At 67.2% G+C, this 56,712-nt stretch carries 53 protein-coding genes and 1 pseudogene (2 of these 54 cut by a window edge); 27 read left to right on the top strand and 27 right to left on the bottom strand.

Translation table 11 applies throughout. The features are described 5' to 3' along the window. From CYJ10_RS17825 to CYJ10_RS17870, 10 genes are all read left to right on the top strand, one after another. On the top strand, positions 1–366 hold the 3' portion of the coding sequence (locus tag CYJ10_RS17825; protein ID WP_101682812.1) for a hypothetical protein. 543 nt of this gene lie to the left of the window's left edge; the window shows 366 of its 909 coding nt (coding positions 544–909); its start codon lies beyond the left edge, outside the window; its stop codon occupies positions 364–366. After that, positions 363–716, top strand: coding sequence for a hypothetical protein (locus CYJ10_RS17830; RefSeq protein WP_101682813.1), 354 nt, complete (start codon positions 363–365; stop codon positions 714–716). Before CYJ10_RS17825 ends, CYJ10_RS17830 begins: the two co-directional genes overlap by 4 nt. After that, positions 713–1,501 carry an SCO family protein gene (locus CYJ10_RS17835; RefSeq protein ID WP_101682814.1) on the top strand — a complete coding sequence of 263 codons (789 nt, stop codon included), beginning with the start codon at positions 713–715 and terminating at the stop codon, positions 1,499–1,501. The genes CYJ10_RS17830 and CYJ10_RS17835 overlap by 4 nt, the downstream gene beginning before the upstream one ends. Further along, positions 1,498–2,460, top strand: a complete 963-nt coding sequence (coxB, locus tag CYJ10_RS17840) for a cytochrome c oxidase subunit II (RefSeq protein ID WP_101682815.1) — start codon at positions 1,498–1,500, stop codon at positions 2,458–2,460. Before CYJ10_RS17835 ends, coxB begins: the two co-directional genes overlap by 4 nt. Then, a complete protein-coding gene (gene ctaD / locus CYJ10_RS17845; protein WP_257993401.1) occupies positions 2,441–4,114 on the top strand; it encodes a cytochrome c oxidase subunit I in 1,674 nt (557 codons plus the stop codon). The genes coxB and ctaD overlap by 20 nt, the downstream gene beginning before the upstream one ends. After that, the gene (locus CYJ10_RS17850) at positions 4,111–4,740 is read left to right on the top strand and encodes a cytochrome c oxidase subunit 3 family protein (RefSeq protein ID WP_101682816.1); all 630 of its coding nucleotides are present in this window, start codon (positions 4,111–4,113) and stop codon (positions 4,738–4,740) included. Before ctaD ends, CYJ10_RS17850 begins: the two co-directional genes overlap by 4 nt. Next, positions 4,737–5,051, top strand: coding sequence for a cytochrome C oxidase subunit IV family protein (locus tag CYJ10_RS17855; protein ID WP_101682817.1), 315 nt, complete (start codon positions 4,737–4,739; stop codon positions 5,049–5,051). Before CYJ10_RS17850 ends, CYJ10_RS17855 begins: the two co-directional genes overlap by 4 nt. Before the next feature lie 177 nt (positions 5,052–5,228). Further along, positions 5,229–7,043 (top strand): thiamine pyrophosphate-requiring protein, encoded by a 1,815-nt coding sequence (locus tag CYJ10_RS17860; RefSeq protein WP_101682961.1) that lies wholly within the window; start codon positions 5,229–5,231, stop codon positions 7,041–7,043. Next, on the top strand, positions 7,040–8,152 hold the full coding sequence (locus CYJ10_RS17865; RefSeq protein ID WP_101682818.1) for an enolase C-terminal domain-like protein: 1,113 nt from the start codon (positions 7,040–7,042) through the stop codon (positions 8,150–8,152). The genes CYJ10_RS17860 and CYJ10_RS17865 overlap by 4 nt, the downstream gene beginning before the upstream one ends. Continuing rightward, positions 8,134–11,028 (top strand): FAD-binding and (Fe-S)-binding domain-containing protein, encoded by a 2,895-nt coding sequence (locus CYJ10_RS17870; protein ID WP_101682819.1) that lies wholly within the window; start codon positions 8,134–8,136, stop codon positions 11,026–11,028. Before CYJ10_RS17865 ends, CYJ10_RS17870 begins: the two co-directional genes overlap by 19 nt. Before the next feature lie 33 nt (positions 11,029–11,061). Here CYJ10_RS17870 and CYJ10_RS17875 read toward each other — a convergent pair whose 3' ends face one another. Next, on the bottom strand, positions 11,062–12,525 hold the full coding sequence (locus CYJ10_RS17875; RefSeq protein ID WP_101682820.1) for an efflux transporter outer membrane subunit: 1,464 nt from the start codon (positions 12,523–12,525) through the stop codon (positions 11,062–11,064). Positions 12,526–12,636: 111 nt separating this feature from the next. On the opposite strand from CYJ10_RS17875, the gene CYJ10_RS17880 reads away from it, so the two are divergent. The 5 genes from CYJ10_RS17880 (at position 12,637) to CYJ10_RS17895 (ending at position 17,053) form a co-directional block, all read left to right on the top strand. Beyond that, on the top strand, positions 12,637–13,233 hold the full coding sequence (locus CYJ10_RS17880) for a winged helix-turn-helix transcriptional regulator (RefSeq protein WP_101682962.1): 597 nt from the start codon (positions 12,637–12,639) through the stop codon (positions 13,231–13,233). Then, positions 13,230–14,384: an HlyD family secretion protein gene (locus tag CYJ10_RS17885; protein WP_101682821.1), complete on the top strand. Its 1,155-nt coding sequence runs from the start codon at positions 13,230–13,232 to the stop codon at positions 14,382–14,384. Before CYJ10_RS17880 ends, CYJ10_RS17885 begins: the two co-directional genes overlap by 4 nt. A 101-nt stretch (positions 14,385–14,485) precedes the next feature. Beyond that, positions 14,486–16,024, top strand: a complete 1,539-nt coding sequence (locus tag CYJ10_RS17890) for a DHA2 family efflux MFS transporter permease subunit (protein ID WP_257993414.1) — start codon at positions 14,486–14,488, stop codon at positions 16,022–16,024. Positions 16,025–16,052: 28 nt separating this feature from the next. After that, positions 16,053–16,280: a hypothetical protein gene (locus CYJ10_RS33815; protein ID WP_146002072.1), complete on the top strand. Its 228-nt coding sequence runs from the start codon at positions 16,053–16,055 to the stop codon at positions 16,278–16,280. Further along, entirely contained in the window at positions 16,277–17,053 is a 777-nt protein-coding gene (locus CYJ10_RS17895; protein WP_101682823.1) for an SDR family oxidoreductase, read from the top strand. The genes CYJ10_RS33815 and CYJ10_RS17895 overlap by 4 nt, the downstream gene beginning before the upstream one ends. Positions 17,054–17,072: 19 nt before the next feature. Here the strand turns inward: CYJ10_RS17895 and CYJ10_RS17900 are convergent, their stop codons facing one another. The 3 genes from CYJ10_RS17900 to CYJ10_RS17910 all read right to left on the bottom strand — a co-directional run bounded on the left by CYJ10_RS17900 (position 17,073) and on the right by CYJ10_RS17910 (position 20,173). Beyond that, positions 17,073–17,996, bottom strand: coding sequence for a 2-dehydropantoate 2-reductase (locus CYJ10_RS17900; protein ID WP_101682824.1), 924 nt, complete (start codon positions 17,994–17,996; stop codon positions 17,073–17,075). Between the two features lie 9 nt (positions 17,997–18,005). Continuing rightward, positions 18,006–19,193: a thiolase family protein gene (locus tag CYJ10_RS17905; RefSeq protein ID WP_101682825.1), complete on the bottom strand. Its 1,188-nt coding sequence runs from the start codon at positions 19,191–19,193 to the stop codon at positions 18,006–18,008. Positions 19,194–19,306: 113 nt separating this feature from the next. Further along, positions 19,307–20,173, bottom strand: a complete 867-nt coding sequence (locus tag CYJ10_RS17910) for a LysR substrate-binding domain-containing protein (RefSeq protein WP_101682826.1) — start codon at positions 20,171–20,173, stop codon at positions 19,307–19,309. Between the two features lie 105 nt (positions 20,174–20,278). Here CYJ10_RS17910 and CYJ10_RS17915 point away from each other — a divergent pair, with 105 nt between their 5' ends. After that, positions 20,279–20,911 (top strand): LysE family translocator, encoded by a 633-nt coding sequence (locus CYJ10_RS17915; protein WP_101682827.1) that lies wholly within the window; start codon positions 20,279–20,281, stop codon positions 20,909–20,911. Positions 20,912–21,143: 232 nt separating this feature from the next. Here the strand turns inward: CYJ10_RS17915 and CYJ10_RS17920 are convergent, their stop codons facing one another. From CYJ10_RS17920 to CYJ10_RS17955, 8 genes are all read right to left on the bottom strand, one after another. Further along, on the bottom strand, positions 21,144–21,539 hold the full coding sequence (locus CYJ10_RS17920; protein WP_101682828.1) for a nuclear transport factor 2 family protein: 396 nt from the start codon (positions 21,537–21,539) through the stop codon (positions 21,144–21,146). A 63-nt stretch (positions 21,540–21,602) separates the two neighbouring features. Further along, positions 21,603–22,265 carry a DsbA family protein gene (locus CYJ10_RS17925; RefSeq protein ID WP_101682829.1) on the bottom strand — a complete coding sequence of 221 codons (663 nt, stop codon included), beginning with the start codon at positions 22,263–22,265 and terminating at the stop codon, positions 21,603–21,605. A 9-nt stretch (positions 22,266–22,274) separates the two neighbouring features. Then, on the bottom strand, positions 22,275–22,793 hold the full coding sequence (locus CYJ10_RS17930; protein ID WP_219621476.1) for a cupin domain-containing protein: 519 nt from the start codon (positions 22,791–22,793) through the stop codon (positions 22,275–22,277). A gap of 14 nt (positions 22,794–22,807) precedes the next feature. Continuing rightward, positions 22,808–23,278 carry a RidA family protein gene (locus CYJ10_RS17935; RefSeq protein ID WP_101682830.1) on the bottom strand — a complete coding sequence of 157 codons (471 nt, stop codon included), beginning with the start codon at positions 23,276–23,278 and terminating at the stop codon, positions 22,808–22,810. A gap of 198 nt (positions 23,279–23,476) precedes the next feature. Next, entirely contained in the window at positions 23,477–24,163 is a 687-nt protein-coding gene (locus tag CYJ10_RS17940; RefSeq protein ID WP_101682831.1) for a Fe2+-dependent dioxygenase, read from the bottom strand. 127 nt (positions 24,164–24,290) lie between these two features. Beyond that, entirely contained in the window at positions 24,291–26,540 is a 2,250-nt protein-coding gene (locus CYJ10_RS17945; RefSeq protein ID WP_180862970.1) for a TonB-dependent receptor, read from the bottom strand. A gap of 229 nt (positions 26,541–26,769) precedes the next feature. After that, the gene (locus CYJ10_RS17950) at positions 26,770–28,152 is read right to left on the bottom strand and encodes an ATP-binding protein (RefSeq protein ID WP_101682832.1); all 1,383 of its coding nucleotides are present in this window, start codon (positions 28,150–28,152) and stop codon (positions 26,770–26,772) included. Then, positions 28,152–28,886 (bottom strand): response regulator, encoded by a 735-nt coding sequence (locus tag CYJ10_RS17955; RefSeq protein WP_101682833.1) that lies wholly within the window; start codon positions 28,884–28,886, stop codon positions 28,152–28,154. Before CYJ10_RS17955 ends, CYJ10_RS17950 begins: the two co-directional genes overlap by 1 nt. Before the next feature lie 350 nt (positions 28,887–29,236). Here CYJ10_RS17955 and CYJ10_RS17960 point away from each other — a divergent pair, with 350 nt between their 5' ends. Then, positions 29,237–29,728, top strand: coding sequence for a Fur family transcriptional regulator (locus CYJ10_RS17960; RefSeq protein ID WP_180862971.1), 492 nt, complete (start codon positions 29,237–29,239; stop codon positions 29,726–29,728). Here CYJ10_RS17960 and CYJ10_RS17965 read toward each other — a convergent pair. Next, positions 29,718–30,218 carry a helix-turn-helix transcriptional regulator gene (locus CYJ10_RS17965; protein ID WP_101682835.1) on the bottom strand — a complete coding sequence of 167 codons (501 nt, stop codon included), beginning with the start codon at positions 30,216–30,218 and terminating at the stop codon, positions 29,718–29,720. The two genes, CYJ10_RS17960 and CYJ10_RS17965, sit on opposite strands and share 11 nt — an antisense overlap. A gap of 371 nt (positions 30,219–30,589) precedes the next feature. Here CYJ10_RS17965 and CYJ10_RS17970 point away from each other — a divergent pair, with 371 nt between their 5' ends. From CYJ10_RS17970 to CYJ10_RS17985, 4 genes are all read left to right on the top strand, one after another. Next, positions 30,590–32,752, top strand: coding sequence for a TonB-dependent receptor (locus tag CYJ10_RS17970; RefSeq protein WP_101682836.1), 2,163 nt, complete (start codon positions 30,590–30,592; stop codon positions 32,750–32,752). Between the two features lie 8 nt (positions 32,753–32,760). Continuing rightward, positions 32,761–33,495, top strand: a complete 735-nt coding sequence (locus tag CYJ10_RS17975) for a hypothetical protein (protein WP_101682837.1) — start codon at positions 32,761–32,763, stop codon at positions 33,493–33,495. Between the two features lie 147 nt (positions 33,496–33,642). Beyond that, positions 33,643–34,554 (top strand): LysR family transcriptional regulator, encoded by a 912-nt coding sequence (locus tag CYJ10_RS17980; protein ID WP_101682838.1) that lies wholly within the window; start codon positions 33,643–33,645, stop codon positions 34,552–34,554. Between the two features lie 142 nt (positions 34,555–34,696). Then, positions 34,697–35,869 (top strand): YbfB/YjiJ family MFS transporter, encoded by a 1,173-nt coding sequence (locus CYJ10_RS17985; RefSeq protein WP_101682839.1) that lies wholly within the window; start codon positions 34,697–34,699, stop codon positions 35,867–35,869. A gap of 42 nt (positions 35,870–35,911) precedes the next feature. Here CYJ10_RS17985 and CYJ10_RS17990 read toward each other — a convergent pair whose 3' ends face one another. After that, positions 35,912–36,868 carry an LLM class oxidoreductase gene (locus CYJ10_RS17990; RefSeq protein WP_101682840.1) on the bottom strand — a complete coding sequence of 319 codons (957 nt, stop codon included), beginning with the start codon at positions 36,866–36,868 and terminating at the stop codon, positions 35,912–35,914. Between the two features lie 205 nt (positions 36,869–37,073). Between CYJ10_RS17990 and CYJ10_RS17995 the strand changes: the two genes are divergently transcribed. The 3 genes and pseudogenes from CYJ10_RS17995 (at position 37,074) to lpdA (ending at position 39,821) form a co-directional block, all read left to right on the top strand. Then, the gene (locus CYJ10_RS17995) at positions 37,074–37,802 is read left to right on the top strand and encodes an SDR family NAD(P)-dependent oxidoreductase (RefSeq protein WP_101682841.1); all 729 of its coding nucleotides are present in this window, start codon (positions 37,074–37,076) and stop codon (positions 37,800–37,802) included. Between the two features lie 204 nt (positions 37,803–38,006). Further along, a pseudogene (locus tag CYJ10_RS34820) lies at positions 38,007–38,222 on the top strand (biotin/lipoyl-containing protein); the annotation flags it as partial. A gap of 183 nt (positions 38,223–38,405) precedes the next feature. Further along, positions 38,406–39,821: a dihydrolipoyl dehydrogenase gene (gene lpdA / locus CYJ10_RS18000; RefSeq protein ID WP_257993415.1), complete on the top strand. Its 1,416-nt coding sequence runs from the start codon at positions 38,406–38,408 to the stop codon at positions 39,819–39,821. 71 nt (positions 39,822–39,892) lie between these two features. On the opposite strand, the gene CYJ10_RS18005 is transcribed toward lpdA, so the two are convergent. Both CYJ10_RS18005 and CYJ10_RS18015 read right to left on the bottom strand, forming a co-directional pair. After that, positions 39,893–40,165, bottom strand: coding sequence for a hypothetical protein (locus tag CYJ10_RS18005; RefSeq protein ID WP_180862972.1), 273 nt, complete (start codon positions 40,163–40,165; stop codon positions 39,893–39,895). A gap of 335 nt (positions 40,166–40,500) precedes the next feature. Beyond that, positions 40,501–41,487: a GlxA family transcriptional regulator gene (locus CYJ10_RS18015; protein ID WP_101682845.1), complete on the bottom strand. Its 987-nt coding sequence runs from the start codon at positions 41,485–41,487 to the stop codon at positions 40,501–40,503. A gap of 142 nt (positions 41,488–41,629) precedes the next feature. On the opposite strand from CYJ10_RS18015, the gene CYJ10_RS18020 reads away from it, so the two are divergent. Further along, positions 41,630–42,271: an HD domain-containing protein gene (locus CYJ10_RS18020; RefSeq protein WP_101682846.1), complete on the top strand. Its 642-nt coding sequence runs from the start codon at positions 41,630–41,632 to the stop codon at positions 42,269–42,271. A gap of 23 nt (positions 42,272–42,294) precedes the next feature. Here CYJ10_RS18020 and CYJ10_RS18025 read toward each other — a convergent pair whose 3' ends face one another. The 11 genes from CYJ10_RS18025 to CYJ10_RS18075 all read right to left on the bottom strand — a co-directional run bounded on the left by CYJ10_RS18025 (position 42,295) and on the right by CYJ10_RS18075 (position 54,874). Continuing rightward, positions 42,295–42,702 (bottom strand): response regulator, encoded by a 408-nt coding sequence (locus CYJ10_RS18025; protein WP_257993402.1) that lies wholly within the window; start codon positions 42,700–42,702, stop codon positions 42,295–42,297. 151 nt (positions 42,703–42,853) lie between these two features. Beyond that, positions 42,854–43,858, bottom strand: a complete 1,005-nt coding sequence (locus tag CYJ10_RS18030) for a D-2-hydroxyacid dehydrogenase (protein ID WP_101682847.1) — start codon at positions 43,856–43,858, stop codon at positions 42,854–42,856. Between the two features lie 8 nt (positions 43,859–43,866). Beyond that, positions 43,867–44,877 (bottom strand): Bug family tripartite tricarboxylate transporter substrate binding protein, encoded by a 1,011-nt coding sequence (locus CYJ10_RS18035; RefSeq protein ID WP_101682848.1) that lies wholly within the window; start codon positions 44,875–44,877, stop codon positions 43,867–43,869. Between the two features lie 55 nt (positions 44,878–44,932). Continuing rightward, positions 44,933–45,823, bottom strand: a complete 891-nt coding sequence (locus tag CYJ10_RS18040; RefSeq protein WP_101682849.1) for an amidohydrolase family protein — start codon at positions 45,821–45,823, stop codon at positions 44,933–44,935. A gap of 36 nt (positions 45,824–45,859) precedes the next feature. Further along, the gene (locus CYJ10_RS18045) at positions 45,860–46,828 is read right to left on the bottom strand and encodes a Bug family tripartite tricarboxylate transporter substrate binding protein (RefSeq protein ID WP_257993403.1); all 969 of its coding nucleotides are present in this window, start codon (positions 46,826–46,828) and stop codon (positions 45,860–45,862) included. Between the two features lie 218 nt (positions 46,829–47,046). Then, positions 47,047–47,835 carry a class II aldolase/adducin family protein gene (locus tag CYJ10_RS18050; protein WP_101682850.1) on the bottom strand — a complete coding sequence of 263 codons (789 nt, stop codon included), beginning with the start codon at positions 47,833–47,835 and terminating at the stop codon, positions 47,047–47,049. Positions 47,836–47,882: 47 nt separating this feature from the next. Continuing rightward, complete coding sequence (gene tcuB, locus CYJ10_RS18055) at positions 47,883–49,055, bottom strand: tricarballylate utilization 4Fe-4S protein TcuB (RefSeq protein WP_101682851.1); 1,173 nt, start codon at positions 49,053–49,055, stop codon at positions 47,883–47,885. Then, a complete protein-coding gene (gene tcuA / locus CYJ10_RS18060; RefSeq protein ID WP_101682852.1) occupies positions 49,042–50,481 on the bottom strand; it encodes an FAD-dependent tricarballylate dehydrogenase TcuA in 1,440 nt (479 codons plus the stop codon). The genes tcuB and tcuA overlap by 14 nt, the downstream gene beginning before the upstream one ends. Before the next feature lie 200 nt (positions 50,482–50,681). Then, positions 50,682–52,271, bottom strand: coding sequence for a gamma-glutamyltransferase family protein (locus CYJ10_RS18065; protein ID WP_101682853.1), 1,590 nt, complete (start codon positions 52,269–52,271; stop codon positions 50,682–50,684). Positions 52,272–52,342: 71 nt separating this feature from the next. Continuing rightward, entirely contained in the window at positions 52,343–53,320 is a 978-nt protein-coding gene (locus CYJ10_RS18070; RefSeq protein WP_101682854.1) for a Bug family tripartite tricarboxylate transporter substrate binding protein, read from the bottom strand. Positions 53,321–53,608: 288 nt separating this feature from the next. Beyond that, positions 53,609–54,874, bottom strand: coding sequence for a 4-aminobutyrate--2-oxoglutarate transaminase (locus CYJ10_RS18075; RefSeq protein ID WP_101682855.1), 1,266 nt, complete (start codon positions 54,872–54,874; stop codon positions 53,609–53,611). 148 nt (positions 54,875–55,022) lie between these two features. Here CYJ10_RS18075 and pdxR point away from each other — a divergent pair, with 148 nt between their 5' ends. Then, a complete protein-coding gene (gene pdxR, locus CYJ10_RS18080; RefSeq protein ID WP_101682856.1) occupies positions 55,023–56,534 on the top strand; it encodes a MocR-like pyridoxine biosynthesis transcription factor PdxR in 1,512 nt (503 codons plus the stop codon). Positions 56,535–56,644: 110 nt separating this feature from the next. Then, a protein-coding gene (locus tag CYJ10_RS18085) for a hypothetical protein (protein WP_101682857.1) crosses the window boundary here: on the top strand, positions 56,645–56,712 show its start. It continues 952 nt past the right edge of the window; the window shows 68 of its 1,020 coding nt (coding positions 1–68); the start codon lies at positions 56,645–56,647; its stop codon lies off the right edge, out of view.

Raw genomic sequence — 56,712 nt, forward strand, 5'->3', positions numbered from 1 at the left:
CTGGCGCTCGGCACATGGCTGGCGGCGCGGCGCGGCGCCCCGCCGCAAGTGCTGCTGGACCTGGGCAACCTGTTGCTGACCGCCGTCATCACCTGGGCCTACCTGGCCTTCACCCAGTACCTGATCATCTGGGCCGAGGACCTGCCGCACGAAATCGGCTGGTATCTGGCACGCCGGGTGGGCGTCTGGCCCCTGATGGCCTGGGTGCTGGCGCTGGGCCATTTCGCGCTGCCGATGCTGGCCCTGCTGTCGCGCCGCGTGAAGCGCTCGCCGCCGATGCTGGCAACGGTGGCCGCCATGGTGCTTGTCATGCATGCGGTGGAAGCCTGCTGGCTGGTGCTGCCCTCCACAGGAGGCCACACATGAGCCACGCGCGCCAGGCCCGCAACGTCAGCCTGCGCGCCGTCGCACTCGGGGCGGCCGCGCTTGCCGTTGCCATTGCGCTGGCGGCCACCGTCGGCTGGCTCTACGCGCGCCGGCTCAACGCATCCGGATCGCTGGGCGCGCCGGCGCCGGCTGCGCCAGCCGCCTCGGCGCCGGCTGCGTTGCCGCTGTCCGAAAGCGCGCCCCAACCCGAACGTGCGCGCTACGAGGCCGAAAAGCTCGCCGAACTCAACGGCTGGGGGTGGATTGATAAACGCGCCGGGACGGCCCGCATCCCGGTGGCGCGCGCCATGGCGCTGATGGCCGATGAACGCAAGGAGCCCGCACCATGAACGCGCGCGCCGCCGCCCTGGCGCTGATCGCGTGGCTGGCCCTGCCCACGCAGGCGGCACCCCTGGCGCTGCCCGCGCCGCCGGACATGGCGTTTGCGCCCATCCCCGGCAAGCAGCTGCCCGCTGACCTGTCCTTTCGCGACGACGACGGACGGCCTGTGCGCCTGCAAGACCTGTCGCGCGACCGGCCGCTGGTGCTGGTGCCCGGGTACTACCGCTGCACCAACCTGTGCAGCACGGTCATGGATGGCGTGCTGGAATCGCTGGCCCAGGCACACCTGCCGCACGACGCCTGGCGCGTCGCGGCCGTCAGCATCGACAGCCACGAGACCGTGGCAACCGCCGCCGCAAAGAAGCCGCACTATGGCGCCCTGCTGGCCGCCGCGGGTGGCGATCTTCACATGCTCACCGGCGATGCGGGGACCATCGATGCCCTGATGCGGGCCATCGGCATGCGGGCGTCGCCCTTGCCCGATGCAGACCAGATCGCCCATCCGGCCGGCTTTGTCGTAGTGACACCCGATGGCCGGATCTCCCGGTCCTTCAGCGGCGTCCGGTTCGATGCCGCCGCGTTGCGCACCGCGATCGAACAGGCGGCGGCAGGCCGGGTTGGTTCTCCGGCACAGCAGCTGCTGATGCGCTGCGTGCATTTCGATCCGCAGACCGGCCGCTACACGATGACGATCCTCGACGGGATCCGGATGGTGTTTTTGTCCGCCTTCGCCGCGCTGGGCATCGGCTGGCTGTGGCACACCGGCCGGCGGCAGCGGGGTCGCCCATCATGAACGGCACCTTCCAGCTTCTGCCGGACAGCGCATCGCTGGCAGCCGGCCGCTACGACACCCTGATGCTGTCGCTTACCGCGCTGCTCTGCGTGGTGGCGCTGGCTGTGCTGTGCGTAATGGCCGGATTCGTCATTCGCTACCGCGAGCACCGGCAGGCCGACCGCCACCGGCCGCCGCTGTCCAGCGCGCCGCTGGAGATCGCCTGGACGGTCACGCCACTGCTGATCTTCCTGGGCATCTTTGCCTGGGCCGCGCACGACTACACGCTGCTGGCGCGAGAAACCGCCGGTGCGGTGCCGGTCACCGTGGTCGCCCGCCAATGGATGTGGAAGCTCGAACACGCCAACGGCAAGCGCGAGATCAACGAACTGCACGTGCCGCTGGGCCAGGCCGTGGAGTTGACGATGACCTCGCAGGACGTGATCCACAGCTTCTATGTGCCGGCATTCCGCATCAAGCAGGACGTGGTGCCGGGCCGCTACACGATGCTGCGCTTCACGGCCACCCGGGCCGGCGAATACCGGCTGTTCTGCGCCGAGTACTGCGGCACCGACCACGCCGCCATGCAGGGGCGCATCGTCGTGATGCCGCCCGCAGCGTTTGCGCAATGGCTCGGCGCCAGCACGGGCCCGGAAACCACGACGGCACGGGGCCGCGCGCTGTTCCAGCAGCTGGGCTGTGCCGCCTGCCACGATGCCGGCGCCACGGTGCAGGCGCCGCCGCTGGACGGGCTGCTCGGCCGGACGGTGACGCTGCAGGATAGCCGCACCGTGACCGCCGACGCCGCCTACGTGCGCGACGCGATGCTGGACCCGCGCAAGGACGTCGTGGCCGGCTATGCGCCCATCATGCCGACCTACCAGGGCCAGGTGGACGAGGAAGACATCCTCGCCATCATCGCCTACCTGCGCGCCACCGGCACCACGACGGGAGCCCCCCATGCAGACCGAAACCGTTGAACGCACGGGCGCCTTGACTGACGCCGACAACAAGGCCGGCGACGAGGGCGGCAACGACAGCAACTACCTGAGCGAAAGCACCTCGCTTGGCTCGTGGCTGGGATCGACCGATCACAAGCGCATCGCATGGCTGTACATGGTGGCGATCACGCTGTTCTTCTTCGTCGGTGGCGCGGCCGCCACGCTGATCCGCCTGGACCTGGTCACGCCCCAAGGCGACCTGATGACGGCCGACACCTACAACCGGCTGTTCACCGCGCACGGCGTCATCATGGTCTGGCTGTTCCTGATCCCGTCGATTCCATCGGTGCTCGGCAACTTCCTGGTGCCGCTGATGATCGGCGCACGCGACATGGCGTTTCCCCGGCTGAACCTGGCCAGCTGGTATCTCTACCTGGCCGGCGGCACGCTGACGCTGGGCGCGATGGTCGCAGGCGGCGTGGACACCGGCTGGACGTTCTACACGCCCTTCTCGACGATGTTCTCGAACAGCCACGTGGTGCTGACGCTGGCGGGGGTATTCGTCACCGGCTTTTCGTCGATTCTCACCGGCCTGAACATCATCGTCACCACGCACACGCTGCGCGCGCCCGGCATGACATGGATGCGCCTGCCGCTGTTCGTCTGGGCCAGCTACGGCACCAGCCTGATCCTGGTGCTGGCCACGCCGGTATTGGCGATGACGCTGTGCCTGGTGGCGCTGGAGCGGCTGGCCCATATCGGCATCTTCGATCCGGCACTCGGTGGCGACCCGCTGCTGTTCCAGCACCTGTTCTGGTTCTACTCGCACCCGGCCGTGTACATCATGATCCTGCCGGCGATGGGCGTGGCCAGCGAGATCATCCCGTGCTTTGCGCGGCGCCCCGTCTTCGGCTATCGCGCCATGGCGTGGGCCATTGTCGGCATCGCCAGCCTGGGCTTCCTGGTATGGGGCCACCACATGTTCGTCAGCGGACAGTCCTATCGCGCCAGCGTGACGTTCTCGCTGCTGAGCTTCCTGGTGGCCGTGCCGTCGGCCATCAAGGTGTTCAACTGGACCGCCACGCTCTACAAGGGCCGCATCCGCCTGGCCGCGCCGATGCTGTACGCGCTGGGTTTTGTCGGGCTGTTCACCATCGGCGGCCTCACGGGGCTGGTGCTGGCTGCCCTGGCCCTTGACGTGCACCTGACCGACACGTACTTCGTCATCGCCCACTTCCACTACATCATGGTGGGCGGCGCCGTCATGGCCTACCTTGGCGGGCTGCATTTCTGGTGGCCCAAGATCACCGGGCGCCTCTACCCTGAAACCTGGGCCCGTATCGCGGCGGTGGTGATCTTCATCGGCTTCAACCTGACCTTCTTTCCGCAGTTCCTGCTGGGCTTCGAGGGCATGCCGCGCCGCTATCACGCCTATCCGCCCGAATATCAGGTGCTCAACATCCTGTCTTCGGCCGGCGGCTCGATCCTGGCCATCGGCTATCTGATGCCGCTGGTGTACCTGATGCATTCGCTGTTCCGGGCGCCGCGTGCACCCGCCAATCCATGGCACGCCACGGGCCTGGAGTGGCAGACGCCATCGCCGCCGCCCACGCGCAACTTCGCCCACCCGCCCAGGGTGCGACGCGACGCCTATGACTACGACCCCGTGACGGGGCAGGAGTCGCCACAATGAGCGCGCCCCCGTTCCAGTTCGACAGCGGCAGCCAGCAGCGGCTGGCCGCACGCCTGGGCATCTGGATCTTCCTCGCCACGGAGCTGATGTTCTTCGGGCCGCTGTTCATGGGCTACTACTTCGTCCGATTCACGGACCTTGCCGGGCTGACCCTGGCCGCGCGGCACACCGACCTGCTGCTGGGCACGGTTAACACCGTCGTGCTGATGACCAGCAGCCTGTGCATGGCGCTGGCCGTCGCGGCGGCGGAGGCCGGCAACCGGCGCGGTGCCGTGCGCCTGCTGTGCGCCGTGGCGGCGCTGGGCCTGATATTCCTCCTCATCAAGGGGGTCGAGTATGCGAAGGACATCGCCGCGGGCTTTGTTCCCGACAACGCTGCGGGGCCCGGTGGCCACGGCGGGCAGATGTTCCGGCTGCTCTACTACGCGATGACGGGGCTGCACGCCGTGCACCTCTGCATCGGGATCGCGCTGGTGCTCGGTTTCGCCATGGCGATTCGCGCGGGGCGCCACGCCTCCGCCAACCTGGCGCGCCTGGAGACCGTCGGCCTGTACTGGCACTTTGTCGACGTGATCTGGCTGTTCCTGTTCCCCATCCTTTACCTGCCGGGCCGGAGCGCGACATGAAAACCACCACACGACGCCTTTTCGGCGTATGGCTGCTGCTGGTGTTGCTGCTGGCCATCACCGTCGGCACCGCCTTTCTGGATCTGGGCGTCTGGAACGCCCCCATCAACCTCGCCATTGCCGCCCTCAAGGCGCTGCTGATCGCGGTCAGCTTCATGCACCTGGCCCGCGCGGCGGCGGTACTGCGGCTGGCGGCCGCGCTGCCCATCGGCATCCTGGCGATCCTGTTCGTCCTGACGCACGGCGACTACGCCAGCCGCCCCAGACTGCCTGCCGCGTGGCAGACGCCGGCTGCGGCCGCCGGCCGGTAGCGGGGAGGTCAGCGGGTCGGTATGCAAACCTTACCGGCACCGGCACTTTCTACGCGGCCACTTGTGGTGCGCGCGCCGCGATACGCCTGCTGCCAACCGCCCCAACGCTCGCCCCAGCTCTCCGCGCGACACACGGCACGGGTGATGCATGTCACTCCGAAAATGATGGAGCTGGCGATGGCAATGACTGTTGCGGACTTTGTACTCAAGCGCCTGCGGGAATGGGGTGTCCAGCGCGTGTTCGGCTACCCCGGAGACGGCATCAACGGCTTGATGGGCGCATTTGGCCGCGCCGACAACGCGCCCGAGTTCATTCAGGCGCGCCATGAGGAGCTGGCGGCGTTCATGGCCTGCGCCCATGCCAAGTTCACCGGCGAACCGGGCGTATGCCTGGCCACGTCAGGGCCAGGCGCCATCCACCTGCTCAACGGGCTCTACGACGCCCGCATGGACCACCAGCCCGTGGTGGCCATCGTCGGCCAGCAGAAGCGCGCGGCATTGGGTGGCGACTATCAGCAGGAAGTGGATCTGACCACGCTGATGAAGGACGTGGCCCGCGACTTCGTGGCCATGGCCGTCGATCCGGCGCAGATGCGGCACCTGGTGGATCGCGCCATGCGCATCGCCATCGAACGCCGCACGGTGACGTGCATCATCATTCCCAACGACGTGCAGGACCTGCCAGCCGTGACGGAACCGCCGCGCGAGCACGGCACCATCCACACAGGCATCGGTTACACCGCTCGGGCCCAGGTTCCTCAAGAGCCGGATCTGCGCCGGGCGGCCGAGGTGCTGAACGCGGGCGGCAAGGTCGCCATGCTGGTGGGCGCGGGCGCATTGAATGCCACCGATGAAGTCATCGACGTGGCGCGCCGGCTGGGCGCCGGCGTGGCCAAGGCGCTGCTGGGCAAGGCCGCCGTGCCGGACGACCTGCCCTTTGTCACCGGCTCCATCGGGCTGCTGGGTACCAAGCCCAGCTGGGAACTGATGAATGGCTGCGATACGTTGCTGATGGTGGGATCCGCGTTCCCTTATTCGGAATTCCTGCCGCAGGAAGGCAAGGCGCGGGGCGTGCAGATCGATATCGATGGCCGCATGCTGAACCTGCGCTATCCGATGGAAATCTGCCTGGAAGGCGATAGTGCGGGCACGCTGCGCGCCCTGCTGCCGATGCTGGAGCAAAAACCGCTCGCATGGCAGCAGGAGGTGGAGCACAACGTGGCCGAGTGGTGGCAGGTGCTGGAACAGCGCGCCGCCGCCGAGGCCAACCCGATCAATCCGCAACGCGTGTTCATGGAGCTGTCCCGGCGATTGCCGGACAACTGCATCCTGACCTGCGATTCCGGGTCGGCGGCCAACTGGTATGCGCGGGACCTGAAGATCCGGCGCGGCATGATGGCATCGCTCAGCGGCGGGCTGGCCACGATGGGGCCAGCCGTGCCGTATGCCATCGCGGCGCGGTATGCGCACCCCGACCGCGCCGTGATCGCCATGGTGGGCGACGGCGCCATGCAGATGAACGGCATCAGCGCGCTCATCACGATTTCACGCGACTGGAAGCGGTGGACTAGAGGTTCGCTGACCATCATCGTGCTGAACAACGGCGACCTGAATCAGGTGACCTGGGAGCAGCGCGTGATGGAGGGCGATCCGAAATTCGCCGTGTCGCAGGACCTGCCGGCGTTCGGCTACGCTGCCTTTGCCCAGATGCTGGGGCTGCAGGGCATCCGCGTGGACCGTCCCGATGCCATCGGCCCCGCGCTGGACCAGGCGCTGGCCGCGAACGTGCCAACCCTGCTGGAGATGGTGACCGACCCCGATGTGCCGCCCCTGCCGCCGCATATCTCGGCCAAGCAGGCGCGCGCCTACATCTCGGCCATGCTGCACGGCGATACCGATGCCGGGGGCACATTGCGCGCCACGTTCCGGCAGGTCTGGGAGTCGCTGACCGCACCGTCGAAGCGCCGCACGAACCAGGACGACATGCCGTGACACCGGACGCCGCGGGATCGTCCGCGGTGCCGATCCGATCCATCGACGCCAGGGCCTACCGCATTCCGCTGCCATCCCCGGAGTCCGATGGCACGCTGACATGGGACCACACCACGCTGGTGGTGGTGCACGCCAGCGCCGGCGGCGTCACCGGCTGTGGCTATGGCTACTCAAATCCGGCCGCGGCACGACTGATCGCGCAAACGCTGGCGCCCTTGCTGATCGATGCCGATACCATGGCCACCAATGCCTGCTGGCTCACCATGCTCCGCGCCGTGCGCAACCTGGGCGTATCCGGCCTGTGTGCGCAGGCGATCTCGGCCGTCGATATCGCACTGTGGGACCTGAAAGCGCGCCTGCTTGACGTCTCGCTGATGCGGCTGCTGGGCGCCGCGCGCACGTCCGTGCCCGGCTACGCCAGCGGCGGCTTCACAAGCCTGTCGATGGACGCGCTGCGCGACACCGCGCACGCGTGGCGTGACCAGGGTTACGCGCGCGTCAAGATCAAGGTCGGCCGCCATGCCGACGATGACCCCGCACGTGTTGCCACGGTCCGCGAGGCCATCGGCGCCGACACGGCGCTGTTCGTCGATGCCAACGGCGGCTACACGGTGGCCCAGGCGCTGCGCATGGCGCAGGCCTTCGCGCGCTTCGACGTCACCTGGTTCGAGGAGCCCGTGAGTTCGGACGATGTTGCAGGCCTGCGCGAGGTGCGCGAGCACACCCCGCCGGGCATGTCGGTGGCGGCGGGCGAGTACGGCTTCACCGGCGACGACTTCCGGCGCCTGCTCGAACCCCGCAGCGTGGACGTGCTCCAGGCCGACGCCACGCGTTGCGGCATCACGGGCTGGCTGCGTGCCGCATGCCTGTGCGAGACCTTCCACGTGCCACTGTCCAGCCACTGTGCGCCCGCGCTGCACACCAGCCTGGCCTGCGCGGCGATTCCGGCCATTCACGTGGAGGTGTTCGAGGATCACGCCCATATCGAGCAGCGCTACTTCGACGGCGTGCCGGCGCTGCGGGATGGCCGGCTCTATCCGTATGGCGGGCAGCCGGGCCTTGGCCTGGTTTTCAAGGAAGAGGACGCACGATGTCATTGGGTTTCATAGCTTCGCCCCGGGCCGACGACGATGCCGCCGCGCTGGCACACGCGCTGCGCGAGACCGTCGACGCCGAAGTGCGCTTCGACGCGGGTAGCCGCGCCCTGTATGCCACCGATGCGTCCAACTACCGGCAGGTACCGATCGGGGTGGTAGTGCCACGCACGGTGCAGGCCGTGATCGATACCGTGGCACTGTGCCGCCGGCACGGGGCGCCGGTGCTGTCCCGCGGCGGCGGCACCAGCCTGTGCGGGCAGACCTGCAATGCCGCCGTGGTGCTCGATTTCTCGAAGTACCTGAATCGCATCCTGTCTATCGACCCCGAAATGAAGACGGCCCGCGTGCAGCCCGGCGTGGTGCTGGACCGGCTACGCGAAGCCGCCGAGCGCCATCACCTGACCTTCGCACCGGACCCGGCCACGCATTCGCACAACACGCTCGGGGGCATGATCGGCAACAACTCCTGCGGCCCGCATTCGGTGATGGGCGGCGAGACGATCCGCAATGTGATCGAGCTGGACATCCTGACCTACGACGGCACGCGGATGACCGTTGGCGCCACCGCGTCGCATGCGTGGGATGCCCTGGCGGCAAGAGACGACCGCATCGGCGACATCTATCGCAAGCTGCGCAGCCTGCGCGACAAGTACGCGGACGACATCCGCCAGCATATGCCGCGCATCCCGCGCCGCGTGTCGGGCTACAGCCTCGAGGCACTGCTGCCCGAGTACGAGGGCCAGGTCGCCCATGCGCTGATCGGCACCGAAGGCACCTGCGTGGTCGTGCTGGAAGCCACGCTGCGGCTGGTGGACAGCCCGCGCGCGCGATCGCTGCTGGCGCTCGGGTATCCGGACGTCTTTCACGCCGCCAACCACGTGATGGCGGTGATGGATGCCGGCCCGATCGCCGTCGAGGGCATGGACGACCGCCTGATCTCCGACATGAAGGCGCTGCGCATGCACCCGGAGGACGTGGCGCTGCTGCCACCCGGCAATGGCTGGCTGCTGGCCGAATTCGGCGGCGACGACAAGGCACAGGCCGACGCCCGCGCCCGGCATCTGATGGATGCGCTCGGCGCCGCCAGCGATCCGCCGTCGATGAAGCTGTTTGACAATCCGGCCGAAGAAAAGCTGATCTGGCGCGTGCGCGAGTCCGGGCTGGGCGCCACCGCGCATGTGCCGAACCAGAAGATCACCTGGGAAGGCTGGGAAGACTCGGCCGTGCCGCCCGTACACCTGGCCGAATACCTGCGCCGGCTGCGCGCGCTGTTCGACCAGTACGGCTATGGCTGCGCGCTGTACGGCCACTTTGGGCAAGGCTGCGTCCATACGCGGATCGACTTCGACCTGGAGACCGCGCAGGGCATCGAGACCTGGCGCCGCTTCCTGCAGGACGCCGCGCATCTGGTAGTCAGCCTGGGCGGCTCGATCTCGGGCGAGCACGGCGATGGCCAGTCGAAGGCCGACCTGCTGCCGATCATGTACCCGGAACGGATCATGCGCGCCTTCGGCGAGTTCAAGCAGGTCTGGGACCCGCTGAACCGCATGAATCCGGGCAAGGTGGTCAACCCGTACCACGTCGACCAGAACCTGCGTATCGGCACGGCATACAACCCGCCGGAGCAGCCGGTTCATTTTCACTACACCAAGGACAACGGCAGCTTTCCGCGCGCCATGCTGCGCTGCGTAGGCGTAGGCGAGTGCCGCAAGAACAACGGCGTGATGTGCCCCAGCTACATGGCCACCGGCGAGGAGCTGCACTCCACGCGCGGGCGGGCGCGCATGCTGTTCGAGATGCTCAAGGGCGAGGTGGTGCAAGACGGCTGGCGCTCCGAGGCCGTGCACAATGCGCTGGATCTCTGCCTGTCATGCAAGGGCTGCAAGGGCGAATGCCCCGTCAACGTCGACATGGCGACCTATCGGGCGGAGTTCATGGCGCACTACTACGCGCACCGGCGCCGGCCGCGCGAAGCCTACGCGTTCGGGCTGATCGACCGCTGGGCGCGCGTGGGCAGTGCCGCACCCGGCGTGGTCAACGTGCTCACCCATGCGCCATTGTTCGCGCAGGCGGCCCATCTGCTGGCCAATGTGGCCGCCGACCGCGAGATTCCGCGATTCGCCGCGCAATCGTTCCGGGCCTGGTTTGCGCGCCGGCCGCCCCACCCCGCCCGTGGCCGGCGCGTGATCCTGTGGCCGGACACGTTCACCAATGCGTTCGAGCCGGACATTGCACGCAGCGCGGTGGCGGTGCTGGAAGCCACCGGCCACGACGTGCATCTTCCGATTCGCCCGCTATGCTGCGGCCGGCCGCTCTACGAATACGGCATGCTGGACCGGGCGCGCGCCTACCTGCGGCAGGTGCTGGAAACCATGGCCGACGACATCCGCCGTGGCACGCCGGTCATCGTGCTGGAACCGGCCTGCCTGTCCGTCTTTCACGAGGAGATGGGCGAACTGCTGGGCGGCGACGAGCAGGCGATGCGGCTGCGGCAGCAGTCGTTCCTGTTGCCCGATTTCCTGTGCGACGGCCGGGCGCTGCAGGGTGTGCCGCCGTTGTCGGGCCAAGCGCTGGTGCACCCCCACTGCCATCATCGCTCGGTCTTGAAGACGATCGGCGAGGAACAGGCGCTCCACGCGCTGGGCCTGCAGTATCGCGTGCTCGACTCGGGCTGCTGCGGCATGGCCGGATCGTTCGGCTTCCTGCCGGACAAGCAGGCGGTGGCGGATGCCTGCGCACAGCGCACGCTGATTCCGGCCATCAAGGCTCGTCAGGCCCAGGCGATGGTGGTGGCCGACGGCTTCAGCTGTCGGCAGCAGATCCGCCATCACGCGGATATGGTGCCGCTGCACATCGCGGAGGTACTGGCTCGGGCGCTGGGTTGCTGACGCACGCCGACTGGCCCGCGCTCGCCCTGTGTATCACGACCACCCGCCGCCCAGGGCCCGGAACGCCGACACGGCTGCGCGGGCGTTGTCGGCGCGCACCTTGGCTTGCTGGTCGCGCGCTGCCAGCAGTTGGCGATCCTCGTCCAGCACCTCGAACAGGCTGACCGCGCCACCCTTGTAGGCGTCCTCGGACGCATTGCGGGCGCGCTCATGGGCGCCGACCTCCTTGTCCAGTTCCAGGCGCTGGGCATCGAGTTGCGTTAGCGATATCAGCGCATTCTCGACGTCCGCCGTGGCCTGCAGCATCGCCTGGCGATAGTTGGCCAGCGCCTCGGCGTGGGCGCCATTTGCGCCGGCCACCTCGGCATCGACGCGCCCGAAGTCGAACAGGCGCCAGCGCAGCCCCGCCGTGGCGGCCGGCTGAAACGCCTGCGCCGTGAACAGCTTGCTGGCGGACAGGCTCTCGAACCCCAGCAGCGCCGACAGCGACACCTTCGGGTAGTACTCGGCGGTGGCCACGCCGATGCGCGCGTTCGATGCGGCCAGGCGACGCTCGGCCGCGATCACGTCGGGGCGGCGCTGCAGCAGATTGGCCGGCCCCTGCGCCAGCGCCACCTGTGGCACGGTCAAGGCGCTCTGCGAATCGCGCAGTTCCGCTGCGTAGGTGCCCGGCTGCGCGCCCATCAGTACGTCAAGCCGGTTCAACTGCGTTTCCAGTTCGATGCGCAGCGGCGGAATCGTGACCCGTGTCTGGGCCAGTTGCGCCTCGGCCTGCGCCTGCTCGCGCTCGGCGCCGATGCCATCGGCCAGCCGCAGCCGCACCAGATCCAGCAGACGCTGATTGGTCGTGACCTGCTGCTCGGCGATGGCGATGCGGCTCTGCGCGGCCCGTACGCGGAAATAGGCATCGGCCGCCTCGGCGGCTACCAGGATGCGCACGCCCAGGTGGTTCGCTTCGGCCGCCTGCAGTTCGGCGTTGGCCGCTTCGGCGCCGCGCCGCAGGCCGCCGGCAAGGTCGATTTCCCAGGTGGCGGCCGCGCCCACCGCATACAGCGTCTGCCCGCGCGTGTAGCCCGGGAACTTGCTGCCGATCTTGCCCAGCGGGCTTTCCAGTGACTGGCGCTGCTTGCTGACATCGCCATAGGCACTGCCCTGCGGCAGCAGTTCGGCTCCGGAAAAGCTGGCGGCCGCGCGGGCCTGCTCCACGCGGGCGACGGACGCCGCCATGTCCAGGTTCTGGTCCAGCACGCGCTGGACGATGGTGGTCAGCACCGGATCGTTGAAGCCGTTCCACCAGGTGTCCAGCGACACCGGCTGCCGCGTGTCGTTGACGGGTGCCACTTCCGCCGCATGCTGGTACGCCTGCGGCGTGTCCACCGCCGGTTCGCGATAGTCGGGCCCGACTGCCGCGCAAGCCGCCAGCCCGAACATCACCGCAACCGATGCCGCCAGCGTCGCCGTCCGCTGCATCCGCCCGCCTTGTGCCTGTCTTGTCATCTCGCATTCCTTTCCATGGCATTCGTGCAAATTTAACTTGCACGATGATAGTTACTAGCCTAGACTAACTTTCATCTTGATAGCAACTTGTTTTTTCGGAAGGTGACGACGATGCAGAGAAAGTCACACAAGGAATCGGCCTGCCCCACCGCCCGCGCGGTAGAGCGGGTGGGCGACACGTGGTCGGTATTGATCCTGCGCGAGGCGTTCTATGGCGCCACCCGTTTCGACGACTTCCAGAAGCGCCTAGGCATCGCGCCCAACATGCTCACGCGGCGGCTGACCAAACTGGTGGATGAAGGCCTGCTGGCCCGCCGCCCCTACAGTGCCCACCCGCCGCGTGACGACTACGTCCTGACCGCCCGTGGCCGCGACTTCCGGCCCGTGCTGCTGATGCTGATGGACTGGGGCACGCGCCACTTCGCGGACCAGGCCGACACCGTGCAGCTGGTGGAGCGCCAGACCGGCCGCGCCGTGCGCATTGCGCTGGTGGACGCCGACACGGGCCAGCGCATCACCGAAACCGATCACTACATCGCCCCCGGTCCTGCGGCCAGCCCGGCACTGCGGGCGCGCCTGGAGCGTTCGGCCACGGCGCAGGCACAGGCCATCCCGGCCGCCCCCCCGGCCGATGTCCCGGCCGATCCCATCGACACCTCCCCTCTCGCGCCTGCCACAGGCGTTCTCTCAGTACGGAGCCTTTCATGACTAGCAGCACCACAACCGCCAATCGCGCGCCCGCCGACGCCACTCCGACCAAGGCCCGGCCCGGCAGGAAGGCCCTGCTGATCCGCACCGGCGGCGCGCTGATTGCGCTGGTTGCCGCCGGCTACGGCTACCACTGGTGGACCGATGCCCGCTTTGTGCAGGAGACCGACGACGCCTATGTGGGTGGCGACGTGACGCTGATCGCGGCCAAGGTGCCCGGCTATCTGACCGAAGTGCTGGTGACCGACAACCAGGCCGTGCACGCGGGCGACCTGCTGGCGCGCATCGACAACCGCGACTACCAGGCCGCAGTGGCCAAGGCCGAAGGCGCCGTCGCATCCGAGCAGGCCCTGATCGCCAATCTCGACGCCCGCGCCAAGCTGCAGGACGCCGTGATCGCCGAAGCCCGCGCCAACGTGGCCGCCACCGACGCGGAAACCGTGCGCGCCCGCGATGACCAGGCGCGCTATGCAAGCCTGGTGGCCAAGTCGGCAGTGTCGATCCAGAGTTCACAGAAGGCCGATGCCGATTTCAAGCAGTCGGTTGCCAACGGCCAGAAGGCGAAGGCCAGCGTCGAGGCGGCCCGGCGGCAACTCGACGTCATCGCCACGCAGCGGCAGCAGGCCGAGGCGGCGCTGGCGCAGGCCATTGCCGAACGCGACCTGGCGCGCCTGAACCTGGGCTACACGGAACTGCGCGCGCCGGTGGACGGCACGGTGGGTAACCGCCGTGCGCGCGTGGGCGCCTATGCGCCAAGCGGCGGCCAGTTGCTGTCGATCGTGCCCGCGCGGGGCCTGTGGGTCGATGCCAATTTCAAGGAGGGCCAGCTGGCCCACATGAAGCCCGGGATGCGCGCCACCATCGTGGCCGACGTGATGCCCGGCAAGGTGTTCCATGGCCGTCTGGAAAGCCTGGCCCCCGCCACGGGCGCCCAGTTCAGCGTACTGCCGCCTGAAAACGCCACCGGCAATTTCACCAAGATCGTGCAGCGCGTGCCGGTGCGCATCGTGCTGGACGATGCCGACGCACGACTCGGCCTGCTGCGCCCCGGCCTTTCGGTGGTCGCCGAGATCGATACCCATGCAGAGCCGGCGCAGGCCCCTGCGCAAGCCCACGATCCGCAGCAGGACCACGCACCGAGCCAGTCATGAATTCAGCCGTTTCCTCCAGCCCGGTGGCGCCTGCCGCAAACGCATCCGCCTCGTCCGGGCAAGTCGCGCCCCCCGCACTGCCGTCGCCGGCCGACCTGCCCATGGCCACCCGGGTGCTGGCCTTCGGCACGATGTGCGTGGGCATGTTCATCGCGCTGCTCGACATCCAGATCGTCGCGGCGTCGTTGCGCGACATCGGCGGCGGCCTGTCCGCGGGCACCGACGAGACGGTCTGGGTGCAGACCGCCTACCTGATCGCGGAGATCATCGTCATTCCGCTGTCCGGATGGTTGTCGCGCGTGATGTCCACGCGCTGGCTGTTTGCCGCGTCGGCCGCAGGCTTCACGTTGACCAGCCTGCTCTGCGGCATCGCCTGGAACATCCAGAGCATGATCGCCTTCCGCGCCGCACAGGGCTTTCTGGGTGGGTCGATGATCCCGATGGTCTTCACCACGGCGTTTGCGTTCTTTGCCGGACGCCAGCGCGTGGCGGCCGCCGCCATCATCGGCGGCCTGGCGTCGCTGGCGCCCACGCTGGGGCCTACGGTGGGCGGCTGGATCACCGACAACTTCTCGTGGCACTGGCTGTTCTTCATCAACCTCGTGCCGGGCATCTTCGTGACCATCGTGGTGCCGATGCTGGTCAAGATCGACCGTCCGGACTGGTCGCTGCTCAAGGGCGCCGACTACCTGGGCATGACGATGCTGGCGCTGTTCCTGGGCTGCCTGGAATACACGCTGGAAGAAGGGCCGCGCTGGGACTGGTTTGGCGACCAGACCATCCTGACCACGGCCTGGATCTCGGGCATCGCCGGCATCGGCTTCCTGTGGCGGTCCCTGACGTTCGCCAATCCGGTGGTAGACCTGCGCGCGCTGAAGGACCCCAACTTCGCGCTGGGCTGCTTCTTCTCGTTCGTCACGGGCATTGGCATCTTCGCCACGATCTACCTGACACCGCTGTTCCTGGGGCAGGTGCGCGGTTACAGCGCGCTGCAGACCGGTCTGGCCATCTTCTCCACGGGCCTGTTTCAGGTGATGTCCATCCCGATTTACGCGTTCCTGGCCAACCGCGTGGACCTGCGCTGGCTGCTGATGTTCGGCCTGGCCCTGTTTGCGCTGTCGATGTGGAGCTTCGCGCCGATCACCCATGACTGGGGCAGTGCCGAACTGATGCTGCCGCAGGCCATGCGTGGCATGGGGCAGCAGTTTGCCGTGGCCCCCACGGTGACGCTGACGCTGGGGGCCCTGCCACCCGCGCGGCTGAAGCTGGCGTCGGGCCTGTTCAACCTGATGCGCAACCTGGGCGGCGCCATTGGCATCGCCGCCTGCGCGACGATCCTGAACGACCGCACCAACCTGCACTTCCTGCGCCTGGCCGAACACCTCAATATCCGCAACGAAGCCATGACCGAGTTCCTGAGCCAGTCCACCGCGCGCCTGGCCACGCTGAGCAACGAGGTCGGCGACGGCAACGCGGCGGCCATCCGCCAACTGTGGACGCTGACCATGCGCGAGGCCCATACGCTGACCTATGCCGATGCGTTCATGGTGATCCTGGTGTGCTTTGTGGTGGCGATACCGCTGGTGCCGCTGATGCGCAAGGTGATGCCGCCCAAGGCACCGTCGGCCGATGCCCACTGACTCGACAGCGCAACAAGGTGACAAGGCGATGATGCGTACCGTTCTTCCCCTGCTGCTGGCGGCGCTGGCCGTCGCCAGCCCGGCATCGGCGGCCTGGGCCGCCGGCCGGCCCCCGCGCGACACGTCGGTGGGCTGCGCGCGTGCCGACAACCAGTACTGCCGGATGCCTGGGGCGCCCGGCGCGGCTGACGACAGCACGCCCGGCGCGGTGGCACGACAACCGCTACACTCAGCACCAGAACAGGAGACAGCATGACTGCTACAGCCGCTACAGCCGATACAGCCGCGCCAGACGCCACCCAGACCCATCCGAAGGTTGCCCTGGTCATTGGCGCGGGCGACGCCACCGGCGGTGCCATCGCCCGACGGTTCGCCCGGGAAGGCTATATCGCCTGCGTGACCCGACGCACCGCCGACAAGCTGCAGCCGCTGGTCGACGGCATCCGCGCCGAAGGCGGCCAGGCGTTCGGCTACAGCAGCGACGCCCGCAAGGAAGACGACGTGGCGCAGCTGTTCGCGCAGATCGAGTCCGAGCACGGCCCCATCGAGGTGCTGGTGTTCAATATCGGCGCCAACGTCCCGAGCAGCATCCTGGAAGAAACGCCGCGCAAGTACTTCAAGATCTGGGAGATGGCGTGCTTCAGCGGCTTCCTGAACGGGCAGGCCGCCGCGCGCCGGATGGTGGCGCGCGGACGCGGCACCATCCTGTTCACCGGCGCCACGGCGGCGCTGCGCGGGGCCGCGAACTTTGCGGCATTTGCCGGCGCCAAGCACGCGCTGCGTGCGCTGGCCCAGAGCATGGCGCGCGAACTGGGCCCGCGCAACATCCACGTGGCCCATGTGGTGGTCGACGGCGCCATCGACACCGCCTTTATCCGCGACACGTTCCCGGAGCGCTACGCGCTCAAGGACCAGGACGGCATCCTGGACCCCGACCACATCGCCGAGAACTACTGGTACCTGCACGCCCAGCCGCGCGACGCGTGGACGTTCGAGCTCGATCTGCGGCCGTATATGGAACGCTGGTAGGCCCCTGGCAGGCAGGCCGCTAGGCCGCCTGCCTGCCCTGGTAGACCTGCAGGTGGCAGAAGGCGGTGCGGCTCAGCGGCAGGTCGATACCCGCCTGGGCCGCACGCGCGATCAGGTCGCCGACGATTGCATCGGCTTCGATGCGCGTGGCGCCCTGGGCAATATCACGCATCATCGACGCGGCCCATGTCGACGTCTCGTCAAGCAGACGGCCGCGCACATCGGCCAGCACCCCTGCGGACAAGGCGTGTCCGCTCAGTTCCGCCACGCCGCGGCATTCGTCGATGGCCTGCTCCATCAGCGCACGTCCATCGCGCGTCCTGACGATATCGCCCACCGTGCCGCGCATCAGGCAGGTCATCAACGCGCCGGCGGCAATCATGACCCACTTGTTCCAGAGTTCCTGGTCGATGTCCGTCGACAGCGCTCGTACGCCCGGCGTGCGCGACACCAGCGCGTGGAAGCCGTCTGCCAGTGGCTGGGTGTCCTGCGTGCGGGCGCCGACAATGAGCTTGTCCACGCGCCCGGCGTGCAGGATCGAGCCATCCGGCGCAAGCGTGGTGGCGATGTACGACACGCCGCCCAGTACGTGGTCCCGGCCAAAGCGCCGGTCGAGCGTGTCGTAGGCCGACAGCCCATTGAGCAGCGGCAGCACCGCCGCACCGCCTGTCATGGCCGGGGCGATGGCGTCGATGGCCGCGTCGAGGTCGTAGGTCTTGCAGGCCAGCAGCACCAGGTCATGGCCGGAACCCACTTCATCGGCCACCACCGTGCGCACCGCGCCCTCGAAATTGCCCAGTTCGCTGCGTACGCGCAGACCGTGCCGCGCCAGCGCCTCGGCCCGTTGGGGCCGCACCAGGAAGGTGACGTCGGCGCCGGCCTCGATCAGCCGCGCGCCGTAGTATCCGCCCATGCCGCCGGCGCCCAGTACCAGTATTTTCATAGCTTGCCCTCAGGAGATGGTTTCCAGCGCGAGCGCAATGCCCTGCCCGCCGCCAATGCAAAGCGTCACGATGCCGCGCCGGATGCCGTCCGCCTGCATCGCGTACAGCAGTCGCGTGGTCAGCACCGCGCCAGTGGCGCCAATCGGATGGCCGTGCGCGATGGCGCCCCCGTCGACGTTGATGATGTCGTGCGGCAGGCCCAGTTCGGCCGCCACCGCCAGCGGCACCGCCGCAAAGGCCTCGTTGATCTCGAAGCGCTCGACGTCACCGAGCGACCATCCCGCCCGTTGCAACGCCTGGCGTACCGCGGACACCGGGCCCAGGCCGAACAGGCCAGGCTCCACCGCACCCACGCCGTATGCCACCAGCCGCGCCAGGGGCGCCACGCCACGGCGCTCGGCGAAAGCGCGATCCGCCACCAGGACGGCGGCGGCACCGCTGTTGATGCCTGGGGCGTTGCCAGCGGTAATGGTGCCGTCGGGACGGAATGCCGGCTTCAGGCGGGACAGCCCTTCCAACGTGGTGTCGCGGCGCGCCGCCTCGTCGACGTTGAACGCCACGGTGCCCTGGCGGGTCTTCAGCGGCACGTCGACGATCTGGCCGGCAAAGCGGCCATTCGCCTGCGCCTGGGCAAAGCGTGACTGCGAACGTTCCGCCCAGCGGTCCTGCGCGTCACGACTGAGTGCGTAGCGCGCGGCAAGGTCTTCGGTGTGCCAGCCGGAATGCTGGCCCGAGAATGCGTCCTGCAGCCCATCGAGCAGCATGCTGTCGTGCAGCGTGGCGTCGCCCATGCGGGTGCCCCAGCGGCCGGTCGGCATCAGGTAGGGCGCGCGATCCATGTTCTCCATGCCGCCCGCCACTGCCAGGTCCATGTAGCCGAGGCGGATCTCGTCCGCCGCCGTGGCAATGGCCTGAGCGCCGGAACCGCATACCCGGTTGACCGTCATCGCCGGCACCGACACCGGCAGGCCGCCACCCAGGGCGGCTTGCCGGGCCGGATTCATGCGATTGCCGGCCTGCACCACGTTGCCGAACACGACACCGCCCACTTCGGCGGCGTCGATGCCGGCACGGCGCAGCGACTCACGAATCACTGCCGCGCCAAGCTCGGTGGCCGGGGTGGCCTTGAGCGATCCGTTGAAAGCCCCGATCGCCGTCCGTACCGGGTGACACAACACGACTTCCCTTGCACTCATCGCCATCTCCATGCAGTTACTTGCATAACGATAGCTTTGACTCTACTCCAGTTTTCATGATGGGTGCAATCTATTAATGGCGAGCCGTGGCGATGCGCGCCGCGCGTCACGCGTCACACACCTGGCGATCCGGTACGCAGGTCGGCCAGCATCTGTTCGGCCAGGAAGTCGCATGGCGGCCGGTTCGATGCGGCGCTGCGGGCCAGCACCACGTCCAGCGCCGGCAACGGCGGCAGGCCGTCTGCTTCGCCGAGCACGGCCAGATGCGCCGGGATACTGCAGCGCGCCAGCGGCGCCACCGCCAGGCCGGCCTCGACCATGCTGATCAGGCCCAGCAGGCTCGGACTTTCATACGATGTGCGATAGCGGATACTGGCCTGCTGCAGCGCCGCGATGGCATGCGCGCGCGCCGCGCTACCCGGAGCGAACACCGCAATCGGCAGCGGCCGTTCCTTCCAGATGGGCCTGCCGCCGCGCGCCGCCACCCACGCCATCGGCTCCTGCCGGATCGTTTCGCCGGTAACGCCGCGCGTCTTCGTCAGGCACGCTAGGTCGAGCGTGTTGTCCTTGAGCAGCGGCACCAGCGCATTGCTGGCCATCCCGACGACGCGGATTTCCACGCGCGGATGCGCGGCCGCGAACTTGCGCAGCACCGTGGGCAGCAGTGACGACGCATAGTCGTCCGGCACGCCGATCGTGACCCGGCCGCGAACCTCGGGCCGCACCACGGCTGCCCAGGCTTCCTCGCGCATCGACAGCATGCGCCGGCCGTAGTCGACCAGCGTCCGGCCGTCGTCGGTCAACGCCACGTTGCGGGTGGTCCGCACGAACAGCGGCCTGCCCAGTACATCCTCGATGGTCTTGATCTGCATGCTGACCGCAGACGGCGACCGGTGCAGCGCTTCTGCCGCCCGTGCAAACGAGCCGGCCTCGGCCACGGCCACCACCATCTCCAGGACGTCGAGATCGAGCTTCTTCATCGCATCAGATAATCTGAATAATGCGATCAATATATCCCGTTTTACTTATTTATCGCGGAAATCGATACTGCCGCCATTGCCGATGAACGACGCGGGTGGACGCCGATGAGAACGATGTACGAATTCCTGGCCGTGGGCGGCCTGCTGGCGGTCACGCCGGGGCCCAACATGGTCTACGTGATGGCGCGCTCGGTCTCGCAGGGCACTCGCGCCGGCCTGATTTCGCTGGCGGGCGTGATGCTGGGATACCTGACCTATATGCTCAGCGCCGCCTTCGGCATCAGCGCTTTATTTCTGGCGATTCCCGGCGCGGGGCGTTTGCTGGGCCTGGCGGGTGCCGTCTACCTGCTGTACATGGCCTGGCAGATGCTGCGGCCCGGTGGCCGCTCGCCGCTGCAGGTGCAGGCGGTCGCCAGCGAACCGCCACGCCGGCTGTTTGCGATGGGAGCGATGACGAGCCTGCTCAACCCGAAGCTGGCGCTGGTCTTCCTGTCGATCCTGCCGCAATTCATCGACTACCGGGCTGGCGGCGTACTGGGCCAGACGCTGTCGCTTGGCCTGGCGCTGACCGTGGCATTTGCCGGCGTCAACGCGCTGGTGGCCATGTCGTCGGGCCGTGCGGCGGCGCTAATGACCGGCCGCCCGCAGTGGCTGCTGGCGCAGCGCTGGGTGGCGGGCGGCATCCTGACCGTGCTCGGCGCCAAGATGGCGCTCGATTTCTGGCACTGGACGCATTGAAGGCGCCATGCTCCCATGCAGGCCGGCCTGCAGATAGCGACGACTGGTTTCGATGAACAGGGAGCGGGCAATCACGGAAAGCGTCATGGCGGTATCTCGGGACGATGTCAGAACGATGCCTGATCGTATCCGTTGCGCCGCCACCTGGCTGCTGTACAAGAGGCTCGGCCGCCTCTGCCGGACGCTTATTCGCCTCATCCGTTCGGATAGGGTGGCACCGCCCGCGCGCGGATCAGTCGTCGATATGGGTATAGAGCTTGTTGACGATCTGCCAGTCGCCGCCGACGCTGAGCAGCGACAGGAAGTTGTAGTAGTTGTTGCCGGCCACCCTGACGCGCACCTTGGCCGAGGCGATCTTGCCAAGCACGTCCACCGACAGGATCGACATGCCATAGGGGTCGTTGCGCGACGCCGGGCTTTCGCGTCCGGCCACGCCCTGCAGGTAGGCGTCGAGCGTCTTCTGCACGATCTCGCCCCGGACTTCGGCAAACAGCAATGCGTCGGGGTGGAACGTGGCACGCAGCAACGCGACGTCGCCGTCGTATAGCGCGTCGAGATAGCTTTCCAGCAACTGCAGGATCTGCTGATGCGCGCCATCCACGGGCGCCCGGCGGCGGGAAACGGTCATGATGGGCTCCTGATTGGTGGGGGCGGCCCACGCCGCCCCCCTGCTTCCATGGGTGCCGCGCGCTTACTCGGTGGCTGCTGCGGCGGCATTCACCGCTGCGCGTGTCCGCTCGATCTGCTCGGCCACGGTGTCGGCTGACGCGTAGCCACCCGCCACCTGATAGAGCTTCTTGTCGATGCGTAGCGCCAGCGTCGGGAAGCTGCTGACGCCCCACAGGCGCGCGGTGCGGAAGTCCTCGGCCGTTTCGTCGATGGCCGGCTGACTGCCCCAGTCGGCCAGGAAGGCCGCCGTATCGATGTCATGCTGCTGCAGCGCCAGCGCGTCGGTAGCCACCGCCGCCAGCACCCGCCCGTTGGTGGTGTCCAGCCCGTCCACGTAGAACGCATGCTGCAGCGCGCGGAAAACGGCCACCAGATCGGCCTGAGGCGCAAGTCGGCGCGCCGTGACCACGGCCCGGCAGATCGGCTCGGTATCGTAGACAAAGCCTTGGCGGGCCCGGAAGGCTTCGCGGTTGAACGGCAGACCGCTGGCGGTCTCCACGCGGGTCCAGTGCTGCAGGCGGAAGCGCTTGCCGGCTTCGTCCAGTACATCGGTGGCACCGGCGCGAATGCCGCCCACCACGATGCGCACCGGAATATCCGGAAAGCGCTGCTGCAGCGCCGTCATTTCCTTGCCGAAGCCGTAGCACCACGAGCACATCGGGTCGCCGATAAAGATCAGTTCCATTGTTGTTTCCTAATTGCCTTGTTGCGTCAGACCGGCACCCTGCTTCTGGCGCGGATCGTCCTCGGCGTGGACGTAGTCGATACCCAGCGGGCCGTTGCCCGTGACCTGCGTGACGTAGCCACCGGACCTGGCCCAATGGAAATGCGGGGTGCCGCCGGGCAGCACCACCACGCTGCCGGGCGGATAGGCCACCAGCTTCTGCGGCGCGAACTCGTCGCCGATGCCGATGTAGAACACGCCCGAGATCACCGTGTAGATGCGGTCTTCAGGATGCACATGGGGCATCAGCTTGACGCCGGCCGGCACGCTCACGCGCACCACATACGGGCCCGGCTGGGCCGGATCGCCCACCAGCACGGCCAGTTGCGCGCGCTTCGGGAACGCGGGGAACGACGACCACTTGATGTCTTCCTGCAGGATGGCGCCGTTCGATTTCGGCGAGAGGCCGGCAGCGCCAGCGGTGGCAGCACCAAGCAAGGCCGCCGCAATGGCCAGGGCCGCACCCGTTCGGATGGCTTTCGGATTCATGATTCGTCCCCTGCTCAGGCGTGACCCGGCTTGACCTGCGCGATGACCACGAGGATCACCGCCGCGTTGGCCGGCTGCTGGGTCTGCGCATAGACCGCGCGGGCATGGCCGGCCTTTTCGCCCAGCACATCGGCGAACAGGTCCGATGCGCCGTCCACGACTGCGGGCTGGTCCAGCATGCCCGGGGCGCTGGTCACGTAGCCTTCCACACGCACGATATGGTCAAGGCGCTCGAAGCCGCCCAGGTGCGCGTGGATCTGCGCCAGCACGTTCAGCGCCGCCAACTGGGCGGCCTGCTTGCCTTCGGCCACGGTCAGGTCGCGACCGACCTGGCCCTGCCAGACGACCTTGCCGTCCTGCAGCGGCAACTGGCCGGAGATGAACAGCAGATCGCCCGCGCGGCTCACGGCGGTATAGCTGCCAAGCGGCTGCGGGGGTGGCGGCAACGTCAGGCCGCGTGCGGCCAGTTTTGCTTCGACGGACATGGTGACTCCTCGATCATGGGTTTCCTGCTGCATCGGCGCGGTGCGCCGTTCGCGTGGAACCCACTATAGGAGTCACCCGTGTGCCGATAAACGGACCCGGCAGAACATGAATTGATACACGGAGGAACAAGTGCGCCGTCCAGCACGGGGCGGCGCGAGGGGGGCGGAGGCGACAGAAATGCGTCGGCGGGAAGCCGGTCAGAGCTCGGCCCAGCGCCGCAGCAGGTTGTGGTAGTGGTTCACCAGGGCCAGCACGGCGTCCTGATCGTCGCCGAGCCGCTGGCGGATGTCGATGATGGCCAGGTCCAGTTCGTAGAGCATGCTGCGCTGGCCGTCGTCCTTGACCATCGACTGCGCCCAGAAGAACGACGCCCAGCGCGCCCCGCGCGTGACCGGCGTGACCGCGTGCAGCGACGACGCCGGATAGACCACCAGATGCCCCGCCGGCAGCTTGACGGTATGGGATCCGTACAGGTCCTTGATGACCAGTTCGCCGCCGTCGTATTCGTCGGGGTCCGACAGGAACAGGGTGCTCGACACATCGGCGCGAATGCGCATGCCGCCGCTGCCGGGCACGGTGCGGATGGCATTGTCGACATGCGTGCCGAACGTCATCGCGCTTTCGTAGCGATTGAACATCGGCGGCAGCACGCGCAGCGGCAGCGCCGCCGAGTGGTACTTCGGGCTGCGGCCCAACGCCGTCAGGATCAGCTCGCCCAGTTCGCGCGCCTCGGCGCTGTCCACCGGCAGTTGCAGGTTGTGCTTCGAGCGGGCGGCCAGATCGCCGGCCGTGACGCGGCCGTCCACCCAGGCGGAGCGCTCCAGGCGCTCGCGGCAGTAGCGGATCTCTTCGGGCGTCAGGACATCGGGAATCTGGACAAGCATGGGATGGGACCGGATGAACCGGAGGGAGTAATGAAGTAGTGGAACGGGAGTAACGGCGCAATGGAACGCGGGCGGCGGCGGCCGCGAAACCGCCATGGTAGCGGCTTCGCGGCGCTGACGGCTGCCGTCAGAACGTCATGCCTACGTTGAGCAGGAACGTGCGGCGCGACGTGGGCACCGCGCGCACGGCGCCGAACGACGACTGATAGTTCAGGTGGTTCGTCAGGTTGTAGCCGTTCAGGGAGATGCGGTACTTGCCCTGCTTGTACGCGATCATGGCGTCCAGCGCGAAGTTGTCCGGCATCTTCGTCGTATTCGCCGAATCGGCCCAGTAGCCCGTGGCGTACTGCAGCCCGCCGCCAATGGTCAGCTGGCCCGGCACCGGCAGCAGCGAATGGGGGATGTCATAGGCCGTCCACAGCGTGACGTTGTGGCGCGACACACCCGGCGCCGTGTTGCCCACGGTGGACGCGGTGGTTGCCGACGTGACCTCGCCATTCAGGTACGCATAGGCCACGTTGGCGGTCCAGCCGCCCACGATGCGGCCGCTCAGTCCCAGTTCCAGGCCACGAATGCGGCGGCCCTCGCCAGAATCGGAGAAACCGTTCGTGATGTCACCCGTGGTCGGGTCCACCGTGTAGGCGTTGGTCTTCTTGGTCTGGAACAGCGCGCCGGTCACGCCCAGGCGCTTGTCCAGGAAGTCGAGCTTGGCGCCCACTTCGACGGTATCGGCGCGCTCGGGCTCGTTGCTGAAGCCATTTTGCGGCACCTCGGACGCCACGCCGCCGACGGCCACGGCGATGTCGGTACCCACCGGCCGGTACGTGCGCGAGAACGACGTGTAGAACATGTAGTCCTTGGTCGGCTCCCAGATGGCACTGATGGCCGGGCTCAGCTTCTTCGCGTCCGCCGAGCCACCCAGCGACGACGCGCTGGTCGAATATTCGCTGCGGAAGTAGTCCCAGCGCAGGCTGCCCAGCAGCGAGACCTGGTCGTTCAGGTACACGCGGTCGCTCATGAACACACCGATATCGGTGGAGTTGGCGTCGCGCGTCGAGTTATAGGCCACCGTGGCATTCGGGCTGTTGTAGAACACCGGATTGACCACGGTCTGGTTGTTCATGCGGCCCGTCCAGGTGCCCTGGTCGCGGTGGTCGCGCTGGTAGATCGTGTCCAGGCCCACCATCGCCTTGTGGCGGATGCTGCCGGTATGGAACTCGCCCTTGGCGCTCAGCACGTTCTGGATGCCCCAGCCGCGCTGCAGGTACGTCACCCCGCCACCCGCCGCGTAGGGCAGCGCCAGGTTGCGGCCCGACAGCAGCGTCTGCAGGTTGGCGTACGTCAGCGCCGCCGGGTTGGTCGACGAGAAATCGCGCTCGTAGAAGCTGAACCGCGTGTCATTGCTGAGGGTGATGCCGTTGTCGAGCTTCGTCATGAAGTTGGACGAGACGATGTGGGCGTCGGTGGTGTCGCGGTCGGTATTGCGGACGTAGGACGTGGACGACGACACGCCGGGCACGCCGTATTCGGTCAGCGGCCGATAGAAGCCATCGGCGCCCTGGGCCACCGACACGCCGTAGTCGGGCGCGCCGCTGCGGTGCAGGTACGAATAGTTCAGATGCCATTCGGTGCTGGTGCCAAGGCCCGTACCGAAGTCGATGGCCACGCCGCGCCGGTCGTCATCGACGTGGTCGCGGTCAGCCACGCGGCCGTTCTGGAACATGCCGTTGATGCGCAGCGCCGAGGTGTCGTTGAGCTTGAAGTTGCTGTCCAGCGTGGTGCGGTACGTGGCATCCGACGCCATGCCCTGGTCGATGCTGGTACTGGTGTGCAGGTTCGCCTTCTTGGTGGTCTGGTTGATCAGCCCGCCCACATTACCGACGCCGAAGCTCTCGCCCGACGGCCCCTTGATGACTTCGACACTCTCGGTATTGAATGCATCGCGCTTGTAGGCGCCAAAGTCGCGCAGGCCATCCACGTAGATATCGCCCTTGGCCGACAAACCCCGGATGCGGAACTGGTCGCCGTTCTGGCCGCCGTTGCCCTCGCCCGTCGAAATCGTGATGCCGGGCACGTTCTTGAGGATCTGCTCCAGCGACGTGGCGTGCTGCTGCTCGATGACCTCCTGCGGCACGACGTTGATCGTCTTCGGCGTTTCCTTGACGGTCTCGGGCAGGCGGGAGATGCCGGTCGGCGCCGCGTTGGCGTTGCCGATACCCTGGCCGATGACGGTCACCTGCGGCAGCACGCTGGTGCCGCCGGCCGGGACGGCATTGGCGGCCGTCTGCGCATGGACGGCCAGTGGGACCATGACCAGGCCCGCGGAAGCGCCTGAGACCAGCAGGCGGATGGCATTCGAGATTTTCTTTTGCTGCACGGAAGACTCCAGCACGATTGAGTTTCGGACCCGACGTGCTGCCGTGCTTCGGCTGGACCTTCAACACTCCCCGTCAAAGAGGTTGCACAACGCCCCTGCCGGACGGCAGGCATGGCAATCACGTCAAAACGAGAATGATTGCTATTTGATGTTGTGCAGGTTTGCTCGATTGTGGCGAATTGTGGCAGTCGCATGACGGCCACATGCCCCGTCACGGCTGCGCCGGCGGCTAGTTGGGCAGTTCGATCGATGCCCGGATGCCGCCTTCCTGGCGGTTTTGCAGCGAGATATCGCCGCCATGCGCGCGAATGCACGAGCGGGCGATGGCCAGCCCAAGGCCCACGCCGCCGCTATCCATGCTCCGCGCCGAGTCCAGGCGGGTGAACGGCTCGAAGACCCGTTCTAGCTGGTCCGGGTCGATACCGGGCCCGTCGTCCTCGATCTCGATGCGCAGGGACCGGCTGACCGAATCGGCCAGGACCCTCACACAGACATTGCCGTGGCGTACCGCGTTGTCGATGACGTTGCCCAGCGCCCGTTTCAGATGCACGGGCCGGCAGCGGTAGAACATGCCCGCATCCACCTGGCTGGTCCAGGTCACATTGCGGCCCTGGATGGTCTGGTTGTCCACCACGTCGCGCACCAGATCGCAGATCTGCACGTCCTGTGTGGGCTCATGCAGCGCCTCGTCGCGCGCAAAGCGCAGCGTCTCTTCCACCATGACGCCCATTTCGTCGATGGTCTGCACCATCGCATCGCGCAGCTCGGCGTCGTCGATCAGTTCGGCCCGGATGCGCAACGATGTCAGCGGCGTGCGCAGGTCATGGCCGATGGCGGCAATCATCTGCGTGCGCCCATTGACGAATCGCACCAGGCTTTGCTGCATGTCGTTGAACGCCTTCGTGATTTCCCGCACGCCGCTGAGCCCCTCCGGCGCGGGCAGGATGACCTGCTCGCCCCGGCTGACGCGCTGCGAGGCGTCGGTCAGCCGTCGCAGCGGCCCCATGATGCGGCGGCCGAACAGCAGTGCAATCAACGCCGTCGGCAACATGCCGACCACCAGCGAGAAGCTCAGCACCCGCGACCAGTGGGCCGGCAACATGGTCGGCCAGTGTTGGCTGTGCAGCCATTGGCCCTGCGGCAGCCGGACATCGACATCCAGCGCCGTGGCCTGCGTGCCGCGAAACGCTTTTTCCAGCCAGTTGCCACGGTCTTCGGCAGCAGCAGCGCCGGGCACGGGGTCCACCTGGCGCAGCCGCACGTACAGGGGCGCGTTCTCCGGCACACCGAGCAGGCGACGCAGGCGCTGCGCCAGCGCCTGTTCCTGCCCGTTCATGGTGTCCACGGTGGCCATGGGCCGGGTCGCCAGCCCGAACGCGGAGTCGGGCAGGCTGATGTCGGCCAGCCATTCGCCGGGGTCATCCGCACGCGCGGCCACGCGGTACGCGGACAGCACGCGGGTCTCGATGGTGCGGACGGACAGCGGGTGAATCGTGATGTTATCGGCCCGCCACCATGACAGCACGAGCACGGCGATCACGTGTGCCGCCAGCATGGCCAGCAGCCAGAGGGCCACCAGCTGGCCCGACAGGTTTCTTGGAAACAGCTTCATCAGTGTTCGAGCGTGACCCGGGTCGCCAGCAGATAGCCGTCACCCCGCACGGTCTTGAGCATGCCCGGCCGCCGGGGGTCCGGTTCCAGCTTCTTGCGCAGGCGGCTTACCTGGCTGTCGACACTGCGATCGAACGCCACGGTTTCGGACCGCTGGGTCAGGTCAAGCAGCTGGCTGCGGCTCAGCACGCGATTGGCGTTGTCCACGAACGCCCGCAACAGATGGAATTCGGCGGTACTCAGCGGCACGACCTCGTCGCCTGGATTGCGCAGTTCCCGCGTGGCGGTATCGAACGTCCAGCCGCTGAAGATGAAGCGGCAGTCGGGCTGGGCCGACGGCTCTGGCACGGCAGCGGGCACCAGGGTCCGGTTGCGCCGCAGCACGCTGCGGATACGCGCCACCAGTTCGCGCGGATCGAAAGGCTTGACGACATAATCGTCGGCGCCGATTTCCAGTCCGGCAATGCGGTCGGCCTGCTCGGTCACCGCCGTCAGCAGGATTACCGGCGTGCCCACGTGCTCCGATACATAGCGGCACAGCGACAGGCCATTTTCCCCGGGCAGCATGATGTCCAGGACGATCAGGTTGAAACTGCGCTCGTCCAGGCGCTGACGCATGGCCTTGCCGTCCCCGACTGCCTCGACATCAAAATCGAAACGACGCATATAGGTGGCCAACGGATCACGAATGTTCTTGTGGTCGTCGACGACCAGTATCCGGGGGCGTATGTCCATGCGTTACTCAGTTTTTCTTCAAATACGAATCATTATCGAAATGCTACCGAACGCGACTTCGTCGGCACCCGTTTGCCCTGCGCCAGCCACGAATTAATGTCCGGCTAACGAACGTCGGCTAGCCTGCCCGACGTTTCCTCCGCGGCCCAAGCCCGCCCTGCAAGCCAATGCGCATCGGGACAGACGTACGGTTGGCATGGGACGAATGTCCCGATCCCGCCCATTTGGCATTGTCATGCGACGGCGGCAACGGCTAGCCTGCGTGGCCACCCGCTGCGGCGGCCATTTGCGGCCGCCCGGCCGAAACCGAGCGCCCTGATATTCCGGAAATGCCTGGCGAAAAGCACCCATTGTCCATTCAGCTGCTGGAGACCCACCGTCTCACGGCCAATGCCGCGCGCCTGGCGCTAATGGAAATTCTTCTGGCATCGCCGCACCGGCATTTGAATCCCGAACAGCTTTGCGCGGCGATGCTCAGGCGCAATGACGGCCAGTCCATTTCCTCTTTCAAGAAAGCCATTTACGACCTGGCCGATCTGGGGCCGCTGGCGCGCGTGGTGGTATCGGACAAGAAAAACCGTTCGATGACGTTTTACGAACTGGCCGACCAGCCCGTTCACCGTCACTTGTATTGCACACGTTGCGCCAGCCTGACCGAAGTGTTCGACGCCGCCCTGGAGCAGACCGTCAGCCGGCACTTCCACGCGCACGGCCTGGCGCCCGCCAAAGTCGATCTCGCGCTGCCCGGGCTTTGCGCCGATTGCCAGGCGGCGTTGGCCACCGATGTCCGGCCGCCGGCCGGTCGACTGGGCCGAGCCGCGTCAGCATCACTCAACGGCTGACCGCCGGTACCAGCAAATCTTCAAAAAAATAGGCCGCAAGCTGGTGCCGGCCATCGAGCTTGGCCTTGGCATAGACGTTGGCGGCATGCTGCCGCACAGTCTTGGCCCCGCTCTCCCGGACGCCTGCGATTTCCTCCAGCGACAGGCCCTTCACCAGTAGCAGCGCCACATCCTTCTCGGCTGGCGTGAGCTTCCAGGCCTCGAACTGCGCCTGCATCGACTTCAGAAAATCGCGCGTGGACTGCTGCGACGCCTCGTCGCGCTCGGCATGGGCCCGTGTCGCCGCATCGGCGGACGCCTTGAGCATCTCGAACTCGTGCGCGGCGCGTCGGCGGTCGCGGACCACCAGGTACAGGACCACCAGGAAGGCGGCCGTGGCGGCGATCTCGGTCAGCAGGTGATAGGACGGGCCGCTATGAAGCAGTTGATACAGGTCCCAGGCCTGGTAGGCCGGAAACACCATCAGCAGAAAAGGAAGTTTGTAGGGCATCGACGCGTCCGGATAGATGCCCGCTCGGAGAACCGTAACAGAACCGACACAGGCGCCCGTAAATGTAACTGATTCTCACTTATATCGAAAGCACCACGCACGACAGGCCACCAATCGTGCTTTAAACGTCACAAACGACGCATCGGACATTTGCCCCGTCCGATGAAAGTTCATCAACGGCCACCTCACAAATGACTCGGATGGGCAGGACATCTGCCCGGAATTGCCGCCGAAGCCATATGGGCTGCGAATGATTCCTATTAGTGTCTGTTGGCTCGCTAGCGGCCCGGATTCGGGCGGCGCGCCAGCCACGGTCGACGAAATGTATTGCATTCGTCGCTTCTCTTACCTGATCCGAATTGTCCGAAGCCATGCACCACCCTGCCCGTCGCGGCCATGCGCCACGTCCCCGCACCATTGCCACTCTTGCGTCCGCGCTGATCGCCGGCCTGCCGGCCGCCGCGCTGGCCCAGGCAGCCTCGTCAGGCCAGGCGCTGCCGACCGTGACGGTCTCGGCGGGCAAGACGCTGCCGGGCAATCCCAACGAGACGGTCAGCACCGGTACCAAGACGGACACCCCGCTGCGCGACATCCCGGCCGCCATCTCGGTGATTCCCGAGGACGTGCTGCGCGACCAGGGCGCGATCGACCTGAACTACGCGCTGCAGAACTCGGCGGGCGCGCAGGCCCAACTGGCGGGCGGCTACGGTTTTGCCAACAACTACACGATTCGCGGGCTGGCCATGCGCTTCCTGCGCGATGGCTACGTCGACGGCCCGAGCCAGAACGGCTACTACCGCACCATGTACGACGTGGACCGCATCGAGGTGCTCAAGGGCCCCGGTTCGGCGCTGTACGGTTCGGGTCAGCCCGGCGGCACGGTGAACATCGTCACCAAACAGCCGCAGCCGAAATTCAGTGCCGAAGTCGGCGCCTTTGGCGGCAGCTTCGGCACGTGGGGCACCTATGTGGACGTGGGTGGCCCGGTCAGCTCGCAGGTCAATGCGCGCCTGATCGCCGATTACGAGAAAAGCGACGGCTACCGGGGCCTGGGCCGCGACATCCGCGAGGTCTCGCCATCGTTCAGCTGGGCCTACGACACCAACAAGACGCTGACGATCGACTACGACCACCGCGACATCAGCATCGTCCCGGACAACTACGGCATCGTTTTCAACAACCAGGGCAAGATCGCCGGCGCCCCCCGCGACGCGCGCTACTACAGCCCGTTCAACGACACGCGCCAGCTGATCGACCGCGTCACCGTCAGTCACGACTGGCGCATCGACCCGGCGCTGACCATGCGCACGGCGTTCATCTATGACGAACGCTCGCTGGACATGACCCGCAATGCCGGCGGCAACGGCGGCAACGCGCAGAACCAGATGACCGGCCGCACGGCGCGCACGCAGTTCGACGACGGCCACTTCATCCTGGCCCAGAACGAGCTGGTATGGAAGACGCGCACCGGCCCGGTGGACCACACCGTGCTGTTCGGCGTGGAGTATTCGGACACCCATATCAATACCGTCCGCAACGGCTACAACCTGCCGAACATTCTCAACATCAACGCGCCGGTGGTGCCCGAAACCACGCTGGCCGGCCTGGCGGCCGTGCCCGCACAGGGCTTCAACCGGGTGCTCAAGCAGGAGGACGTCGGCGTCTACCTGCAGGACCAGCTGGCCTTTGGCGAACACTTCAAGCTGCGCGGCGCGGTGCGTAACGACAACGTGAAGTTCAGCGATGTGGGCACCCAGGGCACGGCGTTCCGGTCCATCGGCGCCACCCAGAACCTGACGTCGGGCTCGCTGGGCGGCGTGTGGCAGCCCACGCGCGCGCTGTCGTTCTACGCGGGCGTATCGACCAGCAAGTTCATCAATGTGTCGACCGAGCCGGCGGCGCTGTCCGCCGAGCCGGAAAGCGCGCTGCAGAAGGAAATCGGCGTCAAGGCCGAATTCCTGGACGGCAAGCTCAACACCAATGTGTCGCTGTTCGAGACCACGCGGAAGAACTACTACATCACGCTGCCGGGTGCGCTGAGCCCCACCCCCGATGGCCGCGACAAGAGCCGCGGCGTGGAAATGGAGCTGTCGGCCATGCCGATGCCGGGCTGGACGGTGCTGGCCAACTTCGTGCTGCAGAACGTGGATGTGGAATCGAACACGCTGGCATCGAACGCGATCATGGGCGTGAACAACCGCAGCATCGCCGGCACGCGTCCCGCAGGCGTGGCCCGCACGGGCGGCCGCCTGTGGACGACCTACGACTTCCAGCAGCAGGCGCTGCACGGCTGGGGTGTGGGCCTGGGCCTGACCTACAAGGGCGACAGCTACGCCGATTCGCTGAACCTGTACCAGGTGCCGTCGTACGTGGTGCTGGATGCGGCGATCTACTACCGCCAGAAGAAGTTCGACGTGACGCTGAACCTGCGCAACCTGACCGACAAGACGTACTACACGTCGCCGACGTTCTCGGGCGCACTGCCCGGCGACAAGCGCAGCGCCATGCTGACGGCCCGTTACCGCTTCCAGTGAGGACACCCATGACACGCCTTGCATCGATGGCTGGCCTGGCGGCCGCCTGTATCGCCCTGGCACTGCCCACGGCTGCCCGCGCGCACTACCTGTGGCTGGAGCAGGACAAGGCCGGCGGCCACCTCTACTTCGGCGAATACGAGGAGCTGGTGCGCGAGCAATCGCCGGGCCGACTGGACGAAATGCCCAGCCCGCAAATCCGCGCCACGGCGGCCCAGCCTGGTCAGGCAAACCCGCTGCCGGCCCGGCGCGAGACCGGCGGCTTCGCCTTTGCCCGCCCCGCACGCGGCGCCACGGTGACGGCCACGGAATCCGCCTACGCGGTCAAGGACTGGACCCGTGCCGGCATCGGCATCGTCAAGCCGATGTTCTACGCGCGTCTGGTCGGCGCCACGCCAGCCGGCGATGCCGACGCCATGACGCTCGACATCCTGCCCACCGGCACGCGCGGCGAGTACCGCGTGGTCTTCCAGGGTGCCCCGCTGCCCGCCACGGACGTGCGCATCATCGCGCCCAACGCCTGGACGCGCGAGGCCACCACGGGCAAGGACGGACGCGTTCGCTTCGACTTCCCGTGGCGCGGCCAGTACATCCTGCACGTGGTGCATCTGGAGCGCACGCCCGGCACGTTCGAGGGCAAGTCGTACGAGGCGGTACGGCATCGGGCGACGGCAACGCTCTACGTACCGGCCGGTCCCGCGACGCCGGTGCCGGCGCGCTGGCAGCCGTCGATGCCGCACTAGGCGGTCGGGCGTATCTGGAGTCGGGTGAGGGCCCCCACGCAGTTGTGTGGCATCGCATACACTTCGGGCAATTGACGCTGCCGCCATGGTGCCGATTGTCCGGAGGTGGCTCATCATTGCGTTCTGCCACTTTCGCCCCACCCGACCATGAAGCGCCAATTCGACGATCTACAACTGGGCAGCATCGAACTGTTCTGCCTGGCGGCCGAACTCAGCAGCTTCACGGCGGCGGCCGTGGCGGCGGGCGTGACGCCGGCGGCGGTCAGCCGCAGTGTGTCGAGGCTGGAGGAGCGGCTCGGCGTCAGGCTGTTCGTGCGCACCACGCGCCAGATCCGGCTGACGGACGAAGGCCGCACCTACTTCGACGAGACCCGCCAGGCGCTGGCCCAGCTGGTGGATGCCGAGCGGCAGATCAGCGGCCAGCACGCCACGCCCGCCGGCCGCCTGCGCATCAGCCTGCCCACCCCGTACGCGCACTACCGCGTGCTGCCGGTGCTGCCGGAATTCCGCGAGCGATACCCCGAGGTGGATGTCGACGTCCATATCAGCAACCGCAATGTGGACTTTGCCGACGACACCTATGACCTGTCCGTGCGTGGCCGCGCGCCCGACGATTCCACGCTGATCGCGCGCAAGCTGGAAGATGCGGAAATGGTGGTGGTGGCCACCCCCGCGTACCTGAAGCGCCACGGCACCCCGAAGACGCTCGACGACCTGCTGGCGCACGAATGCATCCAGTTTGAACGCCCCAGCAGCGGCCGGCGCATTCCATGGACGTTTCGCCAGGATGGCGAAGATATCGACGTGGTCACCACGGGGGCCATCGCCACGTCCGAAGACGCCCTCGGCGGCGCCACGCTGGCCCGGGCCGGTGCTGGCCTGTTCCAGACCTATCGCTTCGTCGTCGAGCAGGACCTGCGTGAAGGCACGCTCGTGCAAGTGCTGCAGGACTATGGCGGCAGCACGCGCCCGTTCGTGCTGCTCTACCCGCATGCGCGGCATGTCTCGCGGCGGGTGCGCACGTTCGTCGACTTCCTGGTCGACAAGTTCTCCGCGTAGCCGCCCCCTTTTGCGCATCCGGAACATCACTTGATACATGGCGGAACAAGCCAGGGCGGCGGCCGCGTCTATCATTCCCATATAAAGATTTTTATATTGTTATTCATCTCGTTTAGAGAATCATGGATAGCAGCCCGCGATCATGTCGAATGCCACCGCCTCCTCCGTTCCCGTTCCGCAAACCCAAAGCGACGCCGGCGCAGGGAAATCGCTGGGCGAAGCCATCGCGGCCGCGCTGGCGCTGGCCGTGGCGATGGGATTCGGCCGCTTTGCCTTCACGGGCATGTATCCGCTGATGGTGCGAGACGGCACGATGAGCGTGGCGACAGGGTCGCTCGCCGCGTCGGCCAACTATGCGGGCTACCTGCTGGGTGCGCTGCTGGCCGCGCGCGTCGCGCCCGCCCGGGCCGGCTTCTGGTCGCGCGTGGCGCTGGCCGGGACGGTGGTGTCGCTGGCGGCACTGGCCTTGCCGCTGCCCGGCTCGGGGCTGGTCGTCGTTCGCTTTGTTTCCGGCGTGCTCAGCGCGCTGGCCCTGGTCGGCGCCGCGTCGTGGCTGCTGCACGTGCGGGGCCGGCACGATCGCGCGCCGTTGATGTTTTCCGGTGTGGGGATCGGCATCGTGGTATCCGCCGAACTGATCGCGGTCGGTAACCTGGCACAGTGGCACAGCCTGGTGCTATGGCTCGGGCTGGCCATCGGCGCGCTGGTTCTGAGCGGGCTGGCATGGCAGGCGTTGGGCCTGCAGGCCCGCACCGGCGATGCACCGTCTGCCACCGTGGCCCCGCAGGGCATCCTCGGCCCGGCACCGCTGATTGCCAGCTACGGCCTGGCAGGCTTCGGCTACATCATTACCGCCACCTACCTGCCGCTGTTTGTGCGCGACGCGCTGGGTCCGATCGATCCGATCCACGTGTGGGCCGTCTTCGGCCTGGGTGCCGCGCCGTCCTGTTTCCTGTGGCACGCCGTGCATGAGCGCCTGGGCACCCGCCGCGCCATGCAATGGAATCTTGGCGTGCAGGCCGTGGGCGTGGTGCTGCCCGCGTTGAGCCATACGGCGCTGGCCTACCTGATCAGCGCCGTGCTGGTCGGGGGCACGTTCATGGGCACTGTCACGATCGCCGCGCCGGCTGCGCGCCGCCTGGCCCACCGGGTCAAGTTCAACCTGTTTGCCGTGATGACGGCCGCATATGGCGTCGGGCAGATCGTTGGCCCGCTGGTGTCCACGGCACTGATGCACGGCAGCAACAACTTTGGCGAACCGCTGGGCGTGGCCGCCACGGCACTGGTGATCGCCGCCACGCTCTGCGTGCTTTGACGGCTTGGAACGCCTGGAGCGCTTTGGGCCCGGCCCGCGAGATCAGGCCACCGCGGCGCCGTGGAAATGCGGCAGCACCGTTTCGGCCACCTCTTCGAGTACCTCTGCGGGGGGCCGCGCCGAATCGGTGATATTGAGCGCCACGTGATGCGTGCCCGCTTCGCGCATTTCCGAAAGCAGGTCTATCAGCGCCCGCGCGCCGGTGCGATAGCCGAGATTCAATGGCGATGGCGCCTCGTCAGGCCGCTCGGACAATTCCAGACGCATGGCCGCACCGAAGGCCCGAAACTGCTCGGGCGCCCCGCGCTCCACAGCAATACGCCAAAGCCGATGCCGCTCACGCTGGGTGTCGGGATCGCGGTGATAGGTCATCCAGCCAATGGCATGACGCGCGATCCAGTCGACGCTCTGCCCACCCGAGCCCACCGCCAGCAGCGGCACGGCGCGCGGCTGGTGCGGCAGCAGGTAGAAGTCCGGCGCGCCTTCGGGCTGCAGGTCCGGCATCACGCGCGACGGCACCCCGACGGACGCGCCAACAGTCTCCCAATGATCACGGAACAGGTCGCGCCGCGCTTCGGTGTCGCGGCCGAATGCAGCATATTCAGGGGGACGGTCGCCCGATCCCAACCCCAGGATGAAGCGCTGACCCGATAGCGCACTAACTGAAATCGCCGCCTTGGCGATATGCAGCGGATGCCGCAGCGTCAGCACGATGGCACCGCTGGCCAGCGCAATCCGCCGGGTCCGCGTGGCCAGCGCACCGAGCAGCACCCAGGGATCGAGATGCCCGACCGGATCGGGATACCCCGCGCTGTTCAGCGGCACATCGCGCACCCATAACGCCCGGTAGCCCAGTGCATCGGCGCGCGCCGCGAGGTCCAGCTGCGCATGGAAATCCGGTGCGATCTCGCCCTTGCCCAGCAGCGGCAGCACCAGGCCCACCGACAGGGCGTCCTGACGGAACACCGTTGTCTCGATGGGCTGCACGCCGGCCGCCATACCTCCAAGCGTCGTCATCGCATCCTCCGTTCCCTGACAGATCGCCGCATCATGCCACGCCCCCGCACTTGTTACCGCCGCGCATAACTGTTTGTGCGGCGGTGCCGTTCAATCGCGGGCTTGCCTCACCTACATTTGCATCCATCGACCACGTCGATTCGATTGGCAGCGATGCCAAGGTCAACCAAATCAAAGAGGCAAAATCATGAGCACCACGCAAACCACCCAAGCAACGCAAAAGGTCGCCATCGTCACGGGCGCTTCGCAAGGTATCGGCGCAGAGCTGGTCAAGGCCTACCGCCAGCGCGGCTACCGCGTCGTGGCCACCGCGCGCAGCATCCAACAACCCGATGACGCCAACATCATGGCCGTGCCGGGCGACATCGCCGATCCCGACACCGCCCGCCGGGTGGTCTCGCAGGCCATCGAGAAGTTTGGCCGCGTCGATGCCCTGGTCAACAACGCCGGCATCTTCATCGCCAAGCCTTTTACCAGCTACACGGCCGAGGACTTCGCCACCAAGACCGGCGTGAACCTGGCCGGCTTCTTCTACATCACGCAACTGGCCATCGCGCAGATGGAAAAGCAGGGCAGCGGCCACGTGGTGAGCATCACCACCAGCCTGGTCGACCATGCCATCCAGGGCGTGCCGTCGGTGCTGGCATCGCTGACCAAGGGCGGCATCAACTCGGCCACCAAGTCGCTGGCCGTGGAATATGCCCGCCGGGGCATCCGTGTGAACGCCGTGTCGCCCGGCATCATCAAGTCGCCGATGCACGCGCCGGAAACCCATGAAGCGCTTGGCGCGCTGCACCCGATGGGCCATATGGGCGAAATGAGCGATATCGCCGAGGCCGTGCTGTTCCTGGAATCGGCACCGTTCATTACCGGCGAGATCCTGCACGTCGACGGCGGCCAGAGCGCCGGCCACTAAGTCGCCCGCCGGGGCGGCCCACCCGGCCGTCCCGGCATGGTGCGGCACTACCCTGCACTACCGGCTACCAGCAAGACGGCCCGCCCCTCCGGCGGGCCGTCTTGCGTTTTGATAAGTGTAAACCCCTATCCAGGCATCATATGGCCGCACGCGTGCTCTCCTAGACTGGAAGCTTTCGCCACACGAAAACCCAGAAGGAAGAACATGGCCACGATCGAAGTGAAGGTGCCCCAGCTTTCCGAATCCGTCTCGGAAGCCACGCTGCTCCAGTGGAAGAAGAAGCCCGGCGAGGCCGTCCAGCGCGACGAAATCCTCGTGGAACTGGAAACCGACAAGGTCACGCTGGAAGTGCCTTGTCCGGACAACGGCGTCCTGGCCCAGATCGTCAAACCGGACGGCGCGATCGTTCACGCAGACGAGGTGATCGCGGTGGTGGACACCGACGCCAAGGCCGCAGCCGCCCCGGCTGCCACGCCGGCCCCTGCACCTGCGCCCGCGCCTGCTGCGGCACCCGCCGCTGCCCCGGCCGCTGCGTCAGCCGCGCCTACAGTTGCCGCTGCGACAGGCGGCGGCGCCAGCGCCTCGGCCAAGGCAGACTTCGACGTGATCGTGATTGGATCGGGTCCCGGCGGCTATATCGCCGCCATCCGGGCCGCGCAACTGGGCAAGACCGTGGCCTGCATCGAGGAATGGAAGGACGAAGCGGGCAAGCCGCGCCTGGGTGGCACCTGCCTGAACGTGGGATGCATCCCCAGCAAGGCGCTGCTGGCATCGTCCGAACACTTTGAACACGCGCAGCACGGCATGGCCGACCATGGGGTGCAGATCAAGGGCGTGTCGCTGGACCTGACGCAGATGATCCGGCGCAAGGCCGCCATCGTCGACAAGTTCACCGGCGGCGTGGAATTCCTGTTCCGCAAGAACAAGGTCACCTGGATCAAGGGCCACGGCAAGTTCAAGGGGCGCGCGGCCGATGGCGTGGTCACCGTGGAAGCCAGCGACGGCAGCGACACCAAGCCCTACACCGCGCGCAACGTCATCATTGCCACCGGCTCGAAGGCCCGCCACCTGCCCGGCGTGCCCGTCGACAACAAGATCGTGTCCGACAACGAAGGCGCCCTGTCCTTCGATTCCGTGCCGAAGAAGCTGGCCGTCATCGGCGCGGGCGTCGTCGGGCTGGAACTGGGCTCGGTCTGGCGCCGCCTGGGCGCCGAAGTGACCATTCTCGAAGCATTGCCCGCCTTCCTGGGCGCCGTCGACGACGCCATCGCCAAGGAGGCCGCCAAGGTGTTCAAGAAGCAGGGGCTGACCATCCACCTGGGCGTCAATATCGGCGAGGTGAAGACCAAGCCCAAGGGCGTGACCATCGCCTACAAGGACCAAGCCGGCGCCGAGCAGAAGCTCGAGGCAGACCGCCTGATCGTTTCGATCGGCCGCGTGCCGAACACCGACAACCTGGGCCTGGACGCCGTGGGCCTGTCGGCCGATGCGCGCGGCTTCATCCCAGTCGACGACAACTGCCGCACCGCGGTGCCCGGCATCTACGCCATTGGCGACGTGGTGCGCGGCCCGATGCTGGCGCACAAGGCCGAGGACGAAGGCGTGATGGTGGCCGAAGTCATCGACGGCCAGAAGCCGCACATCGACTACAACTGCATTCCGTGGGTGATCTACACCGAGCCCGAAATTGCCTGGGTGGGCAAGACCGAGGCGCAGTTGAAGGCCGAAGGCCGCGAGTACCGCACCGGCCAGTTCCCGATGCAGGCCAACGGCCGCGCGATGGGCATGGGCCGCCCCGACGGCTTCATCAAGATGATCGCCGACGCGAAAACCGACGAACTGCTGGGCGTCCACATCATCGCGGCCAATGCCTCGGACCTGATCGCCGAAGGCGTGGTCGCGCTGGAATTCAAGGCGGCGTCGGAGGACATCGGCATGATCTGCCACCCCCACCCGTCGCTGTCGGAGGTCATGCGCGAAGCCGCGCTGGCGGTACAGAAGCGGGCGTTGAATATGTGAGGGGCATCTACCCAGGAAACACCTGCTTCTGCTCGCCATTAGGATGTGCGGAAGCAGGACCCCTACGAACGCTAACGCCAGTCCGCTTCTTGCGAGCGCGAGCGGGCCATTTCTTCAAAAACCTCCCTGCCCTCTCCGACATGGCGCCAGAAGCAGGCTTGCCAGGCATCCGTGGCACCCGCCAGAAACGCCTCCTGCTTGTCCTTGTCGAGCGATTCCCAGTAAGGCTCCCAGTACACGTACCACCAGTACTCGATATTGCCTTGCAGGAAGCCGAAGGCCGTTTCCGCCAATTCAGGCTCTTTGGGCCAAGTAGTCTGCCCCAAAATATCCCATCGTTCCAAAGAGCACGCCTCCCACCAGCCCGGTGACGATCACCCCTGGCCCGGTCACTACCCCGTAGGTCACACCTATGGCCGCGCAAAGCAGGCATGTCCCGATGTCGCCTTCCACAGCCACCGGCTGGCCGTGATGCGTCATCATTCCCGCCCCCCGACGCACACAGCATCCCGCCGGTCGTCTTGTCGCCGTTCTTTAATGCGTATCGGATGTCTGGCATTCTGGCCCCTCAATGAAGTGAGCGGCCATTCTGTTCAGCGCGGGATATCCCGGTAAATCGCCAAATCCTTGAACCAGGGACGTCAGCGCCGAAGATGCATCGGCACCGGGAAGAAACCCATCAATCCACCACCGACACGAACCGCTTGCGATACTCGGCCGGCGTCACGCCGACGACTCGGAGGAACGCGCGGCGCAGTGTGTCGACGCTGGAAAAGCCGCACTCGGCGGCTGCCTGCTTGGGCGCGACGTTGCCCTCCTCCAGCAGTTGCCGCGCAGCGGTCACGCGCGCGGCCTCCACCCAGTTGGCCGGGGTGACGCCAACCTCCTCGTGGAACAGGCGCGACAGGTGCCGCGCGCTGACGCCGATGCGCGCGGCCAGACTTGGCACGTCGTGGGCCGCCGCCGGGTGGGCGGCCACCCAGCGCTGCAGTTCCTGCAGGGCCGAGCGATTTGCCGCGGCGGGCGCTTCGCGGCGGCTGAACTGGCCCTGCCCGCCGGGCCGCTTGAAGAACATCACAAGCTGGCTGGCCACCTTCAGGGCGATGTCCCGACCCAGGTCTTCCTCGACCAGCGCCAGCGCCAGGTCCATGCCCGCTGTCACACCCGCCGCCGTGCGCACCTTGCCATCGCGCACGTGGATGGCATCGGCATCCACGGTCACCTTCGGAAACCGTGCCGCCAGCGCATCGGCGGCGGCCCAGTGCGTGGTGGCGCGGCGACCATCGAGCAGGCCAGCCTCCGCCAGCAGGAAGGCGCCGCTGCAGACGGAGCCGTAACGGCGCGCCGCCGGGGCCGTGCGGCGAATCCAGTCAAGCACCAGGGGCTCTGCGGGCGCGTTGCCGGCATGGGGTGCACCGGCCACCAGCAGCGTGTGGAAGCGCGACGGCGAAGCGCTCGGCGTGTCGTCCTCGATCACGATGTCGGGCAGCAGCCTGGCGCCCGACGATGACGTCAGCGGCCCGCGTCGTACCGCCACCACCTTCATCTGGTAGACCGTGGCGCCGGCCTGCACATTGGCTTCGGCAAAAACGTCCAGCGGGCCGGATACGTCCAGCAACTGGACGCCCTCGATGGCCAACAGGCCGATGGTACGGGTAGCGGGCATGGCGAAATGGGGTCTATCCGACGCAGACGAGCCGGCTTGTCCGGATCGTCCGGGTATGTCCAAATTCGTCGTATTGCGACGATTGAAGACATCCTACCGCGACGCCTAGACTCCAGGCAACCCCTCACCAACAGGAGCCACCATGCGTTTCACCACCGGCGACATCGCCATTCCTGACAGCCAGCTGGCCCGTGACATCACCGAACTCGTGCGCGACACCGAGTCGCCGCTGCTCTTCCACCACTCCAGCCGCGTCTACTACTGGGCTGCGCTGGCTGGCCTGCAGCGCGGGCTCAGCTACGACCCCGAACTGCTGTATGCCGGCGCGATGTTCCACGACATGGGCCTGACCCACGCCCATAGCAGCCCCGACAAGCGTTTCGAGGTCGACGGCGCCAACGTGGCCGCCGACTTCCTGCGCAGCCGTGGCATTGGTGAACGGGAGGTGGAAAAGGTGTGGACCGCCATTGCGCTGCACACCACGCCTGGCATTCCGGAGTTCATGGCCCCCGAGATCGCACTGGTAACAGCCGGGGTCGAGATGGATGTGCTGGGCATTCGGTACGACACCTTTGCCGACGCCGATCGCGACACCGTGGTGCACGCCCATCCGCGCACCCCGCACTTCAAGGAAGACATCATCCAGGCGTTCTACGACGGCATCCAGCACAAGCCGGATACCACGTTTGGCAACGTCAAGGCCGATGTACTGGCCGACAAGGACCGGCACTTCCACCGCGGCAATTTCTGCAGCGTCATCCGTGCGTCGGCCTGGAAAGGCTGAGGCCCGGTTGTGGCGCGTGGCGGTCAGTCGGGTCGGCGGCTGAGGTAGCGGCCCACCAGATGCGTCAGCATCTCGGTGCTGACCGGCTTTGCCAGCACCATGTCGATGCCGGCTGCCAGGCACTCTCTGCGCGTCTTGCTGTCTGCCGTGGCAGTGACCGCGATGATGGGCAGCCGATGGCCGCTTTGGTCTGCCTCGCTGGCTTGCCCCTCGGCACGGCGAATCGCCCGCGCCAGGCCCAGGCCACCCATTCCAGGCAGACCGATATCGGTCAGCAGCAAGGCCGCCCCCTGCTGCAGCGTTGCCCAGGCTGCGTGGCCATCTTCGCAGGCCACGACCTGGCAACCGCCGATGACGCGCAACTGTTCCACCAGCACCAGCAGGCAAACGGGATTATCTTCGGCGACGACGACGCGCGGGAGCGTCGACAAGGCAGACGCCGGAACGGCGGTCGGTATTGGAGCGGCGGTATTGGGCACGGTGATGGCGGGTCGGGACATGCGATGACCCATTGTCAACGCGTTCCCGCCCGCGCCGGTTGCGGAAATTTCCGCAATACCATGCAGAAGCGTCTGAAATTGATCAGTCCACCCGGTTTCTGAGGGTCTCCCCCATCGACCACCGTCGCAGATTGTCCAGGAAGATGTCGACCACGCGCGCGGCGTTGCCATCGGAGAAGCCGGCGCTGTGCGGCGTGGCGATGACGTTCGGCAGCGACCAGATTGGCGACGACGACGCCAGCGGCTCGTGCGCGAACACGTCGAGGTATGCGCCGCCCAGCCGTTCCGCGCGCAGGGCATCGATCAGCGCGGCTTCGTCGACTACCTCGCCGCGCGCCACGTTGACCAGCCGCGCCCCGGCCGGCAACTGCTCCAGCGCGGCACGATCGACCAGCCCGCGTGTGCGGTCGGTCAGCGGACAGGCCAGGATCAGCCAGTCAGTCTCCGGCAAGACAGTGCCGAACTGCTCGAACGTGACCGCTCGGAATCCGGCCTCCATCGGCGCGGCACGCTGCCTGACCACCGTCACCGCCAACCCCAGCACGCGCAGCACCGCGCCAATCTGCTGTCCGATCGGCCCCCACCCGACGATGGTGGCACGCTGGCCCTGCAGGTCTCGGGGCAGGCCGCTGCCGATCAGCGGCGCCCAGCGCGATTGCCGCTGCGCGTCGATCAGTTGCGGCAGATGCCGTGCCAGTGCCAGCAGGCCGGCCAGCGCCGTCTGGGCCACCACGCCCGCGTTGGCCCCGGACGATGTGGTGACGGTCACGCCGCGCTGGCGCAACTGCCCGAATATCGCACGATCGGCGCCCGCCGAATGCGTGTGGGTCCAGCGCAGCGACGGCGCTTCGAGCATCGCCGTATAGAAGCGCTGCGTAGCGGGCAGGATCTCGTGCTTGGTAGACAGGCCCGTCACGTCGCGCGAGACAAAGGCCACGTCCGCGTCCAGGACGCGCGGGTCGTCCACCTGGGGCACGACCACCGCTTGCCAGGGGACACCGGCGGCCGCCATGGCCGCGTCGATGGCCGCCCGGTGCGACGCCAGCGCGGCGGCGGACAGCAGGATACGCAGGGCTTCGGCTGACATGGCGCGGCTCAATCCACCGTGGCGCCGGAGGCTTTCACCACGGCCTTCCACTTGACGTATTCCTTGCGCGTGAAGTCGCCGAACTGCTTCGGCGATCCGCCCACCGGGTCCGCGCCTTCGCGAATCATCTGCGCCTGCAGCGACGGCAGCGCCTCGTTGACGGCCTGATTGACCTTGGTGATCACGTCCTGCGGCGTGCCCTTGGGTGCAAAGAAGCCGAACCAGGAACCGGCCTCGAAGCCAGGGAAGCCCTTTTCGGCAACCGTGGGCAGGTCGGGCAGCGAGCGCGAGCGCTTGGCGCTCGAAACGGCCAGTGCGCGCAGCTTGCCAGCCTGGATATGCGGCATGACCGACGGGATGGTCGCGAACATGAACTGCACGCGCCCGGACAGCAGATCGTTCAGCGCATCGGCGCCCTTGTACGGGATATGTGTGGCCTGCGTGCCGATCCGCTCGGTCAGCATGAAACCCGACAGGTGCGACGACGTGCCCACGCCCGTCGAGCTGTAGTTCAGCTTGCCGGGGTTCGCCTTGGCATACGCCACGAACTCCTCGAACGACTTCACCGGCAGGGACGGATGCACCACCAGCACGTTGGGCACGTCCGCGATCTGCACAACGGGCACCAGATCGGTCAGCGGATCGTAGTTGAGTTTCTTGTACAGCGTCTGGTTGATCGAGATCGGGCCTACCGAGTTGACCAGCATCGTGTAGCCATCGGCGGGCGAGCGCACGACGAACTCGGTACCGATATTGCCGCCCGCACCCGGCCGGTTGTCTACCACGAACGATTGCTTGAATCGCTGGGCCAGTTGCTGGCTGACGCTGCGCGCCAGCATGTCGGTGGTGCCGCCGGCCGTGAAGGCCACCACCACGCGCACCGGCTTGGCCGGATAGTCGTCGGCGCGAGCCGGTGCGGCCAGCGTCAGGCCAGCCGTCAGGGCGCAGGCCAGCAGCCTGGCGGCGGCGTTGTGCCAGAAGGGATTCCGGGGCGTTGCGGGGGGCGTTGTCGGGTTCATGCGATGTCTCCGTTCCAGTCGTTGTAGTTGTGGTGTCCTGATGGCTTCGGTGCCGTCATCCGAAGTCGTATAGCCGGGCCGGATTCGCCACCAGCACACGGTGGCGAGTGGCCTCGTCGGGTATCCAGCGCGCCAGCAGGTTGAACAGCACGCCGTCGTCCGGCATCTGCGCCGGATCGAAATAGTTGATGTGCGGCCAGTCGGAGCCCCACACGATCTGCTCCGGATTGGCCGCCAGCAGTGCCGCCACGAACGGATCGACGTCGCGATACGGCGCGCCTGCGGGCTGCAGGCGGTCTGCACCCGAGATCTTGGTCCAGGCGACGCCTTCGGCCAGCAGTGCGCACAGCGCCTGGAACCCCGCATCGGCCACGCCACGCGACGTGGCCATGCGGCCCATGTGGTCGATCACCAGTGGCAGTCCCAGCGCCTTGAGGCGCGGGCCAAGCTCCACCAGGTCGGGGGCGTGAATCCAGATCTGCGCATGCCAGCCACGCGCCTTCAGGCGCGGCGCAAGCGCTTCCAGCACCTCGATGCCCACGCCGTTGCGATACACCGCGTGGCCACCGATCTGGTACAGGTTGATGCGCACGCCACGCACGCCGGCGTCGTGCCAGGCGTCGAGCTGTGCATCGGTAGTGTCGGCCGCCGGCACGGCGATACCGCGCAGGCGCGTGGGGTATTGGCGCAGGGCGTCGATCACCACGCTGTTGTCGGTGCCGCTGGCGCTGGCTGTTACCAGCACGCCGCGCGTCAGGCCCAGTTCGTCGAGGTGGGCGATGAAAGCCTCGGCCGGATGCTCGGTCGGCGTATAGCTGCGGTCATCGGCCAGCGGATGCCGGGCATAGGGCCCGAATACGTGGGCATGGCTGTCGCAGGCACCGGCCGGTGCGCGAAACGACGGCGGCGTGATCGATGCCAGCGGCGGCAGGCAGGGGCGTGTCATGGATTCCTTCGCTTGTTCAGGTGCCTTCGGGTACGGTCACTCGGCGGCCTTGAGTCGGCCAGCCGTGGCCAGCGCCTGGGCGCGGGCGTCTTCCTTCTGCAGCGATGCCAGCAGTTCCTGCGGCGACGATGCCTGCGCCACGCTGCCCACGTTCTGCAGCCGGCTCTTGACGCTGCCTTCGGCCAGCGCCTTGCGCAGCGCGGCGTTGAGGGTGTCGATCACGGCGGCCGGCGTGCCCGCTGGCGCCAGCAGGCCGGTGGCCGTGGTGGCCTCGAAGTTGGCCAGGCCCGCCTCGCGCAGCGTGGGCACCTTGGGCAACGTGGCATCGCGGTCGCGCGACATCACGGCCAGCGCGCGCAACGCCCCAGACTGGATATGCGGCGCGGAACTGGTCAGTTGGTCCACCACCATGTCGATCTGGCCGCCCATCAGGTCGACCAGCGCGGGCGCCGAGCCCTTGTACGGCACCTGATTCAACCGGATCTTCGCGGCATCCTCAAGCTGCAACAGCGCCATGTGGTTGGTCGTGCCGGGGCCGGCATGACCCGCCGCCAGCTTGCCGGGATTGGCACGTGCGTAGGCCAGCAGCGCCTCGACGTCCTTGAAGCGCGTATCGCCGCCCTTGACGACCACGACCAGCGACGTGGTGGACATCAGGCCCACCGGGCTGAAGCTCGCCAGCTTGAAGTTGGTGCGCGTCATCTTGGGCAGCACCACCACCGCGTTGGGCGTGGTCACCAGCAGCGTGGCGCCATCGGGCTCGGCACGCGCCACCGCCGAGGCCCCGATCACGCCGCCCGCGCCCGGGCGGTTGTCGACGATCACATTGCGGCCCAGGTTTTGCTCCAGCGCCGGAGCAATGGCGCGCGCCACAACGTCGAGGTTGCCGCCAGGGGCGAACGGCACGATCAGCGTTACCGGCTTGCCGGGCTGCGCGCGGGCGCTGAGCACATAGGGGGCGGCGCCAAGCGCAAGGATCTGCGCCAGCATGGTTCTGCGGTTCATTTGTCTACTCCAGCCTGCCAAACGGGGCGTTCTTCAATGTCTGTTTTTTGACTTGCGCCCCCGCTCCCGTGTACGGGAGCGGGGGTTGAGGGAGAGGGCTTGAGGTTCTGGATGGCTGCACGCCTCAATTTGAAAGGCTTGCCCTGTCCCCCGGCCCTTCTCCCGCCACGCGGGAGAAGGGCGACAACCGGTAGCGGACGGTCAGTGCCGTCCGCCCGTCAGTCCCGGAAGCCCGGGTCCAGCCGGTCCAGCTTGCGCAGCAACGCCGGCCATTCCATCAGGCCATAGGGGCGGCGCGTGCCGGGCTGGTAGTTGTTCCAGGTCTCTTCCAGCACGTCGGGCGATACCTTCTGCAGCGGCGTATTGCACGACATGGCGGCCACCTGCGAGCGGCAGGCCAGTTCCAGCCGGTGCATCCAGTTGAAGGCCTCGCCCACCGAATTGCCCACGGTCAGCGCGCCGTGGTTGCGCAGGATCAGCGCTTCGCCACGACCCAGGTCGGCAATCAGGGACTCCTGCTCAGCGGTGTCCAGCACCACGCCCTGGTAGTCGTGGTAGCCGATCTTCAGGAAGCGCATGGCGGTCTGGGTGATCGGCAGCAGCCCGCATTCGAGCGACGACACCGCCATCGATGCCCAGCTATGCGTGTGGATCACGCAGGCTACCTCGGGGCGCGCGTGGTGCACGGCGCTGTGGATCACGTAGCCGGCCTTGTTGACGCCGTAGTTCAGCGGGCCGAAGTCGGGGGCCGACAGGATCTTGCCGGCGTGGTCCACCTTGATCAGGCACGACGCCGTGATCTCTTCGTACATCATGCCGTACGGGTTGATCAGGAAGGCGTCTTCCTCGTCCGGCACGCGCACCGAGATATGGTTGGCCATCATGTCAGCCATGCCATACAGCTCGACCAGCCGGTAGCAGGCCGCCAGGTCCACGCGCGCCTGCCATTCCGCCTCGCTGCACTGGCCGCGCATCGACGGGATGCTCAGCACACCGGGTTTCGTCATGATGTGTCTCCTTGGTGGATTCGGTATCTGGATTCAGTGGATGCTGTTCAGTCCGACCCCAGCGCGAGATCGCTGGGCCGGCGTTTTTCGATGTGGAACTTGAGCAGTGCGGCGCTACGGAAGATGCCGTGCGCGAACTTGCCATATGGCAAGGTCAGGAACAGCGCCATCACAATGCCCAGGTGGACGGCCAGCAGCGACGCCATGGCACCGGTGTCACGGAACGCCAGCAGCGCCAGGCCGCTTGCGCTGGTCAGGAACAGCAGCGCGATAAAGCCACGGTCCATCGGCTTCTGCTTTGTGTCCATCGTGCGTTCGTCGCGCTTCAGGTTCAGCCACAGCAGGCCGGCCGGCCCAATCAGCAGCCCGATGCCGCCCGCGATGCCCAGCAGCACCGGCAGGCTCGTGACCGGATACGGCGCGTGCAGGTCCAGCAGGTAGTGGTAGAGCGTGGCCACGGCAGTCGCCGCAAAGCACAGCATGAAGCCGTAGAACGTGAAGTGATGGAAGCGGCGGCGCAGCAGCGTGAACGCGTCGTCGTCGTTGTTGCAGCCCTGCCCGTGCCCGCCATCCAGGTATTTCAGCTTCAGCGCATCGTGCACCGCCCCGCCCGTGGCGGCGCCGCGTTCGTCGCCGTCGCGCGTGCCAGGCGTGACCTTGCGCCAGAACCGCGTCACGCCGATGCCCAGCGCCCCGCAGGCAAACAGGAACACCACGCCAAACATGGCCGCCAGCAGGTTGTGCGGGAAGATCGCGTAGAAGTTGCCGGCCAGCGGTTCATGCCAGAGCGTGCCGCGCATCGCCAGCACCATCAGCAGGAACAGCGCCAGGCCGCCGGCCAGTGCCAGCGCCATCGTCATGCCGGCGCGCCGGTACAGTCCGCCCAGTGCCGCCGGAAACGCGTAGTCGCCGTACGTCTGCACGCGGACCTTGGCCATCGCCTGCGGGATGTTGACGGCAAACTCATGCGGCGGCGCGTACTGGCACGCGTGATAGCAGGCACCGCAGTTGTGGCACAGGTTGGCCAGGTAATGGATATCCGCCTTGGGAAAATCCAGCCGGCGTGTCATGGCCGGGAAGACCGCGCAGAACCCTTCGCAATAGCGGCAGGCATTGCAGATCTGCAGCGTACGGGCAACTTCGGCCTCGTCGGTGGTCAGGGGCAGCGCACCGTTGGCCAGCGCCGCCGCTTCGCGCGTCAGCGCTTCAAGATGTTGCATGTTCCTCTTCCCGTGATGCCTGCGTTGCCGCGCCTGCGTGGCTGGCCGCGTTTGCCGCCTTGGCGGCATGGGTGCCCGCGATACGGCCGAATGCCGTGCCGATGGCCATGCCCACGCCGGCCGTATAGCCCTTGCCCAGCACGTTGCCGGCCATCATCTCGCCCGCCACGAACAGGTTCTGGCTGGGCTTGCCGCCGAAATGCACGGCCGATTCCTGGTTCACCTTCAGGCCCAGATAGGTAAAGGTGATGCCGGGACGCAGCGCGTACCCGAAGAACGGCGCGGTGTCGATGGGGCGGGCCCAGTGCGTCTTGGCTGGCGTCACGCCCTCGGTATGGCAGTCGTCCAGCGTCGTATGGTCGAACTTGCCCACGCGGCACGCGGCGTTGTAGTCGTTGATGGTGCGCATGAACGTGGCCTCTTCCAGGCCCAGCTTGCGCGCCAGTTCGGGCAGCGTATCGGCCTTCACGCCCGGGAACACCGGCGGCATGAAGCGGCCCACGGCCTTGGCGTCGATGATCGAATAGCCAATCTGCTGCGGCTGCTGCGCCACCAGGCGGCCCCAGATCGCGTAGCGCTTGGGCCAGAAGTCCTCGCCCTCGTCGTAGAAGCGTTCGGCATTGGCATTGAGCACCACGCCCAGCGACACGCAGTCGATCCGCGTGCAGATGCCCCCGTCATAGAGCGGCGCGCGGGCGTCGATGGCCACGCAGTGCGACTGTGACGGATCGCCGATGGCGTCGGCGCCCTGGGCAATCATGTGCTTGAGCAGCACGCCCATGTTGAAGCGGGTGCCGCGGATCAGAAAGTTGTCGGCGGGCCATTCGCCGCGCTCGTTCTGGCCCCAGGCTTCGCGCAGCCATTCACGGTTCGATTCAAAGCCGCCGGCCGCCAGCACGCAGGCCCGGGCCTCGATCCGCTCGCTGCCGATGCGCGCCGCCACGAAGCGGCTGCCGTCCAGTTCGATCGCATCGACCGGGGCGTTGTAGCGGATCTGCACGCCCAGGCGCTCGGCGCTGCGGAAGTACGCATTGACCAGCGCCTTGCCGCCGCCCATGAAGAACGCGTTGGTACGGGCCACGTGCAGGGCGCCAGACAAGGGCGGCTGGAAATGCACGCCGTGGCTGCGCATCCAGTCGCGGCAGGTCGACGACGCACGGATGGCCAGCCGGGCCAGCGTTTCGTCGGTCAGGCCGCCCGTGACCTTGAGCAGGTCCTGCCAGTATTCCTCTTCGGGATAGGCGTCGACCAGCACGTCCTGCGGCGCGTCGTGCATGCAGCGCAGGTTGCGGGTGTGGGAAGAATTGCCGCCACGCCATTCGCGCGGCGCGGCTTCCAGCAACATGACGCTGGCGCCGGCCTCGCGGGCCATCAGCGCGGCACAAAGGGCGGCATTGCCGCCACCGATTACCAGGACGTCGATCATGCGCGGACGCCCTGACTGCGGGGATTGGGAGTGGGGATGGACACGGCTATCTATGCCTTCGTGAGTCTGTCCGCGACTCTATCCGCAGGGCGGAACCCTGCTAAGCCCTTGTCCGGCATGGGGGTATCACGATTCGTGATGGCTACCCGGCGACGCCCCTGCCTGCGGCGCCGGGCCTCTCCCCCGTCATCCCTCGATGGTCAGAACCCCACGGCCTGCCCGTCGCGCCGGGAATCCGAAGCGGCGATATAGCCATGTTCCGCCTTGTAGATCAGCTGGGCGGAGCCGAATTCCAGGCTGTCGTGCGGCGCCACCTCCACCCGGTGGCCGCGCTCGCGCAGCGCCGCCACCACGTCGGCCGGCAGGTGGCTTTCAACGTTGACCACCGGGCCGTGCTCCACGCGGAAGCGCGGCGCGTCGCTCATCGCCTGCGGGTTCTGCCCGAAGGCGGCCAGCCGGGCCATCATCTGCACGTGGCCTTGCGCCTGCATCGACCCGCCCATCACGCCGAACGACATCACCGGCGCCCCATTGCGCGTGACAAAGCCCGGAATGATGGTGTGCATCGGCTGCTTGCCCGGCGCCACGCAATTGGCGTGACCCGGCTTCAGGTTGAAGCCCTCGCCTCGGTTGTGCAGCGAAATGCCCGTGCCGGGCACCACGACGCCCGAGCCAAACCCGCGATAGTTCGACTGGATGAACGACACCATCGACCCCGCGGCGTCGGCCGCCGTCAGGTACACGGTGCCGCCGATCTTCGGCATGCCGGCTGACGGGCTGCCCGCGCGCTTGAGGTCGATCAGGGCGGCGCGTTCGGCCAGGTAGGCCGGGTCCAGGAACGACGCCGGCGCGTGCTGCATCGTCGCAGGGTCCGACACATGCCGGTGCAGGTCGGCAAAGGCCAGCTTCATGGCCTCGATGCCGACGTGATAGAAGTCGGCGCTGTCCACGCCCATGCCTTCCAGGTCGAACCGGTCCAGAATGCCCAGGCCGATCAGCGCGGCGATGCCCTGCCCGTTCGGCGGGATCTCGTGCAGCGTGTAGCCACGGAAGTCCCGCTTCATCGGCTCCACCCAGGCCGGCTGGTGCGCGGCCAGATCGCCGGCGCGCAGCGCGCCGCCGGTTTCCTGGGCGAACGCCACGATGCGCTCGGCCAGTTCGCCCCGATAGAAGCTCTCGCCGTCGCTTTCGGCAATCTTGCGCAGCGTGGCGGCCTGCTCCGGAAAGCGCCAGCGCTCGCCGGCCTGCGGCGCGCGGCCATCACGCAGGAACGCCTTGGCAAAGCCGGGCTGGTCGCGCAGCACCGGCACTTGGGCGGCCCATTGGCGCGCGATCTGCGGCGACACCATGAAGCCCTGCTCCGCGTACTCGATGGCCGGCACGAACAGCCGCGCGAACGGCAGCTTGCCGAAGCGCGCCGACAGCGCCTTCCAGCCGGCCACCTGTCCGGGCACCGTCACGGTGTCCCAGCCGACGGACGGCATGCGGTCGCGTCCGGCGAAGTATTCGGGCGTCCAGGCTGCCGGCGCACGGCCGCTGGAATTCAGGCCGTAGAGCTGCCCTTCGTGCCAGACCAGCGTGAACATGTCGCCGCCGATACCGTTCATGACGGGCTCCACCACGGTCAGCGCAATCGCCGTGGCAATGGCGCTGTCGATGGCGTTGCCACCTTCATAGAGCATGCGCAAGCCGGCCTGTGCGGCCAGCGGCTGGCTGGTGCTGACGGCATTGGCGGCCAGCAGCGGCATCTTCTGGGACGGATACGGGAAGGACCAATCAAAAGGCAACATGGGCGGAACAGGTAAGAAGGTAAGAACATGGCGCCCCGGCAGGCGGCGCCACGAGGGTTGCTGCGTCAGCGTTATTGCAGGGCGACGCCGGATTGCTTCACGAGCTTCTCCGTGCGCGGAATCTCCGCGTTGATCATCGCCGTGAAATCGTTGACGCTGCCGCCACGCGGTTCGGCGCCGGTCACAGCCAGCTTCTCGCGGAAGTCGGGCGTGGCCAGCAGCTTGTTGATCGACGTGTTCAGCTTGACCACCACATCGGCCGGCGTGCCCTTGGGCGCAACGATGCCATACCACGGCGCGATGTCGAAGCCCGCGTAGCCCTGCTCGGCAATGGTCGGGATTTCGGGCGCCTGCGGCGAGCGCCTGGCCGTGGACATGCCCAGCGCGCGCAGCTTGCCCGCTTTCACGAATGGCAGGCCGGTCATGATGGTATCGAAGTACATCGACACCTGGCCCGACAGCAGTGCCGGAATCGCTTCGCCGGCCCCCTTGTACGGCACGTGGACGATGTCGATGCCGGCCGCGGCCTTGAGCATTTCACCGGCAATGTGCGACGTCGTGCCGGTGCCGAACGACGCGTACGAGAGCTTGCCCGGGTTGGCCTTGGCATAGGCCACCATCTCGGGCAGCGTCTTGAACGGCAGCGACGGATTCGACAGCAGGATGTTCGGCGTGATCGCCACCACGGCAACCTTCTCGAACGCGTCCGGGTCGTAGCTCAGCTTCTTGTACAGGAAGCGGTTGGTCACCATCGACGCCGGCCCCGACATCAGCAGCGTGTAGCCGTCGCCCGACGCACGCGCCGCGACTTCGCTGCCGATCATCGCCGCAGCGCCGGGCCGGTTTTCCACCACGAAGCTCTGGCCGTACTCCTTGGCCAGGCCCGCGCCGACCTGTCGCGTGATCAGGTCGGTGGCCGAACCGGCCTGGAATGGCACCACGATACGTACCGGCTGCGTGGGCCAGTCGCGCGCGCCTTGCGCCAGCGCCAAAGACGACGCCGCGACCAGGCCGATGGAAAGTAGTGCTCGGAAAGAAGAGAAACGCATGTCTGTACCCTCATTGAATCGAACGATGTGATCCGCGTGAACACGCTGGATGCCGCCGTTCCGTCCGCAATTTGCGTGCCACTGGCATCGCTGCGTCGTTGACACGAGCCCCGTCCGCCCCCTTCAGTTCGATGAAGTTTGCGGGTACGGCGCACCGGTTTGGTTAGCATTTTCGGTGCGCCTGCAGGCTGGTGTTGTCTCCCTGGTGCCAAGGCACTATTGGTGTGCCCGGCGCTCTCTCTGGATGGTTGGTGCTGCGTCTCGCTGCAGGGCCCGTGGCCCGCAGCTTCAGTCGATCAGCGCCTTGCCCAGCACGGCCAGCGCCGCATCGAACTGCGCCTGCGGAATCGTCAGCGGATACAGGAAGCGGATGACGTTGCCATAGGTGCCGCACGTCAGCAGGATCAGGCCCGCTTCCATCGCACGCGTCTGCACGCGCTTGGCATGCTCCGCGCTGGGCGCGCCCGTGGCCGGGTCGACAAACTCGGCGGCGATCATCGAACCCAGGCCGCGCACTTCGGCCATCGCCGGGCACTGCGGCTGCAGCGCTTCGAGATGGGCCTGCAGTTGCGCGCCCAGTTGCGCGGCGCGCTCGCACAGCTGTTCATCGGCGATGGTGTCGATCACGGCATGGGCAGCGGCCACGGCCAGCGGATTGCCCGCGTACGTGCCACCGAGCCCGCCGGGCAGCGGCGCGTCCATGATCTCCGCGCGGCCGCACACGGCAGACAGCGGCATGCCGCCGGCCAGGCTCTTGGCCATCGTGATCAGGTCCGGCTGCACGTCATGGTGCGACATGGCAAACAGCTTGCCGGTACGACCGAAACCGGTCTGCACCTCGTCGGCGATCAACACGATGCCGTGGCGGTCGCAGACGGCGCGCAGGCCGCGCATGAAGTCGGCGGGTGCCGGCTGGAAGCCACCTTCGCCCTGCACCGGCTCCACGATGATGGCGGCCACGCGTTGCGGATCGATATCGGTCTTGAACAGCATTTCCAGCGCCTGCAACGCCTGCTCCGTGCTCACGCCGTTCAGCGCGCCAGGGAACGGCGCGTGAAAGATGTCCGACGGGAACGGGCCGAAGCCCACCTTGTACGGCACCACCTTGCCAGTCAGCGCCATGCCCAGCAGCGTGCGGCCATGAAAGCCGCCAGCGAACGCGATCACACCAGGCCGGCCCGTATGGGCCCGCGCGATCTTGATCGCGTTTTCCACCGCTTCCGCGCCGGTCGTGAACAGCGCCGTCTTGTTGAGGCCGGTGATTGGCACCAGCGCATTGATGCGCTCGGCCAGCGACACGTAGCTCTGATACGGCACCACCTGGTAGGCGGTATGGGTAAAGCGCTCCAGCTGGGCGGCAATGGCCTGCATCACGCGCGGATGCCGGTGACCCGTGTTCAGCACGGCAATGCCGGCCGCGAAGTCCGTATAGGCGCGGCCTTCGACGTCCCACAGCGTCGCGTTCTCGGCGCGCTCGGCATAGAAGTCGCACATCACGCCCACGCCCCGGGGCGTGGCAAGGCTGCGGCGTTGATTCAGTTCGATGTTTTTCATGGTCGGATTGCGAAGGGCAGGTCGAGGCAAGTCGGCGCCGGCAGCGGCCGCGCCGGGTATCCGTCCGGCACTGCGCAGCGATTCCGCACATTTCAATCACATTTGGCCCTACAATCCAGCGCCACTTTCATAAATTCAATGGTGCCAATTGAAGTCGATCTGCGGTGACCTGCTGCTCCAGCGCCTGGGCCCCGATGGCCTGGCGGCCTTTGGCAAGCCCCTGAACCGGGGCCTGTACGCGTGCATCCGCGGGGCCATCCTCGATGGCAGCCTGGCACCGGCCACCCGGTTGCCGCCCCAGCGCGACCTGGCGGCGGAACTGGGCCTGTCGCGCAACACGGTGATGTACGCGTACGAGCAGTTGCTGGCCGAAGGCTATCTGCGGGCCCGCACGGGCAGCGGCACCTTTGTGGCCGATACGGCGCCCGAGAGCTACCTCAACGCAACGGCCGCCACGGTGGCGGAAGCCGGCCCGCGCGAGATGCCGGGCCTATCCGCCCGGGGCCGGCGCCTGATCGAAAATGCCTCGGCATCGCCCACGCAGTGGGGGGCCTTCATGCCGGGCGTGCCGGATCTGCGCCGGTTTCCGCACCGGCGCTATGCCCAGATTGCGGCCCGCCTGTGGCGCAATCCCCAGCCGGAATGGCTCAGCTACAGCCACGGCGGCGGATTGCCGGCCTTGCGCGAAGCCGTGGCGACGCACCTGCGCGTGGCGCGCTCTGTGCGCTGCGACGCCGGACAGGTGCTGATTACCGAGGGCATCCACCAGGCGATCGACCTCGTGGTGCGCCTGCTGGGATCGCCCGGCGACCAGGCGTGGGTGGAAGAGCCCGGCTACTGGGGCATTCGCAGCGTGCTGCAGGTGTGCGACATCGGCATGGTGCCCATGCCCGTGGACGGCGACGGCCTGACGCTGCCGGACACCGAGGCGATGGCCGACGCGCCCCCGCCCCGCTTTGTCTTCGTGACGCCGTCGCACCAGTACCCGATGGGCGCGGTCATGAGCCTGAAGCGCCGTCGCGCGCTGCTGGAGTTTGCGCGTCAGCACGGCAGCTGGATCGTCGAGGACGACTACGACAGCGAATTCCGCTTCTCGGGGCAGCCCATCCCGTCGCTGCAGGGGATGGAGCCCGACGCGCCCGTGATCTACATCGGCACCTTCAGCAAGACGTTGTATCCGGGCTTGCGCATGGGCTATCTGGTTCTGCCGCGCGCACTGGCCGCATCGTTCCAGACCGCGCACGCCGACCTGTACCGTGCCGGCCACCTGATGACGCAGGCCACGGTGGCGGAGTTCATGCAGGCTGGCGACTACGCCGCGCACATCCGCCGCATGCGTCCGCTCTACGCCAGGCGCCGCGCGATGCTGGCCGACCTGATCGAGCGATTCCTTGGTCCCGCCGCGCTGAACCGCCAGGGCAGCAACGCCGGCCTGCATCTGGTACTGCGGCTGCCCGACGACGCCGACGACGTGGCCATCGCCGCCACGGCGCGCGAGCGGGGCATCATCGTCCGTCCGCTGTCGCGCTACTACCAGGGGCAAACCGTCCAGAAAGGCCTGCTGCTTGGCTACGCCTGCGTGCCCGAAGAACACATCGGCCCGGCGTTCGATGTGCTGCTGGGCTGCCTGCCGGGCCGGAACAGGTTGACGGGTACATAAGCTCGCCAGCAGGCCCGCATCCACAACCATTGCCTACAATCCAGTAGCACTACCGTGGCGGATGCCGTCCGCCCTCTGGACACAAGCGGACACTGGCCGGGAGCGGAGCGATGGGTCTGATCGGATGGATGCGCGAGCGAAGCACGCACGCTGACGAATACGACAAGCACGAAATGGC

The sequence above is a fragment of the Cupriavidus pauculus genome (assembly GCF_002858765.1).
GTDB lineage: Bacteria > Pseudomonadota > Gammaproteobacteria > Burkholderiales > Burkholderiaceae > Cupriavidus > Cupriavidus pauculus_B.

Bases quoted from the DNA above. Each gene is read 5' to 3' on its own strand.
- CYJ10_RS17830 (WP_101682813.1), top strand. From the start codon at position 363: ATGAGCCACGCGCGCCAGGCCCGCAACGTCAGCCTGCGCGCCGTCGCA.
- CYJ10_RS17835 (WP_101682814.1), top strand. From the start codon at position 713: ATGAACGCGCGCGCCGCCGCCCTGGCGCTGATCGCGTGGCTGGCCCTG.
- coxB (WP_101682815.1), top strand. From the start codon at position 1,498: ATGAACGGCACCTTCCAGCTTCTGCCGGACAGCGCATCGCTGGCAGCC.
- ctaD (WP_257993401.1), top strand. From the start codon at position 2,441: ATGCAGACCGAAACCGTTGAACGCACGGGCGCCTTGACTGACGCCGAC.
- CYJ10_RS17850 (WP_101682816.1), top strand. From the start codon at position 4,111: ATGAGCGCGCCCCCGTTCCAGTTCGACAGCGGCAGCCAGCAGCGGCTG.
- CYJ10_RS17855 (WP_101682817.1), top strand. From the start codon at position 4,737: ATGAAAACCACCACACGACGCCTTTTCGGCGTATGGCTGCTGCTGGTG.
- CYJ10_RS17860 (WP_101682961.1), top strand. From the start codon at position 5,229: ATGGCAATGACTGTTGCGGACTTTGTACTCAAGCGCCTGCGGGAATGG.
- CYJ10_RS17870 (WP_101682819.1), top strand. From the start codon at position 8,134: ATGTCATTGGGTTTCATAGCTTCGCCCCGGGCCGACGACGATGCCGCC.
- CYJ10_RS17875 (WP_101682820.1), bottom strand. From the start codon at position 12,525: ATGACAAGACAGGCACAAGGCGGGCGGATGCAGCGGACGGCGACGCTG.
- CYJ10_RS17880 (WP_101682962.1), top strand. From the start codon at position 12,637: ATGCAGAGAAAGTCACACAAGGAATCGGCCTGCCCCACCGCCCGCGCG.
- CYJ10_RS17885 (WP_101682821.1), top strand. From the start codon at position 13,230: ATGACTAGCAGCACCACAACCGCCAATCGCGCGCCCGCCGACGCCACT.
- CYJ10_RS17890 (WP_257993414.1), top strand. From the start codon at position 14,486: ATGGCCACCCGGGTGCTGGCCTTCGGCACGATGTGCGTGGGCATGTTC.
- CYJ10_RS33815 (WP_146002072.1), top strand. From the start codon at position 16,053: ATGATGCGTACCGTTCTTCCCCTGCTGCTGGCGGCGCTGGCCGTCGCC.
- CYJ10_RS17895 (WP_101682823.1), top strand. From the start codon at position 16,277: ATGACTGCTACAGCCGCTACAGCCGATACAGCCGCGCCAGACGCCACC.
- CYJ10_RS17900 (WP_101682824.1), bottom strand. From the start codon at position 17,996: ATGAAAATACTGGTACTGGGCGCCGGCGGCATGGGCGGATACTACGGC.
- CYJ10_RS17905 (WP_101682825.1), bottom strand. From the start codon at position 19,193: ATGAGTGCAAGGGAAGTCGTGTTGTGTCACCCGGTACGGACGGCGATC.
- CYJ10_RS17910 (WP_101682826.1), bottom strand. From the start codon at position 20,173: ATGAAGAAGCTCGATCTCGACGTCCTGGAGATGGTGGTGGCCGTGGCC.
- CYJ10_RS17915 (WP_101682827.1), top strand. From the start codon at position 20,279: ATGAGAACGATGTACGAATTCCTGGCCGTGGGCGGCCTGCTGGCGGTC.
- CYJ10_RS17920 (WP_101682828.1), bottom strand. From the start codon at position 21,539: ATGACCGTTTCCCGCCGCCGGGCGCCCGTGGATGGCGCGCATCAGCAG.
- CYJ10_RS17925 (WP_101682829.1), bottom strand. From the start codon at position 22,265: ATGGAACTGATCTTTATCGGCGACCCGATGTGCTCGTGGTGCTACGGC.
- CYJ10_RS17930 (WP_219621476.1), bottom strand. From the start codon at position 22,793: ATGAATCCGAAAGCCATCCGAACGGGTGCGGCCCTGGCCATTGCGGCG.
- CYJ10_RS17935 (WP_101682830.1), bottom strand. From the start codon at position 23,278: ATGTCCGTCGAAGCAAAACTGGCCGCACGCGGCCTGACGTTGCCGCCA.
- CYJ10_RS17940 (WP_101682831.1), bottom strand. From the start codon at position 24,163: ATGCTTGTCCAGATTCCCGATGTCCTGACGCCCGAAGAGATCCGCTAC.
- CYJ10_RS17950 (WP_101682832.1), bottom strand. From the start codon at position 28,152: ATGAAGCTGTTTCCAAGAAACCTGTCGGGCCAGCTGGTGGCCCTCTGG.
- CYJ10_RS17955 (WP_101682833.1), bottom strand. From the start codon at position 28,886: ATGGACATACGCCCCCGGATACTGGTCGTCGACGACCACAAGAACATT.
- CYJ10_RS17965 (WP_101682835.1), bottom strand. From the start codon at position 30,218: ATGCCCTACAAACTTCCTTTTCTGCTGATGGTGTTTCCGGCCTACCAG.
- CYJ10_RS17970 (WP_101682836.1), top strand. From the start codon at position 30,590: ATGCACCACCCTGCCCGTCGCGGCCATGCGCCACGTCCCCGCACCATT.
- CYJ10_RS17975 (WP_101682837.1), top strand. From the start codon at position 32,761: ATGACACGCCTTGCATCGATGGCTGGCCTGGCGGCCGCCTGTATCGCC.
- CYJ10_RS17980 (WP_101682838.1), top strand. From the start codon at position 33,643: ATGAAGCGCCAATTCGACGATCTACAACTGGGCAGCATCGAACTGTTC.
- CYJ10_RS17985 (WP_101682839.1), top strand. From the start codon at position 34,697: ATGTCGAATGCCACCGCCTCCTCCGTTCCCGTTCCGCAAACCCAAAGC.
- CYJ10_RS17990 (WP_101682840.1), bottom strand. From the start codon at position 36,868: ATGGCGGCCGGCGTGCAGCCCATCGAGACAACGGTGTTCCGTCAGGAC.
- CYJ10_RS17995 (WP_101682841.1), top strand. From the start codon at position 37,074: ATGAGCACCACGCAAACCACCCAAGCAACGCAAAAGGTCGCCATCGTC.
- CYJ10_RS18015 (WP_101682845.1), bottom strand. From the start codon at position 41,487: ATGCCCGCTACCCGTACCATCGGCCTGTTGGCCATCGAGGGCGTCCAG.
- CYJ10_RS18020 (WP_101682846.1), top strand. From the start codon at position 41,630: ATGCGTTTCACCACCGGCGACATCGCCATTCCTGACAGCCAGCTGGCC.
- CYJ10_RS18030 (WP_101682847.1), bottom strand. From the start codon at position 43,858: ATGTCAGCCGAAGCCCTGCGTATCCTGCTGTCCGCCGCCGCGCTGGCG.
- CYJ10_RS18035 (WP_101682848.1), bottom strand. From the start codon at position 44,877: ATGAACCCGACAACGCCCCCCGCAACGCCCCGGAATCCCTTCTGGCAC.
- CYJ10_RS18040 (WP_101682849.1), bottom strand. From the start codon at position 45,823: ATGACACGCCCCTGCCTGCCGCCGCTGGCATCGATCACGCCGCCGTCG.
- CYJ10_RS18045 (WP_257993403.1), bottom strand. From the start codon at position 46,828: ATGAACCGCAGAACCATGCTGGCGCAGATCCTTGCGCTTGGCGCCGCC.
- CYJ10_RS18050 (WP_101682850.1), bottom strand. From the start codon at position 47,835: ATGACGAAACCCGGTGTGCTGAGCATCCCGTCGATGCGCGGCCAGTGC.
- tcuB (WP_101682851.1), bottom strand. From the start codon at position 49,055: ATGCAACATCTTGAAGCGCTGACGCGCGAAGCGGCGGCGCTGGCCAAC.
- tcuA (WP_101682852.1), bottom strand. From the start codon at position 50,481: ATGATCGACGTCCTGGTAATCGGTGGCGGCAATGCCGCCCTTTGTGCC.
- CYJ10_RS18065 (WP_101682853.1), bottom strand. From the start codon at position 52,271: ATGTTGCCTTTTGATTGGTCCTTCCCGTATCCGTCCCAGAAGATGCCG.
- CYJ10_RS18070 (WP_101682854.1), bottom strand. From the start codon at position 53,320: ATGCGTTTCTCTTCTTTCCGAGCACTACTTTCCATCGGCCTGGTCGCG.
- CYJ10_RS18075 (WP_101682855.1), bottom strand. From the start codon at position 54,874: ATGAAAAACATCGAACTGAATCAACGCCGCAGCCTTGCCACGCCCCGG.